General features: G+C 46.3%; 54 protein-coding genes and 12 tRNA genes (1 of these 66 running past the window's edge). 49 read left to right on the top strand and 17 right to left on the bottom strand.

What is annotated here, in order from left to right:
- Window positions 1–248: the 5' end (the start) of a small ribosomal subunit biogenesis GTPase RsgA gene (gene rsgA / locus IJ23_RS20105; protein ID WP_005386419.1), read on the bottom strand. The gene continues 817 nt to the left of window position 1, outside the view; 248 of the gene's 1,065 nt are visible here — the first part of the coding sequence; its start codon is at window positions 246–248; the stop codon falls past the left edge of the window.
- 129 nt (window positions 249–377) lie between these two features.
- Between rsgA and orn the strand changes: the two genes are divergently transcribed.
- The 13 genes from orn to IJ23_RS20040 all read left to right on the top strand — a co-directional run bounded on the left by orn (window position 378) and on the right by IJ23_RS20040 (window position 2,330).
- Entirely contained in the window at window positions 378–923 is a 546-nt protein-coding gene (gene orn / locus IJ23_RS20100; RefSeq protein WP_017635574.1) for an oligoribonuclease, read from the top strand.
- Between the two features lie 156 nt (window positions 924–1,079).
- Window positions 1,080–1,155: transfer RNA gene (locus IJ23_RS20095), tRNA-Gly, on the top strand.
- Window positions 1,156–1,197: 42 nt separating this feature from the next.
- Window positions 1,198–1,274 (top strand) — tRNA-Met (locus IJ23_RS20090).
- 2 nt (window positions 1,275–1,276) lie between these two features.
- Window positions 1,277–1,352, top strand: a tRNA-Gly gene (locus IJ23_RS20085).
- A gap of 42 nt (window positions 1,353–1,394) precedes the next feature.
- Window positions 1,395–1,471 (top strand) — tRNA-Met (locus IJ23_RS20080).
- Between the two features lie 2 nt (window positions 1,472–1,473).
- Window positions 1,474–1,549 (top strand) — tRNA-Gly (locus IJ23_RS20075).
- A gap of 42 nt (window positions 1,550–1,591) precedes the next feature.
- Window positions 1,592–1,668: transfer RNA gene (locus IJ23_RS20070), tRNA-Met, on the top strand.
- 2 nt (window positions 1,669–1,670) lie between these two features.
- A tRNA-Gly gene (locus IJ23_RS20065) sits at window positions 1,671–1,746 on the top strand.
- A gap of 42 nt (window positions 1,747–1,788) precedes the next feature.
- Window positions 1,789–1,865, top strand: a tRNA-Met gene (locus IJ23_RS20060).
- Window positions 1,866–1,895: 30 nt separating this feature from the next.
- A tRNA-Gly gene (locus IJ23_RS20055) sits at window positions 1,896–1,971 on the top strand.
- 36 nt (window positions 1,972–2,007) lie between these two features.
- Window positions 2,008–2,083, top strand: a tRNA-Gly gene (locus IJ23_RS20050).
- A 36-nt stretch (window positions 2,084–2,119) separates the two neighbouring features.
- Window positions 2,120–2,195, top strand: a tRNA-Gly gene (locus IJ23_RS20045).
- 58 nt (window positions 2,196–2,253) lie between these two features.
- A tRNA-Met gene (locus IJ23_RS20040) sits at window positions 2,254–2,330 on the top strand.
- A 620-nt stretch (window positions 2,331–2,950) separates the two neighbouring features.
- Here the strand turns inward: IJ23_RS20040 and queG are convergent.
- Window positions 2,951–4,078 carry a tRNA epoxyqueuosine(34) reductase QueG gene (gene queG, locus IJ23_RS20035; RefSeq protein WP_033907176.1) on the bottom strand — a complete coding sequence of 376 codons (1,128 nt, stop codon included), beginning with the start codon at window positions 4,076–4,078 and terminating at the stop codon, window positions 2,951–2,953.
- Between the two features lie 276 nt (window positions 4,079–4,354).
- Between queG and tsaE the strand changes: the two genes are divergently transcribed.
- The 8 genes from tsaE (at window position 4,355) to hflC (ending at window position 13,502) form a co-directional block, all read left to right on the top strand.
- Window positions 4,355–4,819 carry a tRNA (adenosine(37)-N6)-threonylcarbamoyltransferase complex ATPase subunit type 1 TsaE gene (gene tsaE / locus IJ23_RS20030; RefSeq protein WP_005381372.1) on the top strand — a complete coding sequence of 155 codons (465 nt, stop codon included), beginning with the start codon at window positions 4,355–4,357 and terminating at the stop codon, window positions 4,817–4,819.
- Window positions 4,813–6,522 carry an N-acetylmuramoyl-L-alanine amidase gene (locus IJ23_RS20025; RefSeq protein WP_005381374.1) on the top strand — a complete coding sequence of 570 codons (1,710 nt, stop codon included), beginning with the start codon at window positions 4,813–4,815 and terminating at the stop codon, window positions 6,520–6,522. The genes tsaE and IJ23_RS20025 overlap by 7 nt, the downstream gene beginning before the upstream one ends.
- A gap of 18 nt (window positions 6,523–6,540) precedes the next feature.
- Window positions 6,541–8,553 carry a DNA mismatch repair endonuclease MutL gene (gene mutL / locus IJ23_RS20020; protein ID WP_005381376.1) on the top strand — a complete coding sequence of 671 codons (2,013 nt, stop codon included), beginning with the start codon at window positions 6,541–6,543 and terminating at the stop codon, window positions 8,551–8,553.
- Window positions 8,550–9,482 (top strand): tRNA (adenosine(37)-N6)-dimethylallyltransferase MiaA, encoded by a 933-nt coding sequence (gene miaA / locus IJ23_RS20015; RefSeq protein WP_005381378.1) that lies wholly within the window; start codon window positions 8,550–8,552, stop codon window positions 9,480–9,482. Before mutL ends, miaA begins: the two co-directional genes overlap by 4 nt.
- 194 nt (window positions 9,483–9,676) lie before the next feature.
- A complete protein-coding gene (gene hfq / locus IJ23_RS20010; protein ID WP_005381379.1) occupies window positions 9,677–9,940 on the top strand; it encodes an RNA chaperone Hfq in 264 nt (87 codons plus the stop codon).
- 38 nt (window positions 9,941–9,978) lie between these two features.
- Window positions 9,979–11,268, top strand: a complete 1,290-nt coding sequence (hflX, locus tag IJ23_RS20005) for a ribosome rescue GTPase HflX (RefSeq protein WP_005381380.1) — start codon at window positions 9,979–9,981, stop codon at window positions 11,266–11,268.
- A gap of 45 nt (window positions 11,269–11,313) precedes the next feature.
- Complete coding sequence (gene hflK / locus IJ23_RS20000; RefSeq protein ID WP_005381381.1) at window positions 11,314–12,519, top strand: FtsH protease activity modulator HflK; 1,206 nt, start codon at window positions 11,314–11,316, stop codon at window positions 12,517–12,519.
- Between the two features lie 2 nt (window positions 12,520–12,521).
- A complete protein-coding gene (hflC, locus tag IJ23_RS19995) occupies window positions 12,522–13,502 on the top strand; it encodes a protease modulator HflC (protein WP_005381382.1) in 981 nt (326 codons plus the stop codon).
- A gap of 63 nt (window positions 13,503–13,565) precedes the next feature.
- Here hflC and IJ23_RS19990 read toward each other — a convergent pair whose 3' ends face one another.
- Window positions 13,566–13,751, bottom strand: coding sequence for a DUF2065 domain-containing protein (locus tag IJ23_RS19990; RefSeq protein WP_005381383.1), 186 nt, complete (start codon window positions 13,749–13,751; stop codon window positions 13,566–13,568).
- 172 nt (window positions 13,752–13,923) lie between these two features.
- On the opposite strand from IJ23_RS19990, the gene IJ23_RS19985 reads away from it, so the two are divergent.
- Together IJ23_RS19985 and motX are read left to right on the top strand one after the other, a co-directional pair.
- Window positions 13,924–15,240 (top strand): adenylosuccinate synthase, encoded by a 1,317-nt coding sequence (locus IJ23_RS19985; protein ID WP_005381385.1) that lies wholly within the window; start codon window positions 13,924–13,926, stop codon window positions 15,238–15,240.
- Between the two features lie 216 nt (window positions 15,241–15,456).
- Entirely contained in the window at window positions 15,457–16,092 is a 636-nt protein-coding gene (motX, locus tag IJ23_RS19980) for a flagellar protein MotX (RefSeq protein ID WP_005381388.1), read from the top strand.
- An 80-nt stretch (window positions 16,093–16,172) separates the two neighbouring features.
- On the opposite strand, the gene hmpA is transcribed toward motX, so the two are convergent.
- Window positions 16,173–17,357, bottom strand: coding sequence for an NO-inducible flavohemoprotein (gene hmpA / locus IJ23_RS19975; RefSeq protein WP_033907175.1), 1,185 nt, complete (start codon window positions 17,355–17,357; stop codon window positions 16,173–16,175).
- Window positions 17,358–17,514: 157 nt separating this feature from the next.
- On the opposite strand from hmpA, the gene nsrR reads away from it, so the two are divergent.
- From nsrR to trpS, 5 genes are all read left to right on the top strand, one after another.
- Complete coding sequence (gene nsrR, locus IJ23_RS19970; protein ID WP_033907174.1) at window positions 17,515–17,940, top strand: nitric oxide-sensing transcriptional repressor NsrR; 426 nt, start codon at window positions 17,515–17,517, stop codon at window positions 17,938–17,940.
- A gap of 115 nt (window positions 17,941–18,055) precedes the next feature.
- Complete coding sequence (gene rnr, locus IJ23_RS19965) at window positions 18,056–20,563, top strand: ribonuclease R (RefSeq protein ID WP_017821742.1); 2,508 nt, start codon at window positions 18,056–18,058, stop codon at window positions 20,561–20,563.
- A gap of 67 nt (window positions 20,564–20,630) precedes the next feature.
- Window positions 20,631–21,374, top strand: a complete 744-nt coding sequence (gene rlmB, locus IJ23_RS19960) for a 23S rRNA (guanosine(2251)-2'-O)-methyltransferase RlmB (RefSeq protein WP_005381395.1) — start codon at window positions 20,631–20,633, stop codon at window positions 21,372–21,374.
- A 110-nt stretch (window positions 21,375–21,484) separates the two neighbouring features.
- Window positions 21,485–22,171, top strand: a complete 687-nt coding sequence (locus tag IJ23_RS19955) for a phosphoglycolate phosphatase (RefSeq protein ID WP_033907173.1) — start codon at window positions 21,485–21,487, stop codon at window positions 22,169–22,171.
- 117 nt (window positions 22,172–22,288) lie between these two features.
- Window positions 22,289–23,305 carry a tryptophan--tRNA ligase gene (trpS, locus tag IJ23_RS19950; protein WP_005381398.1) on the top strand — a complete coding sequence of 339 codons (1,017 nt, stop codon included), beginning with the start codon at window positions 22,289–22,291 and terminating at the stop codon, window positions 23,303–23,305.
- 57 nt (window positions 23,306–23,362) lie between these two features.
- On the opposite strand, the gene IJ23_RS19945 is transcribed toward trpS, so the two are convergent.
- Complete coding sequence (locus IJ23_RS19945; protein ID WP_005381401.1) at window positions 23,363–23,737, bottom strand: hypothetical protein; 375 nt, start codon at window positions 23,735–23,737, stop codon at window positions 23,363–23,365.
- Window positions 23,738–24,280: 543 nt separating this feature from the next.
- Between IJ23_RS19945 and IJ23_RS19940 the strand changes: the two genes are divergently transcribed.
- On the top strand, window positions 24,281–27,232 hold the full coding sequence (locus IJ23_RS19940; protein WP_033907172.1) for an ExeM/NucH family extracellular endonuclease: 2,952 nt from the start codon (window positions 24,281–24,283) through the stop codon (window positions 27,230–27,232).
- A 167-nt stretch (window positions 27,233–27,399) separates the two neighbouring features.
- Window positions 27,400–28,314 (top strand): LysR family transcriptional regulator, encoded by a 915-nt coding sequence (locus IJ23_RS19935; protein ID WP_033907171.1) that lies wholly within the window; start codon window positions 27,400–27,402, stop codon window positions 28,312–28,314.
- Between the two features lie 6 nt (window positions 28,315–28,320).
- Here IJ23_RS19935 and IJ23_RS19930 read toward each other — a convergent pair whose 3' ends face one another.
- The 4 genes from IJ23_RS19930 to IJ23_RS19915 form a co-directional block, all read right to left on the bottom strand.
- Window positions 28,321–29,832, bottom strand: a complete 1,512-nt coding sequence (locus tag IJ23_RS19930) for an AbgT family transporter (protein ID WP_033907170.1) — start codon at window positions 29,830–29,832, stop codon at window positions 28,321–28,323.
- A 52-nt stretch (window positions 29,833–29,884) separates the two neighbouring features.
- On the bottom strand, window positions 29,885–31,057 hold the full coding sequence (locus IJ23_RS19925; RefSeq protein WP_033907168.1) for a M20 aminoacylase family protein: 1,173 nt from the start codon (window positions 31,055–31,057) through the stop codon (window positions 29,885–29,887).
- 147 nt (window positions 31,058–31,204) lie between these two features.
- Window positions 31,205–31,798, bottom strand: coding sequence for an NADPH-dependent FMN reductase (locus tag IJ23_RS19920; RefSeq protein ID WP_033907167.1), 594 nt, complete (start codon window positions 31,796–31,798; stop codon window positions 31,205–31,207).
- A gap of 39 nt (window positions 31,799–31,837) precedes the next feature.
- Window positions 31,838–32,710, bottom strand: a complete 873-nt coding sequence (locus tag IJ23_RS19915) for an EamA family transporter (RefSeq protein ID WP_033907166.1) — start codon at window positions 32,708–32,710, stop codon at window positions 31,838–31,840.
- A 122-nt stretch (window positions 32,711–32,832) separates the two neighbouring features.
- Here IJ23_RS19915 and IJ23_RS19910 point away from each other — a divergent pair, with 122 nt between their 5' ends.
- The 6 genes from IJ23_RS19910 to IJ23_RS19885 all read left to right on the top strand — a co-directional run bounded on the left by IJ23_RS19910 (window position 32,833) and on the right by IJ23_RS19885 (window position 39,197).
- The gene (locus tag IJ23_RS19910) at window positions 32,833–33,312 is read left to right on the top strand and encodes a MarR family winged helix-turn-helix transcriptional regulator (RefSeq protein ID WP_033907165.1); all 480 of its coding nucleotides are present in this window, start codon (window positions 32,833–32,835) and stop codon (window positions 33,310–33,312) included.
- 69 nt (window positions 33,313–33,381) lie between these two features.
- Window positions 33,382–33,969 (top strand): aminodeoxychorismate/anthranilate synthase component II, encoded by a 588-nt coding sequence (locus IJ23_RS19905; protein WP_033907164.1) that lies wholly within the window; start codon window positions 33,382–33,384, stop codon window positions 33,967–33,969.
- Window positions 33,970–34,330: 361 nt separating this feature from the next.
- Window positions 34,331–35,542 (top strand): aspartate aminotransferase family protein, encoded by a 1,212-nt coding sequence (locus IJ23_RS19900; RefSeq protein WP_005381420.1) that lies wholly within the window; start codon window positions 34,331–34,333, stop codon window positions 35,540–35,542.
- 109 nt (window positions 35,543–35,651) lie between these two features.
- Window positions 35,652–36,671 (top strand): arginine N-succinyltransferase, encoded by a 1,020-nt coding sequence (gene astA / locus IJ23_RS19895; RefSeq protein WP_033907163.1) that lies wholly within the window; start codon window positions 35,652–35,654, stop codon window positions 36,669–36,671.
- Between the two features lie 28 nt (window positions 36,672–36,699).
- On the top strand, window positions 36,700–38,157 hold the full coding sequence (astD, locus tag IJ23_RS19890) for a succinylglutamate-semialdehyde dehydrogenase (RefSeq protein WP_033907162.1): 1,458 nt from the start codon (window positions 36,700–36,702) through the stop codon (window positions 38,155–38,157).
- Between the two features lie 248 nt (window positions 38,158–38,405).
- Entirely contained in the window at window positions 38,406–39,197 is a 792-nt protein-coding gene (locus IJ23_RS19885) for a DUF1338 domain-containing protein (RefSeq protein WP_033907161.1), read from the top strand.
- 136 nt (window positions 39,198–39,333) lie between these two features.
- Here the strand turns inward: IJ23_RS19885 and crp are convergent, their stop codons facing one another.
- The 6 genes from crp to IJ23_RS19855 form a co-directional block, all read right to left on the bottom strand.
- The gene (gene crp, locus IJ23_RS19880) at window positions 39,334–39,966 is read right to left on the bottom strand and encodes a cAMP-activated global transcriptional regulator CRP (RefSeq protein ID WP_005381432.1); all 633 of its coding nucleotides are present in this window, start codon (window positions 39,964–39,966) and stop codon (window positions 39,334–39,336) included.
- Window positions 39,967–40,206: 240 nt separating this feature from the next.
- Entirely contained in the window at window positions 40,207–41,076 is an 870-nt protein-coding gene (locus IJ23_RS19875) for a phosphoribulokinase (protein ID WP_033907160.1), read from the bottom strand.
- Between the two features lie 125 nt (window positions 41,077–41,201).
- Entirely contained in the window at window positions 41,202–41,414 is a 213-nt protein-coding gene (locus tag IJ23_RS19870; RefSeq protein ID WP_005382815.1) for a YheU family protein, read from the bottom strand.
- Window positions 41,415–41,447: 33 nt separating this feature from the next.
- Entirely contained in the window at window positions 41,448–42,455 is a 1,008-nt protein-coding gene (locus IJ23_RS19865; RefSeq protein WP_033907159.1) for a hydrolase, read from the bottom strand.
- 87 nt (window positions 42,456–42,542) lie between these two features.
- On the bottom strand, window positions 42,543–43,031 hold the full coding sequence (locus IJ23_RS19860; protein ID WP_033907158.1) for a TIGR02444 family protein: 489 nt from the start codon (window positions 43,029–43,031) through the stop codon (window positions 42,543–42,545).
- Window positions 43,028–44,947, bottom strand: coding sequence for an ABC transporter ATP-binding protein (locus IJ23_RS19855; protein ID WP_033907157.1), 1,920 nt, complete (start codon window positions 44,945–44,947; stop codon window positions 43,028–43,030). Before IJ23_RS19855 ends, IJ23_RS19860 begins: the two co-directional genes overlap by 4 nt.
- A 209-nt stretch (window positions 44,948–45,156) precedes the next feature.
- Here IJ23_RS19855 and kefG point away from each other — a divergent pair, with 209 nt between their 5' ends.
- The 5 genes from kefG (at window position 45,157) to IJ23_RS19830 (ending at window position 49,481) form a co-directional block, all read left to right on the top strand.
- Complete coding sequence (gene kefG / locus IJ23_RS19850) at window positions 45,157–45,750, top strand: glutathione-regulated potassium-efflux system ancillary protein KefG (RefSeq protein WP_017821749.1); 594 nt, start codon at window positions 45,157–45,159, stop codon at window positions 45,748–45,750.
- A complete protein-coding gene (gene kefB / locus IJ23_RS19845; protein WP_017633740.1) occupies window positions 45,734–47,530 on the top strand; it encodes a glutathione-regulated potassium-efflux system protein KefB in 1,797 nt (598 codons plus the stop codon). The genes kefG and kefB overlap by 17 nt, the downstream gene beginning before the upstream one ends.
- Before the next feature lie 33 nt (window positions 47,531–47,563).
- Entirely contained in the window at window positions 47,564–47,764 is a 201-nt protein-coding gene (locus IJ23_RS19840) for a YheV family putative zinc ribbon protein (RefSeq protein WP_005381449.1), read from the top strand.
- 92 nt (window positions 47,765–47,856) lie between these two features.
- Window positions 47,857–48,408 carry a peptidylprolyl isomerase gene (gene slyD / locus IJ23_RS19835; protein ID WP_005381451.1) on the top strand — a complete coding sequence of 184 codons (552 nt, stop codon included), beginning with the start codon at window positions 47,857–47,859 and terminating at the stop codon, window positions 48,406–48,408.
- Between the two features lie 131 nt (window positions 48,409–48,539).
- Window positions 48,540–49,481: an isoaspartyl peptidase/L-asparaginase family protein gene (locus tag IJ23_RS19830; RefSeq protein ID WP_031812779.1), complete on the top strand. Its 942-nt coding sequence runs from the start codon at window positions 48,540–48,542 to the stop codon at window positions 49,479–49,481.
- A 72-nt stretch (window positions 49,482–49,553) separates the two neighbouring features.
- On the opposite strand, the gene IJ23_RS19825 is transcribed toward IJ23_RS19830, so the two are convergent.
- Window positions 49,554–49,781 carry a SlyX family protein gene (locus tag IJ23_RS19825; protein WP_005381455.1) on the bottom strand — a complete coding sequence of 76 codons (228 nt, stop codon included), beginning with the start codon at window positions 49,779–49,781 and terminating at the stop codon, window positions 49,554–49,556.
- Window positions 49,778–50,764, bottom strand: a complete 987-nt coding sequence (locus IJ23_RS19820; protein WP_017633742.1) for a WD40 repeat domain-containing protein — start codon at window positions 50,762–50,764, stop codon at window positions 49,778–49,780. Before IJ23_RS19820 ends, IJ23_RS19825 begins: the two co-directional genes overlap by 4 nt.
- Window positions 50,765–50,892: 128 nt before the next feature.
- On the opposite strand from IJ23_RS19820, the gene fkpA reads away from it, so the two are divergent.
- The 8 genes from fkpA (at window position 50,893) to fusA (ending at window position 56,868) form a co-directional block, all read left to right on the top strand.
- Window positions 50,893–51,675, top strand: a complete 783-nt coding sequence (gene fkpA / locus IJ23_RS19815) for an FKBP-type peptidyl-prolyl cis-trans isomerase (protein WP_033907156.1) — start codon at window positions 50,893–50,895, stop codon at window positions 51,673–51,675.
- A gap of 143 nt (window positions 51,676–51,818) precedes the next feature.
- On the top strand, window positions 51,819–52,541 hold the full coding sequence (locus IJ23_RS19810) for a helix-turn-helix transcriptional regulator (RefSeq protein WP_005382804.1): 723 nt from the start codon (window positions 51,819–51,821) through the stop codon (window positions 52,539–52,541).
- Window positions 52,538–52,933: a sulfurtransferase complex subunit TusD gene (gene tusD / locus IJ23_RS19805; protein WP_033907155.1), complete on the top strand. Its 396-nt coding sequence runs from the start codon at window positions 52,538–52,540 to the stop codon at window positions 52,931–52,933. Before IJ23_RS19810 ends, tusD begins: the two co-directional genes overlap by 4 nt.
- Window positions 52,930–53,286: a sulfurtransferase complex subunit TusC gene (tusC, locus tag IJ23_RS19800; RefSeq protein ID WP_005382801.1), complete on the top strand. Its 357-nt coding sequence runs from the start codon at window positions 52,930–52,932 to the stop codon at window positions 53,284–53,286. Before tusD ends, tusC begins: the two co-directional genes overlap by 4 nt.
- A 7-nt stretch (window positions 53,287–53,293) precedes the next feature.
- A complete protein-coding gene (gene tusB, locus IJ23_RS19795; protein WP_033907154.1) occupies window positions 53,294–53,569 on the top strand; it encodes a sulfurtransferase complex subunit TusB in 276 nt (91 codons plus the stop codon).
- 177 nt (window positions 53,570–53,746) lie between these two features.
- Window positions 53,747–54,121 (top strand): 30S ribosomal protein S12, encoded by a 375-nt coding sequence (gene rpsL / locus IJ23_RS19790; protein ID WP_004399892.1) that lies wholly within the window; start codon window positions 53,747–53,749, stop codon window positions 54,119–54,121.
- 101 nt (window positions 54,122–54,222) lie between these two features.
- Entirely contained in the window at window positions 54,223–54,693 is a 471-nt protein-coding gene (rpsG, locus tag IJ23_RS19785; RefSeq protein WP_005382796.1) for a 30S ribosomal protein S7, read from the top strand.
- 75 nt (window positions 54,694–54,768) lie between these two features.
- Window positions 54,769–56,868, top strand: a complete 2,100-nt coding sequence (gene fusA, locus IJ23_RS19780; protein ID WP_005382794.1) for an elongation factor G — start codon at window positions 54,769–54,771, stop codon at window positions 56,866–56,868.
- Window positions 56,869–57,044 lie beyond the last annotated feature (176 nt).

Below are 57,044 nucleotides of genomic sequence, written 5' to 3'. Positions count from 1 at the left end.
CATAAAACACGATCGCCAGATACTAGAGACTCAATACCACGGCGGAGGTTACAGCGTTGAATTTCGCCTGTTTCAAGGTCTTCAATGTCCGCGTGCTGACCAAAACGAGTGATCACGAGACCTTGCTTGCTGGCGCCTAGCATGTTTTCATCCCACTGGATGGAATCTTCTTGCTTCTTCAAACGCTTTTGTTGGTTGCTACGTACGCGTCGCACCTGACCTTTGGTTAACTTTTTCTTCTTTGCCACAATTCTGTACTTTATGTGAATTTACTCAAATGGTTGAGCCGTACTCTTGGCTCCGTGTATGAGTATCGTGTTTCTCGTATTTTGAGGTATAGTACCTCTTTTATCGATAAACAAATAGGCGGCGTAACCATGTCCTTTAGCGATCAAAACCTAATTTGGGTTGATTTAGAGATGACAGGGCTTGATCCTGAAACGCACAAAATCATCGAAATTGCTTCTATTGTCACGGATAGCGAACTAAATATTTTGGCTGAAGGTCCAGTGTTAGCGATTCATCAGCCGGAAGAAGAACTGGCGAAAATGGACGACTGGTGTACTAATACGCATACGGCAAGCGGTTTGGTGGAGCGCGTTCGAAACAGTCAAATCTCAGAACAAGACGCAGTCGCACAAACCATTGAATTTTTAGAAAAATGGGTGCCAAAAGGGGCGTCGCCAATATGTGGTAACAGCATTGGGCAGGATCGTCGCTTTTTATACAAGCATATGCCTGAGTTGGAAGAGTTCTTCCATTACCGATATGTTGACGTTAGTACTCTTAAAGAACTAGCACGTCGCTGGCAACCTGAGGTGCTAAATGGGTTCACAAAACAGGGAACACATTTGGCCTTGGACGACATTCGTGAGTCCATCGCAGAACTTAAGTACTATCGAGGTACTATTTTCAAGATTTAACTGTTAAGGTTGCGATCCAAATTGTTGTAATTTATATCGCTTTTGATTGCTTTTTCGTCGTTCAGTAAAAAAATAAAGTTTTTTTGAAGGAAGGACTTGCATCACAAAAAAATGCTCTTATAATTCGCAGCCCTAAACAGCGGAAACGTTGTTGATGCGACACTAGCTCAGTTGGTAGAGCGCAACCTTGCCAAGGTTGAGGTCACGAGTTCGAACCTCGTGTGTCGCTCCAGTTTCATAGTTCTCACGGTACTTAACGGTGACACAATACGGACGCGGGGTGGAGCAGCTTGGTAGCTCGTCGGGCTCATAACCCGAAGGTCGTCGGTTCAAATCCGGCCCCCGCAACCAATGCGACACTAGCTCAGTTGGTAGAGCGCAACCTTGCCAAGGTTGAGGTCACGAGTTCGAACCTCGTGTGTCGCTCCAGTTTTATAGTTCTCACGGTACTTAACGGTGACACAATACGGACGCGGGGTGGAGCAGCTTGGTAGCTCGTCGGGCTCATAACCCGAAGGTCGTCGGTTCAAATCCGGCCCCCGCAACCAATGCGACACTAGCTCAGTTGGTAGAGCGCAACCTTGCCAAGGTTGAGGTCACGAGTTCGAACCTCGTGTGTCGCTCCAGTTTTATAGTTCTCACGGTACTCAACGGTGACACAATACGGACGCGGGGTGGAGCAGCTTGGTAGCTCGTCGGGCTCATAACCCGAAGGTCGTCGGTTCAAATCCGGCCCCCGCAACCAATGCGACACTAGCTCAGTTGGTAGAGCGCAACCTTGCCAAGGTTGAGGTCACGAGTTCGAACCTCGTGTGTCGCTCCAGTTTTACAGTTCTCACGGTACTTAACGGTGACACAATACGGACGCGGGGTGGAGCAGCTTGGTAGCTCGTCGGGCTCATAACCCGAAGGTCGTCGGTTCAAATCCGGCCCCCGCAACCAAATTCCATTAATAGCGACTGCTGTTAATATGCGACACTAGCTCAGTTGGTAGAGCGCAACCTTGCCAAGGTTGAGGTCACGAGTTCGAACCTCGTGTGTCGCTCCAATATATAGCCCTCATCGTGCTCAACGGTGACAAAATGCGACACTAGCTCAGTTGGTAGAGCGCAACCTTGCCAAGGTTGAGGTCACGAGTTCGAACCTCGTGTGTCGCTCCAATATATAGCCTTTATCGTGCTTAACGGTGACAAAAGGCGACACTAGCTCAGTTGGTAGAGCGCAACCTTGCCAAGGTTGAGGTCACGAGTTCGAACCTCGTGTGTCGCTCCAGTTTCTTTTTATAAATGAAAGCAAAGCCTTCATCATCAACGAAGATGAAGCACTCGGACGCGGGGTGGAGCAGCTTGGTAGCTCGTCGGGCTCATAACCCGAAGGTCGTCGGTTCAAATCCGGCCCCCGCAACCAAATACAAGACGATAGATTGAGTACTTATTTAGTATACAATTGTTAATTCGTCTACGGATGCGCCGCTTGATTCAACGCCTGCTTCTCGCAACCAATCACATCGCTCTTTTCATAATGCTGCGAAGCATGAATCCCCAAAAGCTAAACTTTTATCCGCATCATATGATGTCGGACGATTTCGTTTGTGTTTAAAACACGATATGAATCGGCTGACGTACAAGTATGATGAGGCTTCGCGTGTTTTATCTACTTTAATTAACAGAGTTATCCACATACGTCGTTCTGTGGATAAGTTGGTTGATAAAGTGTTTTTAGCTCGACTTTTTATGATGGGGAAGAAAGATCTTTTCTCTAAAGTGAAGTTGAAATAACAAAGAAATATCAATTAAATCTTTGTTATATAAAGAAAAAATAAGTTTTTTGTCGGATCGAGTACGTTAAAATACGATCATTAACTGGTATTTTTTTGATCCTAGTCATTTCTCCGAGCTGTGTTTAACTTTTTTCTGCTAGCTTGTTTTTCTTGAATCTCAAATTTTTTTCCACATTACAAAATTGAGAACAAGGTCATGAATTGAACATGCAAAAGTACTTTCAATCTCTTGCATATAGACTACGCTCTATGCGTCTCTCGGCAGTCCCTTCTCGACTATCCTTATTAAGCGTTGCTTTTTCGTCTCTATAGATGAATTACTCTCAGTGGGGAGTTGATTCAGTTGCTCTGTCAAAGCCCATTTAATGTGCTCATCAAGTAATTTATTTTCACCTTGCCGACTTTCCAGCGCATCTATGATTCGCTGACTATATTCTGCATTACCAAGTGCGACAGCGATGTTACGTAGCCACTGTATATGACCAATACGACGGATAGCGGAGCCTTCCATATTTTTTAGAAAAGTCGCTTCATCCCAGTTAAACATGTCGACGAGGTCAGGGTTTTTGAAACTGTCACGACGGTGGAAATCATCTTGCTCCGTTATGTCGGCGTAGCGGTTCCATGGGCAAACCAATTGACAGTCGTCACAACCATAAATGCGGTTACCCATTGGCTTTCGAAACTCTTCAGGAATCACGCCATCGAACTCGATGGTGAGATAAGAGATACAACGCCTGGCATCGACAACTTTGTCTTCAACGATGGCTTGTGTTGGGCATGATGTAATGCATGCTTTGCATTTACCGCACTGATCAACGCTTGGCTCATCTACGGGTAGTGGTAAGTCGATAAGTAGTTCACCTAAAAAGAACCACGATCCACAGTCTTGATCTAAAATCAGGGAATGTTTCCCGGTCCAACCTAAGCCCGCTTTTTGGGCGAGAGGTCGCTCTAATATTGGTGCGGAATCAACGAAAGGTCGGTGACCATATTGACCAACCTCTTGTTCAATAAGTTTGCCGAGCTTATTTAGCTGCTTTCTGACGAGCTTGTGATAATCGCGCCCTAGTGCGTAGCGGCTAATATAGGCATGACTTTTATTCGCGAGGTTCGAAGCAAATTGAGCCTCTGGTGGCAGATAGTCCATCCGGACGCTGATAACACGAACGGTTCCCGGGAGTAGCTCATGGGGTCTAGCACGCATCATACCGTGACGAGCCATCCAATCCATTGAGCCGTGATAGCCTGCATCAAGCCATTTTTGTAGTGCTGCTTCATGTTCACTCAGATCAACGTCGCAGATCCCAACTTTTTGGAAGCCGAGTTCTTTTCCCCAAACTTTGATTTGTTGTGCGAGTTGTTCGTAGTTCATGTTAACCACCGGAATAAAGGGGGGCGGATCTTAACGGATCTCTGGCTTTGGTGCTACCCAGTTAGGTACGTTTTTGATGTTGTGAATACTGCTTATTGAAGTCATTTGCATATATTCTAAATCTAGGTCGATACTAAGATGATTAAGATACCGTTTATTGGATACTTTTTTCGCACATATGACATTTGAAAGCTTGTCTCTCAAAACCAACACGGTTTACTATTCCTGTTCTTTTGATTTTTATATAGTCAACGATCATTAGTTAGAGAAGCATCAATGAGCACGAAACAATTCAATTTAAAAGATGAGCATGAAACGGTTGCACTAGGCACCGCTTTGGCTCAGCTTTGTTCCCAGCAAACCACAATTTATCTGCATGGTGATTTGGGTGCAGGTAAAACAACCTTTAGTCGTGGTTTTGTCCGTGCTCTTGGTCATCAAGGTAACGTGAAAAGTCCAACTTATACTCTAGTCGAACCGTACCAGTTGGATCAGTGGCAAGTATATCACTTCGACCTTTATCGTCTTGCGGATCCTGAAGAGCTTGAGTTTATGGGGATTCGAGACTATTTCACAGACGATGCGATTTGCTTGGTTGAATGGCCTGAAAAAGGGCATGGCTTACTGCCACAACCGGATCTTGATGTAAACATTCGCTACCAAGGTGAGCAACGTGTAGCCGAACTAACAGCTAATAATGATTATGGTGTGCAGTTACTCAGTCGATTGGAGCTATGTTGAGTTTTTCTAATTTTAGAGTAGTGGCGACGTTTGTCGCCACTTTTCTCCTTCTCATCCCCAATTTAGCATTTGCTAACGTCGTTAAGAGTTTTCGAGTTTGGCCTTCACCTGATGAAACACGTGTTGTCATCGATTTAGGCTCGGAAGCTGACTATTCCTATTTCTCTTTATCAGGGCCGGATCGCCTTGTCGTGGATTTAAAAAGCACGACGATGCAGGCCAAACTGCCTGTTACTGTTACGGATAGCCCTGTTTTAAAACTGGTACGAAAAAGCTCGCCTCCAGAGAAGGGCACTTATCGTTTGGTGTTTGAACTAAAAAAGAGCGTTCAAGCGGAATTATTTAAATTAAGCCCAACACCAGGTGGGCAGTATGGTCACCGCTTGGTGATTGATTTACCGCACGGTAAGAAGGCATCGACCTCTAAACCGAGTAAGCCAGCGGCGGCCAGCAAAGACATGAGTTCAGTTCAACGAGCTCAAGAAGTGTTAATTGTTATCGACCCTGGTCACGGTGGGGAAGACCCTGGCTCTATTGGCCCTTCACGTCGTAAGTACGAGAAAGATGCGGTATTGAGTATCTCAAGAAAAATTGCTGCTCAGCTCGATGCGACTCCTGGTATTAAAACGCGCATGACTCGTACGGGAGATTATTTTGTAAACTTAAACCGTCGTGTCGCGATTGCTCGTGAAAATGATGCGCACTTGCTGATCTCCATTCACGCAGATGCGTTTACTTCACCGAAGCCCCGCGGTGGATCGGTCTTCGTACTAAATACTCGTCGTGCAAATACCGAAATTGCTCGTTGGGTCGAGAACCATGAGAAACAGTCTGAGTTATTGGGCGGCTCGGGTAATGCGTTCTTCACGAAGACAAAAGATCGTAACGTGAACCAAACTTTGCTGGACTTGCAGTTTAGTCACTCACAAAAAGAAGGCTATAAACTGGCAACAGAAATCCTAGGTGAGATGGGACGTGTTGCGCACCTGCATAACACCAAACCGATCAACACCAGCCTTGCGGTTTTACGCTCTCCACAGATTCCGTCTGTGCTAGTGGAAACGGGCTTTATTTCTAACCCAACAGAAGAGCGTTTACTGTTTCAACGAGCGCACCAAGATAAGTTAGCTCAGGCTATCACTAAGGCGGTCGTCAAGTACTTAAAAGATAACCCACCAGAGGGTACGGTGTTCTCGCCTTCAGCGAAGCCAATGGTACATATTGTAAAGCGTGGCGAGTCATTATCGGTGATCGCGAACAAATATGGGCTTAGCTCTAAAGCGCTGATGTCGGCAAACAACTTGAAGTCGACAGGCTTGGCAATTGGTCAGAAGCTCAACATTCCTTCTGCTGGTACGATTAAAGTGCCAAGTAAACCGATTACTGTTGAGACAGAAACCATTACGCACAAGGTTAAGTCTGGTGAGTTCTTAGGTAAGATTGCGAATCACTATAAAGTGAAGGTTTCAGATATCCGCCGAGAGAATAACTTGAAGTCAGATACGTTGTGGGTAGGGCAAAAGTTGAAGATAACGGTCGCGGTAAAAGATAAACCGATTCGTAAGCACAAGGTTTCTCGGGGTGAGTTCCTTGGCAAAATAGCGTCCAAATACGGCGTTAGCGTATCGAGCATTCGTAAAGCGAATAACTTACGCTCTGATCAGCTAGCGGTTGGGCAAGTCCTGATCATTCCAAACAAGTAGGTGAGCTTCTAACTCATTATGACGATTAAAATTTTGCCAGCCAGACTTGCAAACCAAATCGCCGCAGGGGAAGTGGTCGAAAGACCTGCTTCTGTGATTAAAGAGCTGGTTGAAAATAGTCTTGATTCTGGCGCAACTCGAATCGATATCGATATCGAGAAAGGAGGCGCAAAGCTGATTCGTGTTCGTGATAACGGAAAAGGTATCGCGAAAGATGAACTCGGCTTAGCGCTCAGTCGTCATGCGACATCTAAGATACATACCTTAGATGATCTCGAAGCCATTATGAGTCTAGGTTTTCGCGGTGAAGCGTTAGCCAGTATTAGCTCAGTCTCGCGTTTGACGCTCACATCGCGTCCTGCGGCACAAGAAGAAGCCTGGAGTGCCTACTCCGAAGGGCGTGATATGCAGGTGAAGCTTAAGCCAGCAGCGCACCCGATTGGCACTACCGTTGAGGTGTTGGACTTATTTTTTAATACTCCAGCGCGTCGCAAGTTTCTTCGTACGGAGAAAACCGAATTTGCTCATATTGATGAGTTATTGAAACGCATTGCGTTAAGCCGCTTTGATGTCACCATCAATGTGCGTCATAACGGCAAGATCATCCGTCAATATCGCGCGGCGAAAAATCAGCTTCAAACCGAAAAGCGTATTGCTGCTGTCTGCGGTAATGCGTTTGTGCGGCATATGCTCAGAATCGAGCTTGAGCATCAAGGGTTAAAGCTACATGGGTGGATTACCACACCAGAGGGAGCAAGGCAGCAAAGCGATTTACAATATTGCTATGTGAATGGCCGAATGATGCGTGACAAATTAATCAATCACGCGATTCGTCAAAGCTATGAAATGAGCTTAAAGCCAGATCAGTTTGCTGCGTATGTGCTCTTTATTGAGCTAGATCCGCACCAAGTAGATGTGAATGTTCACCCTGCTAAGCATGAAGTGCGTTTCCACCAAGCTCGTTTGGTGCATGATTTCATCTATCAAGCTTTGACGGATGCACTTTCACAAAGCGCCGTGATTGATAAACCACAGGTGAATGAATCGGCATTTCATCGCGTGGAACCGACTGAATCCGAAGAGATTGAGCATTCGCCAGAGCCTGAAAAAGTACAAGAGCCAGCATCTTCACCAGTACCAGAGCGGGTTTATCAAGCGATAGAGAGTACACCGGCTTATCCTGGACGCAGTGATTATGAAGTGAAGCCTCGTAATAGCGGTCCTAGTGAAACCTCCGTGCGAGAGGCGCGCGTAGTGGAGTCATTCAAACGTAATGATTGGGTGGAATCCAAACCTGCACCAAAGCCAAGTCACAGTAAAGAGCGCCACGTAGAACCAGCGCCAACTAAACAAGAAGTACGCGCTTATCACGAGCTGTTGAAAACGCTAGAGTTTGAGGCTCAGGCAGTCACTCCAATAGCGCCCCAAACGATAACTTCGCACACATCAATGCCATCGATTACTGCATTAGGCAAAGCGCTGATGGTGGTCGATGAACAATTTGTTTTGATGAGCAGTGACAGTGGGGCGGCGTTAGTCTCGTTACCTAGAGCAGAATTTTATCGTGTAAAAGGCCAGCTTTCTCCAAGCGATGGTGCACTCAAGGCACAACCTCTGCTTGTTCCTCTATCTATTAAGTTAGAGGCCGAATTAGTGAGACTGGCCCAAGATTATCAACAAGATTTGGCATTGCTTGGTATTCAATTGAAAGCGAGAAACGAGCACGCCTTAATGGTGATGGGCGTCCCAGCTCCGCTGCGTCAACAAAACTTACAAAATTTAGTACCAGATCTGTTATCTTACGCGCAATCTTGTGTGAACGAAGGTATAGCAGCGGCTCAGATGCTGTCTGAGTTGATAGATTGGCTCGCATTACAGGTCACGACAGTGAAGAGTCACTATACTTTTTCTGAAGCCATTCAAATTATTGCGGAACTTGAACAGCTAAGACATGGTCAATTGCCATTAGAAGATACAAAATTCGTATCCGCTGTTGATTTCTCTGCCACGATAGCCAAATTAAAACCATGACAGATAAACTACCTTTGGCGCTATTTTTAATGGGGCCAACTGCATCAGGCAAAACTGAGCTGGCGATTCGTCTTCGTCAAAAATTTCCGATTGAGATCATCAGTGTTGATTCTGCTTTGATCTACAAAGGGATGGATATCGGTACGGCGAAACCGGATGAAAAAGAGTTAAGTTTGGCGCCTCATCGCTTGATAGATATTTTGGATCCAAGTGAATCTTACTCTGTCGCCGACTTTCGTCGAGATGCATTGAAAGCGATGGATGATATTGTTGCAGAAGGAAAAATTCCACTTCTTGTGGGTGGAACAATGCTGTATTACAAGGCGTTACTTGAAGGTTTATCACCACTTCCTGCTGCAAATCCTGAAATTCGTCAGCAAATTGAACAAGAGGCATTGACTAAAGGTTGGTCAGTGTTGCACGATGAACTCAAAGAGGTTGATCCTGTGTCAGCCGCGAGAATCCATCCCAATGATCCCCAACGTTTATCTCGGGCATTGGAAGTTTTTCGCATTTCAGGTAAAACTTTGACTGAATTGACTCAAACGAAAGGTGAAAGCCTACCATACCGAGTCAAGCAGTTTGCAATAGCTCCCAAGGATAGGGCAGAACTTCACCGTCGGATTGAACTCCGTTTCGAGAAGATGATGGAAGCGGGCTTTGAAGAAGAAATGAAAGCGTTACATTCGCGAAAAGATCTTCACCCCGATCTTCCTTCCATACGATGCGTCGGTTACCGACAGATGTGGGAGTATTTAGATGGGGAGTGTACACGTGACGAAGCGGTATTTCGTGGCGTATGCGCGACTCGTCAATTGGCCAAGCGTCAAATCACCTGGTTACGCAGCTGGGATGATTTAACTTGGTTGGATAGCGAGAACATTGAACAGGCATTAGAAACGATGTCGGAAGCAATAGCATCTGATTGACATAGCTGTGTATAATGTGATCGTTTTTGCGTGAACGCACTCTCAAAGGATCTGTTGTTGGCGGTTTTTATACTATGCTGCTAATTACTTAGAGTGCATTTTTGATTCGTTTAGCTCAGATGCAAAAGCCGTATCTTTTGCATTGCACCACTAGCTAAATAATTACAACTACAAATTAAATAAGGAAAATAAAAATGGCTAAGGGGCAATCTCTACAAGACCCATTTCTAAACGCGCTACGTCGTGAGCGTATCCCGGTATCTATCTACCTTGTGAATGGTATTAAACTACAAGGTCAGATCGAATCATTCGATCAATTTGTGATCCTGCTGAAGAATACTGTTAACCAAATGGTGTACAAGCACGCGATCTCAACAGTTGTGCCGGCTCGTCCAGTGAGCCATCACAGCGGTGAACGTCCACAAGGTGAGCGTCCACAAGAGAAATCTGAAGATTAATTCTTCATCGAGTATTTTTAAAATAAGGAGTTGATTGCTTGTTTGACCGTTATGAATCCGGTGAGCGAGCCGTACTTGTTCATATCAACTTCACGCAAGAAGGTGAATGGGAAGATCTGGCTGAGTTCGAAATGCTGGTTTCTTCTGCTGGGGTAGAGGCGCTACAAGTGGTAACTGGTAGTCGTCAATCCCCACACCCGAAATACTATGTCGGAGAGGGTAAGGCCCAAGAGATTGCTACAGCGGTACAATCAACTGGTGCCGAAATTGTGATTTTTAATCACGCCCTCTCTCCTGCCCAAGAACGTAACCTCGAAGCACTGTGCCAATGTCGAGTTCTCGACCGCACTGGTCTTATTCTCGATATCTTTGCTCAACGAGCTCGAACACACGAAGGTAAGCTACAGGTAGAGCTGGCTCAACTTCGTCATATCTCTACTCGTTTGATTCGTGGTTGGACACACCTTGAAAGGCAGAAAGGTGGTATCGGTTTACGTGGCCCGGGTGAAACCCAGCTGGAAACCGACCGTCGCTTATTGCGTGACAGAATCAAAGCCATCCTGCGACGCTTAGACAAAGTAGCGAAGCAGCGTGAACAAGGGCGCCGCGCCCGAAATCGAGCTGAAATCCCAACGGTTTCACTTGTGGGTTACACCAACGCGGGTAAGTCGACACTCTTCAACCGTATTACAGAAGCTGGCGTGTACGCGGCTGATCAATTATTTGCTACTTTGGACCCGACTTTACGTAAGATAGAGTTAGCAGATGTTGGTCCTGCCATCTTGGCAGACACGGTTGGTTTTATTCGACATTTGCCACACGACTTGGTTGCGGCCTTCAAGGCAACCTTGCAGGAAACGCAAGAAGCTGACATTTTGTTACATGTTGTTGATGCCAGTGATGAGCGTTTTCGTGAGAATATTCAAGCTGTTCATGAAGTACTAGAAGAGATCGACGCGCATGAAGTGCCGACTCTGGTTGTCATGAACAAAATCGACAATCTAGATTCGCAGAAACCACGTATAGAACGAGACGAGGAAGGCGTACCTCGCGCAGTTTGGGTTTCAGCAATGGATGGGTTGGGCATTGATGTCCTGTTTGAGGCGCTGACGGAACGTCTGGCGTCACAAATGGTCGAGCATCAGTTGCGAATTCCTCCACAGTATCAAGGACGATTCCGTAGTACCTTCTTCCAAATGAAGTGTATTCAACGTGAGGAATATGACCAGGATGGTAACTTGTTGATCGATATTCGAATGCAGCAAGTAGATTGGTCTAGACTTGAAAAAAGAGAAGGGGCAGTTTTGACTGGCTTTATAGTCACTTAAAGGACTGCTACAGTATAACGTCATATCAAATGATGGAGCTTTCTAATGGCGTGGAATGAGCCTGGAAATAACAACGGCAACAATGGCCGCGATAATGACCCTTGGGGTAATAATAATCGTGGTGGCCAGCGTCCTGGTGGCCGAGATCAAGGTCCGCCAGATTTAGATGAAGTGTTCAACAAACTGAGTCAAAAGCTGGGCGGCAAGTTTGGTAAAAAAGGCGGCGGTGGTTCTCCAATCGGCGGCGGTGGTGGTAGTGCAATTGGCTTTGGCGTGATTGCTCTGATTGCTGTTGCAGTTTGGTTCTTCGCTGGTTTTTACACCATCGGTGAAGCAGAGCGTGGTGTTGTACTGCGTTTAGGTAAATACGATCGTATCGTAGACCCAGGTCTTAACTGGCGTCCTCGCTTTATTGATGAGTACGAAGCGGTAAACGTACAAGCGATTCGTTCACTACGTGCATCTGGTCTAATGCTGACCAAAGATGAAAACGTTGTAACAGTTGCGATGGATGTGCAGTACCGAGTGACTGACCCATACAAATACTTGTACCGTGTAACCAATGCAGACGACAGCTTGCGTCAAGCAACGGATTCTGCACTACGTGCAGTAATTGGTGACTCATTGATGGATAGCATTCTAACCAGTGGTCGTCAGCAAATTCGTCAAACTACGCAAGAAACACTGAACCAAATCATTGATAGCTATGATATGGGTCTGGTACTTGTTGATGTGAACTTCCAGTCTGCTCGTCCACCAGAGCAAGTGAAAGATGCGTTTGATGATGCAATCGCAGCACGTGAGGATGAAGAGCGTTTCATTCGTGAAGCTGAAGCATACAAGAACGAAATCTTGCCTAAGGCAACGGGTCGTGCGGAGCGTTTGAAGAAAGAAGCACAAGGTTACAATGAGCGTGTCACTAACGAGGCTCTTGGTCAGGTAGCACAGTTCGAAAAACTATTACCAGAATACCAAGCAGCGCCTGGTGTAACGCGTGATCGTCTGTACATTGACGCAATGGAAGAGGTGTACTCAAGTACTTCGAAAGTGTTGATTGACTCGGAATCAAGCGGCAATCTTCTTTACCTTCCAATTGATAAGTTGGCGGGACAAGAGGGCAAAGCAGATACCAAACGTAAATCGAAGTCATCTTCAACCTATGATCAAATTCAACTTGAGTCTGATCGTACACAAGAAGACACTTCGAACTCGCAGTCTCGTTCAACAGGTTCACGTCAAGGGAGATACTAAGAATGCGTAAGTTAATGATCCCTGTACTGGTAATCGCACTGGCATTAATGTTGATGTCTTTGTTTGTGATTCCTGAAGGTGAGCGCGGTATCGTGGTTCGATTTGGTCGTGTCTTGAAAGACAACAACGACATCACTCGAATTTACGAGCCTGGTCTGCATTTCAAGATGCCTTTGTTTGACCGTGTGAAACAACTTGATGCACGTATCCAAACAATGGATGGCCGTGCAGACCGTTTCGTAACGTCTGAGAAAAAAGACGTTATCATTGATACCTACGTGAAGTGGCGTATTGAAGATTTTGGTCGCTACTACCTCGCGACAGGCGGTGGTAACTCGCTAACGGCAGAGGCACTACTTGAGCGTAAAGTGACGGACGTGCTTCGTTCTGAAATCGGTGCTCGTGAAATCAAACAGATCGTATCTGGTCCACGTAACGATGATGTGCTACCAGAAGACGCAAGTGCCGATGTTGTCGCAACTGAAGCGGCTCGTGAGGCGCTTGAGATTGATGGTGAACGCGACCTAATCATGTCTGAAGTATTGAAAGACACGCGTGAAAGCGCAATGAAAGACTTGGGTGTTCGTGTCGTTGATTTCCGAATGAAGAAAATCAACCTGCCTGATGAAATCAGTGAGTCTATCTACCGTCGTATGCGTGCGGAGCGTGAGTCTGTTGCTCGTAAGCACCGTTCTCAAGGTCGTGAAAAGGCGGAAGTTATTCGTGCTCAAGCAGAACTAGAAGTAGCAACTATTCTAGCTGAAGCTGATAAAACTGCGCGTGTGACACGAGGTGAAGCGGATGCTGAAGCTGCGAAGATTTATGCTGAAGCGTACAACAAAGACCCTGAGTTCTTTAGCTTCCTACGCTCGCTACGTGCGTATGAGAAGTCCTTCAGCTCTAAGAGCGATATTCTGGTGCTTGATCCGAAGAGTGAGTTCTTCCAATACATGAACCAGTCGAAGGGCAGCATGGAGAAATAATCTCCGCGTCTCATTGAAATAAAAGGCTCCTTAGGGAGCCTTTTTTGTATCTGATGCTAAGTGCTAGCTCATCATGATGGCGATGACGGCTCCAGCAACTACTAGGCAGCCACCGATGCGTCGTAGCTGATTGTTGGGTTGTTCACTTAATTGAGCCACCATATTCCGCCAACCGTTAGGAGCAATCAGTGGCCCAATGCCTTCCACGATCAAGACGAGCCCAATCGCCAACCATATGGATTCAGACATAGCGCTTTCCAGTCGAATAGAGAAAGCTAAATACTATCAGTGATATGCTGATTTCAAAATGAACAAAGCGGCAAGATGACATTCTGGTAGCAACTCTGTGAACAAAAAATGACTGCAAGAAGCGTGATTCGGTGCTAGAATCCATTTTTAACTAGCAATCAGACTTGGAAAGATGGGAAATAACGTAGTCGTTCTAGGCACCCAATGGGGTGACGAAGGTAAAGGTAAAATCGTAGACCTTTTAACTGAAGATGCAAAATACGTGGTACGCTACCAAGGCGGTCACAACGCAGGTCACACTCTCGTAATTGACGGTGAAAAAACCGTTCTTCACTTAATTCCATCAGGTATCCTTCGCGATAACGTAAAATGTGTTATCGGTAACGGTGTTGTACTATCACCTGAAGCTCTACTTAAAGAAATGAAGCCTCTTGAAGAGCGCGGTATTCCAGTACGCGAGCGTCTTTTCATTTCTGAAGCATGTCCGCTAATTCTTCCTTACCACGTTGCAATGGACCAAGCTCGCGAAATCGCTCGCGGTAAAAAAGCTATCGGTACTACTGGTCGTGGTATCGGTCCAGCATACGAAGATAAAGTTGCTCGTCGCGGTCTACGCGTTGGCGACCTATTCGATATGGCGACTTTCGCAGAGAAGCTAAAAGAAGTCATGGAGTTCCATAACTTCCAACTAGTTAACTTCTACAAAGCGGAGCCAGTAAGCTACGAAGAAGTACTTGAGCAAGCGAAAGGCTACGCTGAGCTACTAACTTCAATGGTTATCGACGTAACTGACGAACTAGACGCAGCACGTAAGCGCGGCGACAAGATCATGTTCGAAGGTGCACAAGGTACACTACTTGATATCGACCACGGTACTTACCCGTACGTAACGTCTTCTAACACGACTGCTGGTGGTGTTGCTGCAGGTTCTGGTTTTGGTCCTCGTCACATCGGTTACATCTTGGGTATCGCGAAAGCGTACTGTACTCGCGTTGGTGCTGGTCCATTCCCGACTGAACTATACGACGGTTTAGATAAGCAAGATCCAATTGGTAAGCACTTAGGTGAAGTTGGTCACGAGTTCGGTGCGACAACTGGTCGTCTACGTCGTACAGGTTGGTTCGATGCTGTTGCTATGCGTCGTGCAATCCAAATCAACTCTGTATCTGGTTTCTGTCTAACTAAACTAGACGTACTAGATGGTCTAGAAGAGTTAAAAATCTGTACTGGTTACAAGATGGAAGATGGCTCTGTGCTAGAAGTTTCTCCGATGGCTGCTGAAGCATTCGAAAAAGCAACGCCAATCTACGAAACAATGCCTGGTTGGTCTGAGAACACATTTGGTGCTAAGTCACTAGATGCTCTACCACAAGCCGCTCTTGACTACATCAAGCGTATTGAAGAGCTAACTGGCGTTCCAGTAGACATCATCTCTACAGGTCCTGACCGTAACGAAACTATCATCAAAGTTCATCCATTCGAAGCTTAATTGATAGCCGTTAAAGATTGCAAAAGCCGACCTTCTGGTCGGCTTTTTTGTATCTGAACAAAAACAGCGTGATTCTCATATGGCAAATTTTTGCCGCTGAGTCTAAGTCAGAGGCAAAAATTGTCTAAAGCTTAGCTGGTTTTTGCCGATAAGGTTATCAAGCAGAGGAGATCCTTCACCGATCTTTGGTTTCTTAGATACCTTAAGGGTACGTTTATGAAGTTACGAACAGTGGCTGCTTCACTGTTGTTGACCTTGGTTGCTACCACAGTGAAAGCTAATGTTGCTGATGTGGGGGCACCAGTTCCGATCTATACCGAAGCAGAGCTGATAAAGCTTATTGAGCAAAATAAGCACTTACAACGTGTGCGCGCTGATAACTGCCAGCTGGTGGAGGATATCGTAGCTCGTGCGACTCGAATTAACTTACCCGCTTATGAGTTTCTATACGGAGATATGTTAGCTTGGGGGGTGTGTGTCGAGCAAGATGTCGAACTGGGTCTTTACTACATCGAAAATGCAGCGCATCAGGGGTTACCAGCTGCACTAGAGCAGATTGGCCGATACTATTCGCGTGGCACTTTAGTACAGCAAGATAAAGAACGTGCAATTCCATATTTGCGAGAAGCTGCGTCAATGGGAAACCTAAACGCGCGTATTCATCTGGCCGAGTTGCTTTTACGTGATTATGGCAGTCCACTCGATTACGAAGATGCGTATCGTTGGTTATATAACTCTGTCACAGCAGATAAGCGGCAGCATAAGCGCATAACTGTATTGAGAAACGGCCTTGAACAGCGCATGCCACAAAACGTTATTGCTCGAGCTAAACGGCGAGACACCTTTTGGTAACGCTTCAATATTGCAAACAACTTCATACAACAAAGCCCATGTCACGTGGGCTTTGTTGTTTTCCCGATAGTTGGTAGCGCTTAAACCACTTTGTGTGGACCGAAGCATTCGTAATGGAATTGCTCTTCTGGTACGCCAAGTTCTAATAGCTGTTTCGCTACGTGCTGCATAAATCCTACAGGACCACAGAAGTATACCTGCACGTTATCTTGCTTTAATGCAGCTTCAATTTCATACAGATTGACAAAGCCCGTGAAGTGGAAGTCTTCACCTAGCTTGTCTTCTGCCGTTGGTTGGTTATACCAAACGAGCGCGTTCATATTTTCTTTTTCTGCAACGAGTTGGTTTACGTGTTGCTTGAAAGCATGCTGTTGGCCATTTTCGGTTGCATGAACCCAAGTTACAGGTGCTTGATGTGCTGAGAGACTTTCTAGCATTGACAGCGTTGGAGTAAGTCCCACACCAGCAGAAATTAGAACAACGGGTGTTTGTGGTTCGGCATCCATAAAGAAATCACCGGCAGGGGCTGCAAGCTGCACTTTTTCGCCAATGTTCAGGCTATCGTGCAGGTAGTTCGACACTTTTCCGCCTTCTTCGCGTTTTACTGAGATACGGTAGGTGTTCTCTTGGACCGCAGAAGACAGGCTATATTGGCGAATTTCTTGGTTTTCTAACTGGTCACTGTTGATGTAGATGCCAAGGTATTGTCCCGGTTTATACGGCGCCACTTTTTGGCCATCGGTTGGCTTGAACACAAAGCTGCAAATGTGTTTGCTCTCAATCTTTTTATCGACTAATTCAAATTCGCGTAGACCGCGCCAGCCGCCTTCCAAAGCTTCATTTTGTTGGTAAATTTGTTCTTCGCGCTGAATAAATACATTCGCAAGTACGCCGTAAGCCTTAGCCCAAGCATCCAACACCTCTTGACCTGGATTAAAAAGCTCATCGATTGTCGCAAGTAAATGCTTACCAACGATTTGGTACTGATCTTCTGTGATCAAAAAGCTCGTGTGCTTATGCGCAATTTTCTCTACTGCGCCAAGCAGAGCTGGCAAATTTTCAATATTGGCAGCATAGGCACAGATAGCGTTGAATAATGCTTCACGCTGATCGCCGTTACGCTGGTTACTCATGTTAAAAATATCTTTCAACTCAGGGTTATGAGTAAACATACGCTCGTAAAAGTGCGCGGTCAGTTTTGGTCCTGTTTCGGCGATGAGTGGTGCGGTCGCTTTGACGATCTCGATAGTTTGATTGCTGAGCATAAGGGCTTCCTACTTTAAGTTGTATTTATAATGCATGTTTAAAGTTGTATCTCAAATGTATCTTTCGATCAAGAAAAGATTTACACTTTTATCGATAGCTCAAGTTTGGGGTTTTAGCATCACCAGCGGGTTATTGAGTCGCACTTTGGGAGAGAATATGCAGTTAACTAGTTTCACTGATTATGCGTTGAGAACCTTAATTTTCTTGGCTTCGTTGCCGGAAGATGAGTTAACCAGCATTACCGAAGTGACGGATTTATTTGGTGTGTCGCGCAACCATATGGTTAAAGTTATCAATCGGTTAGGGCAATTGGGTTATGTCCATACCGTGCGCGGAAAAAACGGTGGTATCCGGCTGATGAAGCCAGCGTCTGAAATCACAGTCGGTGGTGTTGTGCGCGATTTAGAGCCGTTAGATTTAGTCAACTGTGGTGTGGATTTTTGCCATATTACCCCTGCTTGCCGCCTCAAAGATAAATTGGCGAAAGCAAAAAGTGCCTTCCTGGCGGAGTTGGATGGCTGCACGATTGAATCCTTGCTCAGTGACAATTCTGAACTTTTGATCTTGCTGGCTCGTCCTTAACTCATTTGCATGCCTAGAGTCGATCTCGATCATTCTTTTTTCAAAGCAATTCTGTAGCTTATCGAGAGACTCAGATATACTAGCCATATACCTTCCTTGCTAGATAGGCGTGCCTATGTCAGACAATATTCCAAACGATCCTTTTGCAGATCGTGAATCCAAAAATTACGAAAATCCAATTCCAAGCCGAGAGTTTATCATCGAGTTTCTAGAGCAAGCGGGCGTTCCAATGAATCGTAACGACTTGTTTGAGGCACTAAAGCTTGAGGGCGAAGAGCAATACGAAGGGTTGCGTCGTCGGCTACGTGCGATGGAGCGAGATGGCCAACTGGTGTTTACCCGCCGTCAGTGCTATGCATTGCCTGAAAAACTTGAAATGGTGAAAGGTTACGTGATTGGTCATCGTGATGGCCATGGTTGGGTACGTCCAGAAGGCAGCGTCGGCAAGGATGATGATATTCTGTTACCGCACCATCAGATGAAGAACATCATCCACGGTGATTTTGTCTTAGTGCAACCTACAGATAACAGCAAGCGCGGCCGCCGTGAAGGACGTTTGGTGCGTGTGCTAGAGGAGCGTAATGATCAAATCGTCGGTCGTTTCTTCCTTGAATATGGATACTCCTACGTTGTCCCAGATGACTCGCGTATCAGCCAAGATATCCTGATCCCAAATGAGCACAAAGCGGGTGCACGAATGGGTAACGTAGTCGTAATTGAAATTACTGATCGTGGCTCACGCTCACGCGGCATGATGGGTAAAGTGGTTGAAGTCCTTGGTGAAAACATGGCACCAGGTATGGAAACACAAATTGCGATTCGTACACACCAAATCCCTCACGAATGGCCAGAAGCCGTCGATAAACAAATCGAAAACTTAGGCGAAGAAGTACCAGAAGAAGCGAAAGTTGGTCGTGTGGATCTACGTGATTTGCCACTAGTGACCATTGACGGCGAAGACGCACGAGACTTTGATGATGCCGTTTACTGTGAAAAGAACAAAGAAGGTGGTTGGCGTTTATGGGTAGCGATTGCTGACGTCAGTTACTACGTTCGTCCTGACTCTGCGTTGGACAAAGAAGCGATCAATCGTGGTAACTCAGTATATTTCCCGTCGCAAGTTGTGCCGATGTTGCCAGAAGTACTATCGAACGGCCTATGTTCGCTCAACCCGCAAGTAGATCGCTTGTGTATGGTGTGCGAAATGACCATTTCTGATACCGGTAAGCTGTCTGGTTACAAGCATTACGAGGCGGTGATGAACTCGCACGCTCGTCTCACATATAGCAAAGTGAGCGCGATTCTAGAAGGGGATGAAGAACTACGTGAGCGCTACCAGCCGCTTGTTTCTCATCTAGAAGAGTTGCACAAGATGTACAAAGTGCTGAAAGAAGCACGCGATCAACGCGGTGCAATCGAATTTGAAACCGTTGAAACCAAATTTATTTTCAATGCGGAACGTAAAATCGAAAGCATTGAGCCAGTAATTCGTAATGACGCGCATAAGATCATCGAAGAATGTATGATTTTAGCCAACATTGCTTCGGCATCGCTGGTAGAAAAAGCGAAAGAGCCCGCGCTTTATCGTATCCACGAATCTCCAGGTGAATTACGCCTGCAAGGTTTCCGTGACTTCTTAAGTGAACTTGGTCTTGAGCTAAAAGGTGGTTTAGAGCCTTCACCAACGGACTATGCTGATCTCGCACGTCAAATCTCCGGGCGTCAAGATCAAGAGTTGATTCAGACCATGCTGCTACGCTCAATGAAGCAAGCGGTATACAACGCAGATAACGCGGGGCACTTTGGGTTGGCATTGAAACGCTATGCACACTTTACGTCGCCAATTCGTCGTTACCCTGACTTGTTACTTCACCGTGCAATCAAGTATCTGATTGCTAAAGAAGAAGGTCGTAATCAAGATCGCTGGACACCAACAGGTGGCTATCATTACTCGTTTGACGACATGGATTTTTACGGCGAACAATGTTCGATGACAGAGCGCCGTGCTGATGATGCAACACGTGATGTTGCGGATTGGCTGAAGTGTGAATATATGCAAGACCACGTCGGTGACGAACTAGACGGTGTTATTGCTAATGTCACTAGCTTTGGCTTCTTTGTACGTTTAACGGATTTGCACATCGATGGTTTGGTACATATTTCTACCCTTGCGAACGACTACTATCAATTTGACCCGATTGGTCAACGACTTATTGGTGAAAGTTTCGGTAACATCTACCGCTTAGGTGATGCAGTAAAAGTAAAAGTACTGGCTGTTAACCTCGATGATAAGCAAATTGACTTTGAATTGGTCGAAACAAGTCGTAAGCTACGCGGCGAAGGTAAGACTGCGAAGAAACGCGCAGCGGAAGCAAAACGCAAAGCGAAAGATAAAAAACGCGCTGCGACTCGCTCTTCATCGAAAGAAGGTGGCGCGGCTCGTGCAGTTCCTGCGATAGAGCCAACTAAACGCCCAGAAGAAACGGGCGCAACGAGTAAGCGTAATGGCCCAAAACGTGGTGACGCCGAAGGCAACGAGAAGCCTAAAGTGAAAAAAGCACGTAAAAAGAAGCCGCACAGTAAGCCGAAGAAAACCAAGCGCACTAAAAAAGAAGCGCAGTAGGTTGAAGCGCCAACTTAGTTCAAACTTGGTTGGCGCAGGCAATACGACCAGAACAACAGGTTAAACAATGAGTAACGAATTTATCTACGGCATTCACGCAGTGAAGGCGGTATTGGAGCGCGAACCAGAGCGTTTTATCGAGGCGTACGTTTTAAAAGGTCGTCAAGATGATCGCCTAATGCCAATCCTAAATGATCTTCAGGTTTGTGGTGTTTCTATTCAGCAGATGACACGTAAAACCTTGGATGACAAAGCGCGCGGTGCAAATCACCAAGGCATCATCGCTCGTGTGAAACCAGCGAAGCAGCTGAATGAGAACGATATAGATGACATCCTGGCGCAGCACGAATCCCCACTGCTATTAGTGTTAGACGGAGTGACCGATCCACACAATCTTGGTGCGTGTTTACGTAACGCAGATGCGGCAGGTGCTGCGGCGATCATCGTACCGAAAGATCGTTCTGCGCCAATGAATGCGACGGTAAGTAAAGTCGCTTGTGGTGCAGCTGAAGTCGTGCCATTGATCCGAGTGACTAACTTGGCTCGTACTATGCGTACATTGCAAGAGAAAGGCATCTGGTTTGTTGGTACTGCGGGTGAAGCAACGCACGACATCTACCAAGCCAAACTGACTGGACCCCTTGCTATCGTAATGGGGGCAGAAGGTGACGGTATGCGTCGTCTGACTCGTGAAACCTGCGACGATTTGATTAAGATCCCAATGGCTGGTAGCGTTTCAAGCTTGAACGTATCTGTAGCATCCGGCATCTGTTTGTTTGAGGCAGTTCGTCAGCGTATTGCTGCAAAGTAACGACGAAACAAACAGTTACTGTAGAATCAGACATAATGATAAAAACAAAGGATGGGGTGCCATCCTTTGTCGTTTTCACCGATTTATAAATAAAAATCCTCAGGGAAGTTATGACTCAACAAGACATTAAATTCATCGCTTTCGATCTAGATGGTACTTTGCTTGATAGCGTGCCAGATCTAGCTGTCGCGGCAGACCAAGCAGTACAGGCGCTTGGCTTTCCATCGGTTTCAGAAGAACAAGTTCGTGATTACGTGGGTAACGGTGCAGACGTGCTTATTGGTCGCTCACTAAGCCAAAGCCTGACCATCCACCCGGAGCTGAGTGAAGAGCTTCGTGCTAAAGCGCGTGTATTGTTTGATGATTACTACGAGCAAAGCGGTCACAAGCTAAGTCATCTTTACCCAACGGTAAAAGAGACACTAGCAGAGCTGCACAAAGCGGGCTTTGTTATGGCGTTGGTGACTAACAAACCTTCAAAGTTTGTGCCTGACGTTTTGGAAAAGCACGACATCGCAAAATACTTCGTTGATGTCCTTGGCGGTGATGCATTCTCAGAGAAAAAACCAAACCCAGTCGCACTGAATTGGCTGATGGAAAAACACCAAATCCAACCTAGTGAAATGCTGATGGTTGGCGACTCGAAAAACGACATTCTTGCAGCGAAGAACGCAGGTTGCGCCTCATTTGGTCTGACATATGGTTACAACCACGGTGAACCTATTTCTGCATCAAATCCAGATTTCGTCGCTGACAGTTTGGCAGAATTATTGGACGTTGTAGCGGTTTCTGCATAACGGCTACAAAAGAGCTTCCAAAATACTCGTTAATGAGTACACTGAGTAAACCGTGCACCTATTACTGCACGGTTTTTTTTCATTTAATTAGATTAAGAAGTCAAAGGAATCATTCTAATGAGCAAACCCATTGTATTGAGTGGTGTTCAACCTTCAGGTGAACTAAGTATCGGTAACTACTTGGGTGCTCTACGTCAATGGCAGCAGATGCAAGACGATTATGATTGCCAATATTGTGTGGTAGACCTTCACGCGATTACGGTTCGTCAGGACCCTAAAGCGCTGCATGAAGCAACTCTAGACGCACTGGCAATTTGTCTGGCAGTTGGTGTTGACCCGAAGAAGAGCACGCTATTTGTTCAGTCACATGTACCAGAGCATGCTCAATTAGGTTGGCTTCTTAACTGCTACACTCAAATGGGTGAGCTGAGCCGTATGACTCAGTTTAAAGACAAATCGGCACGTTACGCGAATGACGTAAACGTCGGTCTATTTGACTACCCGGTGTTGATGGCGGCTGACATTTTGCTTTACGGTGCACACCAAGTACCTGTAGGCAGTGACCAGAAGCAACATCTAGAATTAGCGCGCGATATCGCAACGCGTTTCAACAATATTTACTCGCCAGAGCAGCCAATCTTCCAAGTTCCAGAGCCTTACATTCCGACAGTAAATGCGCGTGTAATGAGCCTTCAAGACGCAACGAAGAAGATGTCTAAATCTGATGACAACCGTAAGAACGTTATCACGCTGCTGGAAGAGCCTAAGTCGATCCTTAAGAAGATCAACAAAGCGCAAACCGATACCGAAACGCCACCAAGTATCCGTCATGATATCGAGAACAAGGCGGGCATTGCTAACCTAATGGGTCTGTACTCCGCGGCGACAGGCATGAGCTTCGAAGAGATTGAAGCGAAGTACCAAGGCGTAGAAATGTATGGCCCATTTAAGAAAGATGTTGGTGAGGCAGTTGTAGCAATGCTTGAGCCAATTCAAGCAGAATATCACCGTATTCGCGCTGATCGTGCTTACATGGACGAGGTAATGCAGCAAGGCGCTGAGAAAGCCTCGGCACGAGCGGCTGAAACGCTTAAGAAAGCATACGAAGCAGTAGGTTTTGTAGCTCGCCCATAGTTGCTAAGAACGAATACGAAAAAGCTCCACTTTGGTGGAGCTTTTTTTATGCCTGTATTACTGAAATGGTGTGTCTTTCATACAGCGTTCCATGTCGTAATATTCAACACGTCCTCGAGCCCCTAGAAAGGCAGACTTCACAACCATGCCTCTATCAATGAAGTAACTAAGCTGTACGCATGATATATCGTAGCTGAGTTCTTTAATTCTCGCTGGAATCCAGTAGGTTCCTGGCGTTCTTAGACGCTGAGTAAAGGTAATAACACCCTCGTCACTGACTTCTAGCTCTTCAATACCATCCAGTTCATTTTTGGCTGATTCGATGATGTCTTGATTCGCCGTAGGTTGAAGTGGCTCACTGGCGGTCAACTGACACCCCGCTATCAAGCCAAGTAGGGAGAGAGCTAGCACACTGCGTTGAATTTTTTTCATTTGTCGTTCCTGGGTTTACAGCTAATGAGATCTTATTGTCTCGCGCAGGTGTTATATCTTTTGTGTATGTTTTTGGCTAGTGAGTAATGAAAAGTTATTGAATAAATCATGAAAACTTTGAAGTATGAGGGGCCTGTATAAGAGAGAACGAAGCGAGTAATAGATTCTTGGGCTTGAACAGTGATACAAGTGAAAATTAAAGCATTCTAAATTAGTGACTAATTATATTTTTTATTTGTAACGGAACGGTTGGGTTAATAAGCCACTCAACAAGTGATGTATTTTCTACTCCTTAACATGAAGTGAAAAAGTAAACTGAGTAATCAATCTAAATTCTGACTTGTTTATCAATAGCGCTCTGTATTTATTACAAAAAATGTTTGAATGGGATGCTCTGGCATATTTTATTATATTCACATGTGATTCATTTCACGGCTTTAATTACTCATTCTTATTTATTTCATAAATAAACCTGATAGTAGACGCAAATGGCAGGCTCTAACCAGAGCTAAGTTTGCATTTACATAAATATCAGGTATGACAATGGACACGTTAATCAAACCCTCAATACTCGCATTAACCATCGCCAGTGCACTTAGTGCAAACGCGAACGCAGAGATTATTATTTCCCAATACGTAGAAGGCGGCGCTTATAATAAAGCGGTAGAGATCGCTAATACGGGTGATACTGCGGTGACACTCACTGGCTACGAGTTGGCGAAATCATCAAACGGTGGTGGTACTTGGGGTAGCACATTCGACCTTAGCCAAGTGACGCTACAAGCTAACCAAGTGTATGTACTGGCGCATGGTGACGCGAGCGATACCATCAAAGCTGTCTCGGATATCACAGATAAAAGCGTTGCGAACTTTAACGGTGACGACCCGATCGCACTGCTTAAAGATGGTGAAGTGCACGACATCATCGGTGTGATGGGTGACGTAGATTTTGGTAAAGACACCACATTAGTTCGTAACAGTGATGCACTAACCCCTTCTGCTACTTATGATGCATCTCAGTGGACGGCATTTGAGAAAGACAACATTGACGGCCTTGGTGAGCTAAATGCGACTGAGCCACCAGCACCATTCGCTTGTGAAGTCGACGGTCAGCAACCTAACTTCACTACCATCCAAGATATTCAAGGTGAAGGCGATACGTCTCCATTCATTGATGGTTACCCATACATTACTGACGAAGATCATTTCGTAACGGGTGTCGTGACTGCTGTTACCACTGGCCTAACCAAAGGTTTCTACCTACAAGCATTAGAAAGCGACAACAACGACAAGACCTCAGAAGGCTTGTTCATTCATACTGACGCGGCAGACACGGCGCTGAAAGCTGGTGATGTTGTTTGTGTGAAAGGTAAAGTTCAAGAGTATTACAGCAATACTCAGCTTGCTTCTGATGCTAACAGCTATGTGAAAACAGGCATCTCTGAAACCCCTCGAGTTACCGATCTTGTTATCAAAGAAGGTGAGACACTACGTGATGCGCTTGAGCGTCATGAAGGGATGCAAGTTGAGTTAACCTCGGCAAGTGACTTGTTTGTAACTCGAAACTTCTCTTACGACTACGATTCACGTCGTAACAATATGATGCTCTCTCATGAAGCGCCATTGTTAAAGCCGACTCAATTACACGCGGCAGAGAGCGATGCAGCCGTTGAGCTAGCAAAAGACAACGCAGCGAACCGCGTATACTTAGAATCAGATGGCAAAGCACCAAACGGACAAATCCCATACTACCCAGATTTTGCTAAAGATGCAGACCAAGATGGCTCTTCAGAGCAGCACATTCGCCTTGGTTCTCGAGTAGAAGGTCTTCAGGGTGTCGTGGCTTACAGCTACAACGAATACCGCCTGATTGCGACCAATGAAGTCGATAACACCAACTTTGTGACTTCAGGTGAAGGCTTCGATGTGGCTCGTAAAGATGCCCCAGCGATTGCGGACTCAGATTTGCGTATTGCAAGCTTCAACGTACTGAACTACTTCAACTCCGTGGCTGACAGTGGTCATGAAAACCCAACCGGACAAAACCGCGGTGCGACTAATCTAGACGAATTCCTGATCCAGCAAGCGAAAATCGTTGCGGCGATGAACAAGATGGACGCAGACGTTATTGGTTTGATGGAAGTGGAAAACAACGGCTTTGGTGATGGCAGTGCTATCCAAAACTTAGTTGATGCCCTAAATGCTGAGATTGATGACGCTGAAGATCATTACACGTATGTCGAAATCGAAGAGCAAGACAAATACCAAGACGAATACTTTGGCAGTGATGCGATCATGGTGGCGATTTTATATCGTGCTAACGCAGTAACGCCAAAAGACGCTGCAAAAGTGATCATCACGCCAGAGCAGCACATCGAAGAAAACACCATTACGCGTAATGACGGTGCGGAAGGCAACCCAGCTTACGACAAATACCAACGTCATAGCTTGCTACAAACCTTCACGGTGAAAGAGACAGGTAAAGATCTGTCTGTTGTTGTTAACCACTTCAAATCGAAAGGTTCTGAATGTATTGAAGAGTGGATTGCGGGCGTAGAAGATTCTGAGCCAGCGGATCTGCAAGGCAACTGTAACAACTTCCGTGTTTCTGCTGCTAACGTTGTGGGTGATGCTCTGAAAGGCATTGAAGGTGACGTGCTAGTAATGGGCGACCTGAACGCCTACGGCATGGAAGATCCTCTGCTTACACTGACTGATTACTCGAAAGAGAAATACGGCCGTGACATTTATACTGCTGCTTACACAACCATTGGTGATGGTGAACTTCAAGTAGAGAAGACCAAAATTGAAAAAGGTTACGGTCTGCACAACTTAAACACGTTGCTGCACGGCACTGATACGTTTTCTTACACCTATTCGGGCGAGCTGGGTAATTTGGACCACGCATTGGCAAGCAGCAGCCTAGCGCAAAAAGTGGTAGCAATTGAAGATTGGCACATCAACTCACTAGAGAGTAACTTGTTCGAATACAGCAGCAAGTACACAGGTGATATGCCGAAGTACAAAGATGCGTTCTCTGCCTCTGACCACGATCCAGTGATCATCGCGATTGATTTACCAGATACAGATATCGATCTACCAAGCTCAGGTGAAAACCTAGCAGTGGAAGTTCGTCTACCACCAAACGCAGTTGTCGGTGATATCGTGACGGTAAGCCTAACGGAAGCAACTCAAGCGGCGTCGTCAACGTCTGATACTGATGGTTACGAAGCGAGTGCAACTCTGACACAAACAGACATTGATGCTCGTAGCGTGAGTGTGGAATTCGACAAAGCACCAACGGAAGGTCAGTACGTTCTAGAAGAGAAAGTGACAGATTCTACCGGTAACACGGTTAAGTTCAGTGATTCTCGCGATGTTACGCTAGAGCCGTCGAGCACTAACCCATCAGACGATGATGATGATGGTGGTTCATTTGGCTTTGGCGCGCTATTTGCGCTGCTAGGTCTCGGCTTATTCCGCCGTCGCCGCTAAGCGAATTTACTTCCTGACAAACAGTTCCTAAATAGCTGTAAAGACCAAAGGCCAGCCTATGCTGGCCTTTATGTTCAGAAAAAATATAGAAATGGATAATCATATTGACGTATTAGTTACCAAGTTTGGGTATACTTTTTCAGCAGAGCAAAGGGTGAGACTACTAAATGGACATTAGCTATCGTCAGCTCAAAGCTTTTATCGCCTTGGCTGAGGAACAAAATTTTACTTATGCCGCTGAAAAGGTGCACATCACCCAGTCTGCGTTGAGCCAGATGATGAAAAAGCTGACCCAGCAACTTGCCAGCGAACTCTATCAGCGCCAAGGCAGGAAAATCATACTCACCGAAGCGGGCGAGCAGTTGTATCAGGAAGCGCGATTTATCGTTAATCGCTTGGATAAACTAGTTCAGCAAAACAAAGACCGCCAGCACGGCTACAACAAGTCGCTGGTGGTTTCGTCGCTATATACGTTGTGTGCATCCTTAGCGCCGAAAACCCTCAATGACCTGAAAAAGCGCTATCCAGATTTTACTTTTCGCTTAATTGAAGAACGGGTTGATGACATTACCCATTCAGTACTACAAGGGCAGGCAGACATCGGCATCAACACCAATCCGAATCACCCAGAATTGAACTTTGATTTACTGTTTCGCGATTACCTGTGCTTTGTTTGCCGGCAAGACCATCCGCTCGCCGAGCATAAGCAAGTCAGTTGGGAACAAGCGCATCAATACGCGTCGATTGGTGTCAGCCCCGGGAACAGTTTACGCACACTTGCCGACGAAGCGTTTCAACGCATTGGTTTAACCTATGATCCGGAGTTGAGCGCTTCGCATACCTCAACGCTATTAGGGATGATTTCCAGCGGACTAGGTTCGACGATTCTGTCTTCCACTATCGGTGAGTTGAGCAACAACGTGGAAGTTCGCTTTATTCCGATTGTTCAACCGGTTCAGTACCGCTCAGTAGGGCTCATTACACGTAAAGAAACTCATCGAGAGTTAGTCGATGAGTTCAGTTTGATTTTGAAAAAGCATGTCAGCGACTGGGGCTTTGCTGAGTTTATCCCCAGTCGTTAAGCGACGTTACATTGGCCCGACGGGTAAACCTGTCAGCATGTAAATCAGGAATAGCCCGCCCCAAACACTAAATAGCACCAGAGCGTATGGCACCATCATCGCGAGGAAAGTACCAAATTTCACTTGCGGATTATATTTGGCGATCAGCGCCAGTACCATCGGAATATATGGATTGGTCGGTGAAATGATGTTGGTAGTGGAGTCGGCAATACGATAGCCCATTTGCGTAATTTGCGGGTCTACGCCAAGTAACATAAAGAGTGGGATAAATACCGGGGCCATGATCGCCCATTGCGCCGAACCACTAAACACAATCATGTTCATCACGCCAGCAAGCATCATAAACAGCGCCATCATCGCCAGCTTTGGCATCTCGACAGACGAAATCCATTCCGCACCATTCACCGCAATAAAGATAGCTAAATTAGACCACTTAAACCAAGCAATGAACTGGGCAATCACAAATACCAAGACAATGTAGCCGCCAACGCCCTTGAGCGCTTTGGACATCAAGTCAGGAATATCACTGGCTTGTTTGATCGTACCCGCTTTGACGCCGTAAACCACCGCATTCATAAAGAAGAATGCCATGATGATCGGGATAATCCCTTTTAGGAAAGGTGAAGGTACCAAACCGCCGTCTGCATTACGTAGAGGTGAATCGGCTGGCAGCAGGGCGGCCAAAAGCAAAGCGATAAACACCAAAGACGCTGCTCCAGCCCATTTCAACGCACTCTTTTGCTTAGTGGTAATTTCAAAAGACGGTTCACTATCGGCGTGGTTGGTTGTCACTTTATGCGCGAATTTAGGCTCGATGTATTTGTCGGTGATGAGCGTCCCTGTGACGACTAAAATCGGAACGGAAAGCAACATAAAGTACCAGTTTGCTGCCGGGCTAACTTCGACGTGTTCAACGATGGCAGACGCTTCGGTTGAAATACCGGAAAGTAATACATCGGTGCCAGCAATGAATAGGTTGGCGGTAAACCCAGCCGCGACCGCGACAAAACCTGCGGCGATGCCGACAATTGGGTTGCGGTTGGTTGCCGCAAAAATCAGACCTGCGAGAGGGGGAACCAAAATGAACGCAGCGTCTGAGGCGAGGTTACCGATGATACCAGTGACGAAAATCGACGCGGTGACAAACTGACGCGGCGCGTTGAGCAATGATTGCTTGATTGCACTGTCGGCCAAGCCTACTTCTTGCAATAGCCCCACCGCTAGCATCATACATAAGACCAATCCGAGTGGTTTAAACGAGACGAAGTTGTTCACCGTCGATTGCAGGATATAAACCAGACCTTCGCCGCTGATCAGGCTCTTAACGTGCACCACTTCACCCGTAGACGGATGGGTCACGCCGCCGCCGATAAACGAGAATAGCCAAGAGAGCAACATGACGCTGAAGCAGAGGAAGATAAATAGATAGAAGGGATGAGGGACTTTATCGCCCAGTCGCTCAATGCGGTCGATCATCGACGCGCCTGAACTCGATTTTTGCGTAATTGCAGTCGACATTGTTAGAACACTCCTTTGTGTAAAGAGGGGAGTCACTTCCCCTCATTTGTTGTTATTGCTGTTCAATCAAATTGATAAAGTAAGCCGCGCCAATCGGCAGCAGCCGATCGTTAAAGTCGTAGGCTTTGTTGTGCAGGCCAACGCTGCATCCTTGCTCCTCAGTGCCGTTGCCGATAAAGCCGTAGCAACCTGGTACTTTGTTGAGGAAAAAGGCGAAGTCTTCACTGGTCAGCATCGCTTCGCAGCTTGGGTTAACGTGCTCAGCACCAACGGTTTGAGTCGCTGCGGTGATCGCCCGTTGAGTTTCGTTTTCGGTGTTAACCGTCGGTGGGTGAGAAATTGGTCCGAGTTTAAATTCTGCTTGCATCCCGTGCGCCTTGGCGCTGTGAGCTACTAGTTGCTCGAGTCGTTCAACCAAGCTATCTCGTGTTTGTTGAGACAAAGTACGGAACGTACCGCTCATATGAGCTTGGTCGGCGATGGCGTTGGTTGTTTCTCCACAATGCAGTTGTGTGACCGAAACCACTAGTGGATCAAACGGGTCGTAGTTGCGGCTGACCATGCCTTGAATACCTTGGTAAATATGGGTCGCGACAAGTAATGGATCTTGGGTTGTGTGTGGTAAGCCAGCATGACCACTTTTTCCGTCGACAGTGACAAACAGACGGTCAGAGCTCGCCATTATTGGCCCCGTCTTAAATGCGAAATGCCCTTCAGGAATGCCCGGCATATTGTGCAGAGCGTAGCATTCGTCGATCGGGAAGCGCTCTAACACGCCGTCGGTGATCATGGTCTCGGCGCCACCGCGACCTTCTTCTGCCGGTTGGAATATCAGCACCGCTTTGCCTGCAAAGTTACGCGACTGGGCCAAGTAGCGCGCAGCGAGTAGCAACATAGTGGTGTGACCGTCATGGCCACAAGCGTGCATTTTACCGTCGTGGCACGAACGGTGGGCAAATGTGTTGGCTTCATGGATGGGTAGAGCGTCCATGTCGGCGCGAAGACCGATGCTCTTTCCGTCCCCGAGCGAGCCGTGAATCACACCCACCACGCCCGTTTTGGCGAAATCAGTACAGATTTCATCGACGCCGTACTTTTCGAGCTCGGCAACCACTAACGCTTGAGTGTTATTTTCTTCAAAACCTAATTCTGGTTGTTTATGAATGGCATGACGGATACTAATCGCGTCGGCTAACCAAGGTTCTAAGACTTCAATAATGTTCATACATCTCCCCTTTAATTGAGAATGATTTAACACTATTGAAACAATTCAAACAAACCGGATTACTACTGAAACTATTAGCGTTGCTAATAGTTGCTTGGAGAGAGGTTAAACTAAAAGCCGCCCAATACTGAGCGGCTTGAATGACGATTACATCCCATAGGTAAATGGTTTACCGATCGGCAGCATGTCCTGATGCACTGGTGCTAATGCGCTCGCGTAGCAGCTGAGTAGTTTCAAGGTGTATTGAGTGCGAGCAACAAAATCACTGTCATCGCTATTCGCATCTTGATCGATGAGTTTATCGCTGTTGCGCACAATGAGGTGGTCAGGCAAAAAGCACACGTGGTTATTTTTGCTGCCGGTCATGCGCAATTCGCTGATCGGGTAAACACCGTTGATACTCACGCTGACACTCACCAATAGTGCTGGTTTATGTGCCAGTTCGTTTGCGGTCGTCAGTAATAGGAAGTTTTTCAGCGCTGGGGTTGCCATCCCGTGCCATTCCGGTGTGATAAAGACAAACGCGTCAGACTCTTTCAGTTTTTGCGCGATTGGTGTCCAAACATCCCACTCTTGGCTACCTTGCCAAACGCCTTCATTCCAAAATGGCAGGTTCAGCTCATGCAGATCGAGGATCTCCACTTGGTCGAATTCTTGCAAACCGTGCTGTTTGAGAAAACGAGCCACTTTGAGACTTTGTGAATTTACCCTTTGGCTGCCAGATACAATCGTTAGTTTCATAATCATTTCCTTTTTAATTTAATATCTTGTTTATTGGTGTTATGCATTTGCAGTTTTAGGACTATGGGAGGCCAAAAAGATCGAAATCAGTATTGCTCCTGCACCTAACAATTGCAGTGGTGTGAGTATTTCATCTAAAAATATGTAGCCCAACACGCTCGCCGAGACGCTACTCAGAAATCCTAGAAACGCGACGTTTGTTGCAGGAAGACGCTCGATTCCTTTAAACCACAGTGCGTAAGCGAGTACGGCGCCCACTATGGTTAGGTAGCTGTATCCGGCCAAGTTTTTCAGTGAAATGGTGTCTGGTAGACCTTCAAACCATAGCGCTGCAGGTAATAAAAGGATGCCTCCGACAAGGAGTTGCCAGCCAGTGAACGCCAATGTCGACATATTCTCCGGACGTCCCCAGTATTTGGTGAGCACCACGCCACTTGCCATGCTTAATGTACCTAGTACCGCCAGAACAATTCCTTGCGCGCTGATCTGCACCGTTTCGTTGATGACGATAAGCGCTACACCAAGCACCCCGAAGATTGCTGCGATGCAGTGGCTCAAAGCGATCTTACTTTTTAATACCAGCCCACTGAGCAGCATCACTATGATCGGCTGGCTCGACATGACCAGTGCCGCGGTTCCTCCAGGTAGGTAACTTGCAGCAAAAAACAGGCAGTAAAAGAACAGTCCGATGTTGAGCACTCCAAGGCATGCGAGTTTTCCCCACCATTGCTGGTTCGGAAAGCACCGCGTATAAGCGATGAGTAATAATCCCGCCGGAAGTGCGCGTATCGCAGACGCGAGTAGGGGACTATCTGCGGGTAGCAACTCAGTAGTGACGATGTAGGTGCTGCCCCAAACGATGGGAGCAATCGCGGTGAGCAGTATTGCTTGAATCCTTTCTGCGTTGGTCATGATACCTCCTGAAAAAGTATCTTTTGTGAAAGATTGTTTTTTAAAAGTAATGGCGTTTTTTCTTTTGGTCAAGTATCTTTTTGAAAAGATTTTTAGTTAGTGATGATAATGGGGATGATGTAATGGACGGTGTAGATAAGATTCTTCAGCAGTGGCAGCAAGCACGACCTGACTTAGATTGTTCTTCGATGGGCGTGGTTGGGCGCATTCGTCGCGCGGCAAACTTCTGGGAACAGGTCCATGGCCAAGTGTGCGGTGATGCTGGGATCAGCGCAATTGAGTTCGATATTCTGGCCACGCTAAGACGTAGCATAGACCCCGTCACGCCGACAACGTTGTACAAAACGTTGATGATTTCGTCTGGTGCAGTGAGTACACGCTTAGAAGGCTTGGTACAAAAAGGTTGGGTGCACCGCGTAGCGAGCGAAAGCGACCGCAGAAGTAATCGAGTGACATTGACGGAAGACGGTGTTGCCTTTTTAGATCAGGTGCTTGAAGCGCATGTCGCGAGCATGGAACAGCACTTAACTTGTCTCGACTCTGAAGAAAGAAATGCGTTGGAAAGCCTGCTGAGTAAGTTCCTGCAAGCCGAGGTGGAATAACTGATCGTACTTGCGTTTAGATAAAAAGGCGGCACAATACTCGCTTTCAGGTTTCCACGATGTAGTCCCATGCTGTTAATTATCGATAATTATGATTCGTTTACCTACAACCTTTACCAATACTTCTGCGAGCTTGGTGCAGACGTAAAGGTGGTGCGTAACGATGAAATCGATATCCAAGGCATTGAGGCGATCAACCCAACTCATTTGGTGATCTCGCCAGGGCCATGTACGCCGAACGAAGCAGGCATTTCACTGAAAGCGATAGAACACTTCGCTGGTAAGTTGCCGATCCTAGGAGTTTGTCTTGGTCATCAGGCGATTGCACAAGTGTTTGGAGGGGAAGTGGTACGTGCTCGACAAGTGATGCACGGCAAGACCTCACCAATTCGTCACAACGGTCGCAGTGTGTTTAAAAATCTGAATAACCCACTCACGGTAACCCGTTATCACTCTCTTGTGGTGAAAAACGGTACTTTACCCGACGTGTTTGAACTGACTGCATGGACAGAACTGCCTGACGGAAGCATGGATGAAATAATGGGTTACCAACATAAAACCTTGCCAATTGATGCGGTGCAATTCCACCCAGAATCAATCAAAACTGAGCAAGGTCACGAGTTGCTTGCGAACTTTTTAGCACGCAAAGCGATCTGATCGCGATCACTTTTCTTAACAAATCATTCATCTTTTTGCTGAGGTGAGCGGATTGCAAAACTATGCGATTCTCTCGAGTCTCTTTGTCTATTCATGTCTTTTTAAACCTTCTATCCCCTGTATTACATAACATTTATAAAAAATCACTTCTCTATTTTACTTTCTTGATGCATAAATAGTCATAAGCAGTGATTAATGGAAGTTACTTTCGAGAACGAAAAGAATAAATCACTATTGAAATGGTTAATTAAATGTAAATACAATGCCGCAATAGCTTAAATGCAAAACATTATTTGCTGGCAAAGAGAGCCGGTTAAATTCGCTTATCTGCTACGCATGCGGTATCAAGAAGGAATGTGCAATGACAACGGAAATTAAAGTAGAGCGCGGTTTATTCGATGAGGTAATGGTACCTTGCTATAACCCGATGGAAATGATCCCTGTTAAAGGTGAAGGTTCACGTGTTTGGGATCAGGAAGGTAATGAATACATCGACTTTGCTGGTGGTATTGCAGTGAGCTGTCTTGGCCATTGTCATCCAGTAATGGTAAACGCACTAACAGAGCAAGCTAACAAGCTTTGGCACTTAAGTAACGTTATGACGAACGAACCAGCCCTTCGTCTGGCGAAAAAGCTAACAGAAGTGAGTTTTGCTGAGCGAGTGTTCTTTGCTAACTCTGGCGCAGAAGCAAACGAAGCCGCTTTGAAGCTGGCACGTCGTTATGCAGCAGACGTTCATGGCACTGAGAAATCTGAAATCATTGCATTCAAACAAGGTTTCCACGGTCGTACATTCTTTACCGTAACGGTTGGTGGCCAAGCGGCATACTCTGACGGTTTCGGTCCTAAGCCAGGCGACGTGACACACCTTCCTTACAACGATATCGAAGCTTTACAAGCGCACATGTCTGATCGTACTTGTGCGGTCATGATGGAGCCACTACAAGGTGAAGGCGGCATCGTGCCACCAACGCCTGAGTTCGCTCAAGCGGTTCGCGAGCTGTGTGACAAACACAACGCCTTACTGATCTTCGATGAAGTGCAAACTGGTAATGGCCGTACAGGTAACTTCTACGCTTACCAAGGTTTAGGTATCACGCCAGATATTCTAAGTACTGCGAAATCACTTGGTGGCGGTTTCCCAATCGGTGCAATGCTAACGACAGCAAAATTGGCAGAGCACATGAAAGTGGGCACTCACGGTTCTACATATGGCGGTAACCCACTAGCGTGTGCGGTTGCAGAAGCGGTTGTAAATGAAGTTACTAAGCCAGAGGTGTTGGCTGGTGTGCTAGAACGCGAAGCAATGTTCCGTGAAGGCCTAGAGAAGATCAACGCGAAGTACAACATCTTCTCAGAAGTGCGCGGTCAAGGCCTATTACTTGGCGCTGCACTAAATGAAGAATGGCAAGGCCGTGCGCGTGACGTGCTGGTTGCTGCAGGTAAACAAGGTCTCATGGTATTGGTTGCGGGTGCCAATGTCGTACGTTTCACACCATCACTCGTTATCACACAACAAGAAATTGAAGAAGGCTTGGCGAAACTGGATAAAGCGATCGCGACTTTAGTTTAAGCGCGATATCAGTTTAAACGTCAACGCAGACACCCCCGTCAAGGATCTCTGATGGGGGAATTGTTCCTACAATATAGTTAGGATCTTCTTGCATCTGGAGGGAGTATTGATGCTAGTAGTTCGCCCTATCGCGATGTCGGATTACGACGCACTGCACACTTGTGCGGTGGAGTCTGGTCACGGATTTACATCTCTACCGGTTAACGAAGAACTGTTAACCAATCGAATCAAACATTCAGAGTACAGCTTTGGTAAGTCAGATGTGGCAGAACCAGGCGATGAAGGCTACCTGATGGTTGGCTTTGACTCTGAAACGGGTGAGGTTGCGGGTACCACCGGAATCGAAGCATCTATCGGCTGGGATGTCCCATTTTACTCATATCACATTAGTAAAGTTGTGCACTCGTCGCCAAAGCTTGGCGTTAACAACGTTGTTAAACTGCTTACTTTTGGTAATAACTACACGGGTAACAGCGAAATTTGTACCTTGTTCTTGCGTGAGAAATTCCGCCAAGGTCTGAATGGTCGTCTAATGTCGAAGTGTCGTTTCCTAATGATGGCTGAGCACCCAGAGCGCTTCTCTGAAACGATCTTTGCGGAGATGCGTGGCGTTTCAGACGACGAGGGTAATTCACCATTCTGGCAATGGCTTCAAGAGCATTTCTTCTCTATCGATTTCACGCTTGCAGATTACCTGACAGGTATCGGCAAGAAAGGCTTTATCGCCGACTTGATGCCGAAACTGCCTATTTACATCAATCTGCTCAGCCCAGAAGCGCAAGCCGTGATTGGTCAAGTACATGACAACACGCGTCCAGCGCTGAAGCTGCTTGAGCGTGAAGGTTTTACCAACCGAGGCTACGTCGACATCTTCGATGGTGGCCCAACGGTTGAGTGTGATCTGCGTAATATTGAGTCGGTACGTCATTCATTCCGCGCGCAAGTCAAAATCTCTGAACATTCCAGCACACAAGACTTCTTGATGTGTAATTCATCTTTCGAGAACTTCCGTGCGACAGTCACTAAGGCGGCGTATGACGCAGAGACACAGAGCGTAATGATCGCACCAGACGTTGCGGATGCACTTTCGGTTGAAGAAGGGGATTTCGTTCGCCTTCTTCCGCAGTAACAGACGACAGAATTTAAGGATAGAAACAATGACACATTGGATTGCAGGTGAATGGGTACAAGGTCAGGGTGAAGCATTTACGTCTCTGTCGCCGTACAACCAAGAAGTGATCTGGCAAGGCAAAGGTGCAACGGCAGAGCAGGTGAACCAGGCGGTATCTGCAGCGCGTAAAGCGTTTATTGACTGGAAAAAGCGCCCATTTTCAGAGCGTGAGGCAATCGTGTTGGCTTTTGCGGAGAAAGTAAAAGAGAACAGCGAAAAAATCGCCGAAGTCATTGCCAAAGAAACCGGTAAGCCAATTTGGGAAACGCGCACTGAAGCAGCGGCAATGGCAGGTAAAATTGCCATTTCGATTCGCGCTTATCATGACCGCACTGGTGAGGCGAGCCGTGAAGCAGCAGGCAACCAAATCGTATTGCGCCACCGCCCAATGGGCGTGATGGCGGTGTTTGGTCCTTACAACTTCCCAGGCCACCTACCAAATGGTCACATTGTACCTGCGCTACTGGCTGGTAACACGGTAGTCTTCAAACCGTCTGAGCAAACGCCATGGACGGGTGAATTGGCAATGAAGCTATGGGAAGAAGCCGGTCTGCCGAAAGGCGTGATTAACCTTGTTCAAGGCGCGAAAGAAACTGGTATCGCCCTCGCTGACGCAAAAGGCATTGATGGCGTACTGTTTACGGGTAGCGCAAATACGGGGCATGTATTACACCGTCAATTTGCGGGTCAACCGGGCAAGATGCTCGCACTAGAAATGGGTGGTAATAACCCGATGGTGATCTCTGATAAATATGGTGATTTGGATGCCACGGTTTATACCATCATCCAGTCAGCGTTTATCAGTGCTGGGCAGCGTTGTACGTGTGCTCGTCGTTTGTATGTGCCATTGGGTGAAAAAGGCGATGCGCTTATCACCAAGCTCGTTGAAGCGACACGCAATATTCGCGTAGACCAACCATTTGCAGAACCTGCGCCATTTATGGGACCGCAAATTTCGGTCGCGGCAGCCAAGTTTATTCTTGATGCACAAGCTAATCTACAGTCTCTTGGCGGTGAAAGCTTGATTGAAGCGAAAGCAGGAGAGGCGGCGTTTGTTTCTCCTGGCATCATTGATGTAACGAACATTGCTGAGTTACCAGATGAAGAATACTTCGGCCCACTTCTGCAAGTGGTGCGTTACGAAGGGTTAGACAAAGCCGTGGCGCTAGCAAACGATACGCGCTTTGGCTTATCTGCTGGTTTGGTCTCAACCGACGACCAAGAATGGGAATACTTCGTTGACCACATTCGTGCTGGCATCGTGAACCGTAACCGCCAGCTCACTGGTGCAAGCGGTGATGCGCCATTTGGTGGCCCGGGGGCGTCGGGTAACTTGCGCCCAAGCGCTTACTACGCAGCAGATTACTGTGCGTACCCAATGGCATCAATGGAAGGTCAAGAAACTGTCTTGCCTGCAACATTGAGTCCAGGTGTAGCGCTATAAGTTTTAATAATAGAGTCGCAACTATGCATTGCGGCTCACCTTGCCGGCGCATCATTTAGGTATGGGTTGTAGTGATCGTTGGCAGAACACGAAAAGTGAGCAAAGACTCGGAAAAGCGTGTTGACTGACTGGCATTTACCGTCACAGGTTGATGGTTGCTCGTTCATTATTCTGGACAACTTTTGTTGTGAACGAGCAGCCAACTTCCGCTTACCTTTAAACTCTACATCTCGTAACAAGGAGTCGTTATGACGCCCGATGTGTTATTTGAATCGCTATGGCAAGATTACATTCAACGTCTTTGCCCTTCGGCTGCTAAAGTGCATCAGCTGCTTCAAGAAGATGAGCCTCTGATTAATGATCATATAGCTTTACGTACCTTCAATATCGCGCCTCTTGGTATTGAAACTCTAGCTAAGCCATTTGTAGCTATTGGTTACAAGGCGTGTGGTGATTACGTTTTCGAAAGCAAAAAGCTAGTTGCTAAGCACTATGAGCACCCAGATCCGAAGCAACCTAAAGTATTTATTAGTGAGCTAAAAGTTGAAGAGTGCTCGCCTGAGCTACAAGAGATTGTGAAAAATTTGGTGGCACAAGTCGATGCTGACAAGCTGAACGATAGCGCATTCTTACATGGTGGACGCTTGTGGGATTTAAGCTTTGTTGATTACCAAACGTTGGCTAAAGAAAGTGAGTACGCATCTTGGCTTGCGGCGCATGGTTACGGAGCAAACCACTTCACGGTGAGCGTTAACCAGCTCAATGAATATGAAGAAGTGAAGCAGGTAAACGATCATCTGCGTACCGCTGGGTTTACCATTAATGAAAATGGTGGTGAAGTGAAGGGCACTCCTGAGGTGTTGCTAGAGCAGTCATCGACCATGGCAGATAAAGTAGCGGTTCGTTTTAGCGAAGGCACTGAAATTATCCCTGGCGGGTTTTATGAATTTGCTAAGCGCTATCCGATGGAAAATGGTGATTTGTACCCAGGTTTCGTGGCCGCTTCAGCTGACAAAATCTTTGAAAGTACGAATGGCTAAGTTTTAGGGTTAACCTGTTAAGCTTACTCATTAGTGTTCGCTGCACCCTATCTCATTTGGTCATGAGCAAATAAAAAGCCACCAATGTTGCCATTGGTGGCTTTTATAATTTTGTTCGTGTCACTCTAGTTCGAGATTAACGAGTACCGTAAACCACGATGGTTTTACCGTGAGCAGAGATTAGGTTCTGCTCTTCTAGCATCTTCAAGATACGACCTACTGTCTCACGAGAACAGCCAACAATTTGACCGATTTCTTGACGAGTGATCTTGATTTGCATGCCGTCTGGGTGAGTCATTGCGTCTGGTTGTTTTGCAAGGTTCAGAAGCGTCTGAGCGATACGACCAGTTACGTCTAGGAACGCCAGGTCACCCACTTTTTGGCTAGTTACTTGAAGACGACGAGCCATCTGCGCAGAAAGACGCATTAGGATGTCTGGGTTTACTTGGATAAGCTGACGGAACTTCTTGAAAGAAATTTCAGCAACTTCACAAGGAGATTTAGCACGAACCCAAGCTGTGCGCTCTTGGTCTTCCTCGAATAGACCAAGTTCACCAATAAAGTCTCCTTGGTTTAGGTAAGAAAGGATCATCTCCTTACCTTCTTCGTCTTTGATAAGAACCGCAACAGAACCTTTAACGATGTAGTACAAAGTTTCTGCCTTTTCGCCCGCGTGAATTAGCGTGCTCTTTGAAGGGTACTTATGAATATGACAGTGTGAAAGAAACCACTCTAATGTTGGGTCGGTTTGAGGTTTACCTAGAACCATAATATCTCACTTCCTCTGCAGGGTACGCTTGCGCTATCCATATTTTAGCTAAGCCTGAATTAGGCCTACTAGAATAAGAGCACTTTTTATATGCTGCAAGCTCTCTTGTGTTTCGGTAAGAAATAGTATCCTTTTTCGAAAACGATTTCTTGATTTTAATCGTGCCATGATTGAGATTTTGTAAGCAAAACTGTGCACATGATCACGGTATGAAAAGTAAACATCTTCGCTGGCAGGTTTTTAGCCAATTTTCCCTGTTTCGATGAGCTGTTGTAGGATAGGCCGAACTATGAGCTCCATTGCAAAGCTCATCTTACCGCCGGGTACGACAATCGTGTTGTGGCGTGACATGAATGAGCCATCAATCATGGCCAGCAGATATGGGAAGTCGACATTCTTGATACCGCGTAGGCGAATCACCACAAAACTCTCATCCAAACTAGGGATGCCTTTTGCATTAAGTGGGTTGGAAGTATCAACGGTCGGTACGCGCTGGAAGTTGATGTGAGTACGAGAAAACTGCGGAGTGATATAGTTGAGATAATCGTCCATGGATCGCACGATTGAGTCCATTACCGCTTCACGCGAATGGCCGCGATCGCGAGTGTCACGTACGAATTTTTGGATCCACTCTAAGTTCACAATCGGCACCATGCCAATTAATAAATCCACATGTTGAGCAACATTAACATCGCCATCGACCACGCCACCATGTAACCCTTCATAAAACAGCACGTCGCTGTTTTCGGGTAAGTCTTGCCACGGTGTAAACGTGCCTGGCATTTGATTGTAGGGAACCGCTTCGTCAAACGTGTGCAGATAACGGCGCACGCTGCCAGTACCATCATGCCCGAACTTACGGAAAAACTCTTCTAATCCCGGGAAGTCATTAGCTTGTGGGCCAAAGTAGCTAATGTGTCGACCTTGCTCGCGGGCTTTGCGAATTTCGATGTCCATTTCTGGGCGAGTAAAGCGATGGAAGCTATCGCCTTCAACCCATGCGGGTTTAACGTTCATCATATTGAACATTTTACGGAAGGCTTCAGATGTAGTGGTCGTGCCGGCACCGGACGAACCAGTAACCGCAATAATTGGGTGTTTAGCTGACATGACAAACCTTGTCGAAAATTACTTACCTGTAATGTGCAGTAGAGTTACTACTGCACGGTCGATATCCCACTATAGCACGTAACAATACCTTGTCATCGAGTGGGATACGGTAAAATGTGAAGGGTCTAAAATTTTGTTTTATGCTGAATATCGACGGTTTCGTGTAGCTCAGAGAACACGATAACCGCTTCACCTTTTTCCAATTGAGCTTTAACTTGATCAATTTTGTCTTGCAAAGAAACCTCGACGGTTCCGTAATCCGTTCCTTCGCGTAAGACGAATTCACGAATTAAGTTTTCCAATGTTTCCGGCGCAATGTCTTGCCATGGAATGATCATAAATACCTCTAACTTTTATGATGAGCGGCTAGTTTACTGCGTTCGTTGCTTGGATACAGCAGAAAGGTAATCTGCGGCGATACTTTCGTAATACGCGGGCAGCGCTTCCTCCAACCAAAACTTAGGTTTTAACGCCGTTCCTGTTAGGAAGCCAACATGGCCACCGTGTTCAAAGAGACGGTAATCAATGTTATCTGGCAGAACAAATTTCGGTATCACATCATCGGTCATGAACGGATCGTCTTTGGCATGGATGATCAGTGTGGGTAGCGTGATCTGTTGTAATTTACTTAAGCCTGAACATTGATCGTAATAATCTTGTGCGTCTTTAAAACCATGCAATGGTGCGGTGATCAAATCATCGAATTCATACAGCCGTGTGACACGTTTTATTGAGTTGTAGGACAGCGCAAGCTCACCATGCAGTAGATGATGCTTTTGTAACGCGTTACGTTTCAGTGAAGAAAGCAGGTAACGGCGATACACTTTTGAAAAGCCTTGTTCTATACGGTTCGCACACGCCGCTAGGTCTAAAGGCGCTGAGATAATAGTCGCTGCATTCAAAATAGGGTGGTCTTTATATTGGGCTAAATAATTCGCCAACATGTTACCGCCAAGAGAAATACCAACTGCAACTTTGGGATTATCAGGAAAACGTTGTTCAAGGTGCTCTAGGAAGTAACGAGCATCCGTCACTTCTCCCGAGTGATAAGCTCGTGCTTTTTTGTTTGGTTTACCGCTGCAGCCACGAAAATGCATCATCACCGACAGCCATCCAGATTGAGCAAATGCATTCATTAGCCCATTGGCATAAGGGCTATAGAAGCACCCCTCTAACCCATGAAATAAAACAAAAATCGGCTTTTTTTGTGCAGGCTCTTGGGTTGGGTCCTCGCTCCACGCGAGATCGAGAAAGTCGCCATCGGATGTATCGAGGGTTTGCCAAATCGGCGTAAATAACGCTTTTTTGCGAATAAAACGCGGCAAAAGCGTTTGGAGATGCGGGTTTTTGATCCCGGCGGCTGCGAAAAATTGTGTCATACCTAACTGCTCTTATGCGGTCCTTCGGTGTCCGTTGAAGAACTTATTAATATAATCCTTTATAAAGATTATAGGTATTCTACAGATTTATGGGCGTTTTGGTGGTTGAATGTTTGGCACCGGAATAGCAAAGGCTTGCTGCAAATGCTCCCCACCGAGTTGACGACAGTATCTCAACGTCAGTGGGTCACCATCATTTTTGAGTAGTGCAAGTGAGTTAATGCAGTCCACCAAATCCGCTTGTTGCTGCTTTTCTAGTTGCAGCTCAAACTGCAAGGTCTCACGATACAAAGCGTCATTGACTTGAGACTTAAGGTGGCGACGAAGGTCGCGAAAGGAGTGAAGTAAAGTTTCGCTCCTACCTAGACAGTCTTGCACCAAGGGCCAGTCTTTTTCTTGGAAAATGAGTTGCTGCTCATCGAGCCACCTGAGCAGCAGGAGTAGGTTCACGTTACCGTGGTAGTTGTTCTGTAATGATAAACACGCCTCTTTCACTTCTCGCACACCATAAAATTGCAGACTAAACTGCCAAAGGTGTTCTAGGGTGAGTGTGTATTCAGCGTGTTGATTACTCATTGATTAAACTCTAGCTCCATCTGCTCCAACGTTTCTTGAGCAGACATCCATTCCATTTCAATTTCTTCGAGCTCAGCTTTACTGGAAGCTTGAAGTGCCAGCACTTGGTTAAGTTTAGCTTTATTTTCGGCCGTATACAGTGAGTTGTCCGCCAATTGTTCTTCAGCTTCTGCCAGTGCAGCACCTAACTTATCCATTTTATTTTCTAGTTGTGTCAGCGTTTTGCGAATTGGCGCTGTCTGTTTTCGAAACTCTGCATCGCGACGTTTTTGCTCTTTCTTCGCAGCTGCGCTGTTGGCCGTATCTTTGCTTGGCTGCGCAGCCTGCGCTTCTTTGCGTTCCGCTCTTTGTTGTTCGGTTAACCATTTATAATAGTCATTTAAATCACCGTCGAACGGAGCAACTTGTCGATCATGCACTAAATACAAGTCATCGGTCGTAGCGCGCAGTAAATAGCGGTCGTGCGAAACAATCACCATCGCACCTTCGAATGTTTGCAGTGCCATCGTCAATGCCTGACGCATGTCCAAGTCTAAGTGGTTGGTCGGTTCATCAAGTAGCAACAGGTTTGGCTTTTGCCACACAATTAAAGCCAATACCAAACGGGCTTTTTCGCCACCAGAAAACGGCGCAACTTTTTCTAGTGCTTTGTCACCTTGGAAGCCAAAGCTACCTAGGTAATCACGTAGCTGCTGTTCGGTTTGATCGGGTGCGATTTGCATCATGTGTTGCAGCGGCGTTTCTTCAGGATGAAGCGTTTCTAACTGGTGCTGAGCGAAGTAACCAATTTTCACGCCTTGTGAGTAAGTTAGGTCACCACCTTGCGCGTTAAGTTCACCAGAGAGCAGCTTGATTAAGGTCGATTTACCCGCACCGTTACGACCAAGTAGACCAATGCGGCTGCCCGGTACTAGGTTAAGGCGGATCTTCTCTAGGATCAGGTTGTCACCGTAGCCTGCTGACACTTCATCCATCATCATGATTGGGTTTGGTAGGGCTGCAGGATCGCGGAACTGGAAACTAAATGGGTTATCGAACTGCGCTGGCAGTACCTTTTCCATACGCTCCAGCGCTTTAATACGGCTTTGTGCTTGGCGCGCTTTCGATGCTTTGTAACGGAAGCGGTCAATGTAGCTTTGCATGTGCGACATCTGTTTCTGTTGCTTCTCGAACATCGCTTGTTGCAGAACCATTTTTTGTGCGCGTTGGTTTTCGAATGACGAGTAGTTACCCGTGTATTCGTTCAACTGCTGGTTCTCGATGTGAATGATGCGACCAACGATCGGGTCCAAGAAGTCACGGTCGTGCGAGATCAGAATCAGCGTGCCTGGGTAGTTTTGTAGCCAACGTTCAAGCCACATCACTGCGTCTAAGTCCAAGTGGTTGGTTGGCTCATCGAGTAGCAATAAGTCAGAACGGCACAATAGCGCTTGAGCCAAGTTAAGACGCATACGCCAACCACCCGAGAATTGGGTCAAACTCCAACTCATTTGCTCTTGGCTGAACCCTAAACCATCGAGCAGTTCTGCCGCGCGAGCGCGAATGCTGTAACCACCAATGGTTTCAATTTTACCGTGTATCTCGGCAACTAGGGTTCCGTTGTCTTGTGTTTCTGCTTCAGCTAACTGCTTTTCGAGAGCGCGGTATTCGCGATCACCATCAATGACGTATTCCAGTGCAGTGCGCTCTAGCGCAGGCGTTTCCTGTGCGACCCAGGCCAACTCCCAGTGTTGAGGTTGGCTAAATGAGCCAGCATCAATTGACAGTTCATCTTTCAGTAGGGCAAACAGCGTTGATTTACCGCAGCCGTTTTTGCCCACAAGACCGACTTTATCGCCAGGGTGGATAGTCGCAGATGCTTGGTCTAAAAGAGGTTTACCGCCACGCAGTAACTGAATATCAGAGAAGGTAATCATAAAGTTTTCATTCACTTTGCGCAGTGCGCGTTGCTTGGTTACATAGCGAAGTGGTTTCAATCGTTTTTAAAGCCACTTGGGTATATATCTAGCGGTGAATAGTAGGGGTATTGGCCGGAAAAGTCGATTGATTCGCTTTAATTGCATTATGCTGTACAAAAAAGTATAACAATTTGATAACGGATAAAAATAACCACAAGGACGACCATTTGGCTGTTGCACCGTCTATTCTCCCAAAAGTTCTGGTCATTTATGCTCATCCAGAGCCACATAACTCGATTGCCAATCAAGTGATGATAAAAAAAGCTCAGTCGCTTGATCACGTCACTGTGCACGATCTTTACGGTGTTTACCCCGATTTCTTTATTGATGTGAATTACGAACATGAGTTGTTGCTCGCTCACGATGTGATTGTATTTCACCACCCACTTTATATGTATTCATGTCCAGCCCTATTAAAAGAGTGGCTAGACCGAGTGTTAGGTAAAGGCTTTGCGTTTGGCGGAGGTGCGGCGCTAGAAGGAAAATACTGGCGCAGTGTCATTACAACAGGTGGTAAAGAAGAAGCCTTCAGCGCGAAGGGGTACAACAAATACCCACTTGAGCAAATCTTGCAACCGTTTGAACTGACGGCAGCCCTATGTCAAATGCACTGGATTGAACCACTGGTGTTGTATTGGTCAAGAAATGTTTCAGATATTGAACGCTACGAACATGCCGAGTTATACCGTGGATGGCTGAGTAACCCACTTGAAAACTGGCAAGCGGCAGAGCGAGGAGGTCAGTATGGCGATCACCAGTGAGTTTCTTCAAAGCAGTGTGGTCTTTCTTTCGGCTGCGGTTATTGCGGTGCCGATTGCTCAGCGCCTTGGGCTTGGCTCGGTTTTAGGTTATTTACTCGCTGGTGTGTTGATTGGCCCATGGGGGCTTGGCTTAATTAGCGACGTTGATGCCATTTTGCATTTTGCCGAGCTTGGGGTTGTGTTGTTACTGTTTTTGATAGGGCTGGAATTAAACCCTAAAAAATTGTGGCAGATGCGAGGGCCGATTTTAGGTTTAGGCGGTGCGCAGGTTGTGGTCACGACCGCCGTGATTGGTAGTGTCGTCAGTATGTTTGGCGTAAGCATGCAAGTGAGTTTGGTGATCGGGATGGGGTTGGCGCTGTCCTCGACGGCGATTGCGCTTAAAGTCATTGAAGAGCAAGGGCTTAATGGTACCGAAACGGGGCAATCTGGTTTTGCGGTGCTGCTCTTTCAAGATATTGCAGTGATCCCGATGCTGGCGATGTTGCCCTTGCTAGCAGGCGGGCATAGCGGTGGAAGTTGGTTGGATGTCTTCACTATTTTAGGCAGTGTGGTAGCACTGTTGATTGGAGGTCACTTTTTACTACGTCCGCTATTTCGTTTTGTCGTGATGAGCGGCGTTCGTGAACTCTTTACCGTTGCTGCACTTTTAGTCGTGCTTGGCATTTCGGTCGTGATGCAAAAGCTCGGCCTTTCGATGGCATTGGGGACTTTTTTAGCAGGCGTTTTGCTGGCAGAGAGTGAGTATCGCCATGAGTTGGAAATCGCTATCGAGCCATTTAAAGGTCTGTTGTTGGGGTTATTCTTTATTGCGGTGGGCATGGCGGTAAACTTGGGGTTATTGGCATTACATCCTTTAGAGATTCTCGGTGCGGTGGTGGCTTTGGTCGTGGTTAAGGGTTTGGTTTTGTATGCATTGGCGAGAGCTGCCCGTGTCGGAGCCAAAGCGAGAAGCCGTATGGCTGCAATTTTGAGCCAAGGCGGTGAGTTTGCCTTTGTCATATTTACCGCGGCGAGCCAAGAGGGCATTTTGTCCAAAGAGCAAGTGGCGTTTCTGTTGGTGGTGGTCAGTCTATCCATGGTGACGACTCCTCTTTTGCTGATGGGACAAAAGAAGTGGTTTGCTCATACCCTGAATCAAGAAGAAGAGGGCATGACCACGAAAGTCGTGGATCGCCGACCACGCGTTATCATTGCAGGCTTTGGACGTTTCGGTCAGATCGTCGGACGTTTAATGTATGCCAATAAAATCAAAGTGACAGTATTAGAAAGTGATGCCAGCCAAATCCACCTATTACGTAAGTATGGTTACAAAGTGTTTTATGGCGATGCTACACAAATTGACCTATTGAGGGCTGCTGGCGCTGATAAAGCGGAAGCATTGATTATTTGTACTGATTCACCTGATGAGGTGATGGCCATCGTGGACATTTGTCGCGTGCACTTCCCGAAACTTAAGTTGTTAGCCCGAGCAAGAAGCCGTGTCGAGGCTTACCAGTTAATGAGTCATGGTGTAGAGAATTACTCTCGTGAAACATTTTTAGGGGCGCTAGATCTCGGTCGCCAAGCGCTCGTAGAACTGGGTATGCATCCTTATCAAGCAAAGCGGGCAGAAGCACATTTTCGCAAGTTAGATAATGCTATGCTTAAGGACTTATTGCCTCAACACAATGAAGATAAGAAATTAGCTCAAAGAGCGAAAGAGGCCCGCAAAGAGCTAGAAGAAATATTTGGTCGTGAAATGGAGAGCGACCATCAGTCACCTAATCATTGGAAGTAGTACTTGAGCCAAGACTCAAGCTAAGGAAATAGCGTGAAAATCAAGAAACGTTTTATTGCCGGCGCTAGCTGCCCAAATTGCAGCCAGCAAGATACCCTGCGCTGGTGGATTGAAAATAACATCGAATTAGTTGAGTGTGTCGAGTGTGAGTTTACAGAGCAGCGTAAACCACAATCTGTAGAGAAAAATAAACACTCAGATCAGGAAATGATCGGAATTTTTAAGCCGGAGTAATTGAACTTCGATAATTGATCCCCATAATACACCCAGATATCTCAGTACTTAACCCCATTCAGGTTAAGTCAATTAATCTCCCTGGAGTTAGTATGAAAATTGAAAAGAACGTTGTTGCAAGCCTTGCATACAAAGTAATGATGGAAGACGGTGTCGTTGTTGATCAATCAACAGCAGAAGCACCTCTAGATTACCTTCATGGTCACAACAACCTAATCACAGGTCTTGAAAAAGAACTTGAAGGTAAAGTGGCTGGCGACAAGTTCTCAGTAACGGTAGCTCCTGAAGAAGCTTACGGTGAGCACAACGATGCGCTAGTACAGCGCGTTCCTGCGGACGTGTTCCAAGGCGTTGAGCAAATCGAAGTGGGCATGCGCTTCCTAGCTGACACTGACCAAGGTCCAATCCCTGTTGAAGTAACAGAAGTTGACGGCAACGAAGTGGTTGTTGACGGTAACCATATGTTAGCTGGTCAAACACTAACTTTCGAAGTAGAAGTTATGTCTACACGTGAAGCAACAGCAGAAGAGATCGAACACGGTCACATCCATCAAGGTGGTGGCTGTTGTGGTGGTCACGATCATGACCACGATCACGAAGAAGAAGGCGGCTGCTGTGGCGGCGGTAGCTGTGGTTCTCACTAATCATAAGCTCCTTCACTAGATAATCTAATCTAGCAAAGCTTTGAAAAGCGCAAGTTGAGTTTTCAACTTGCGCTTTTTGTTTATCTAAGGTGTAGTGCCAACCATACAAGGAATAACAGTTGGACAAAGCGATGACGAAACCTTTCTCGATTGCCATTCATGGTGGTGCGGGCACCATCTTGCGTGAACAGATGAGCGATGAGCTGCAACAATCCATCTTGGCGGATTTAGAAGCTGCGGTAAAAGCGGGACATCAAATTCTAGACACGGGCGGTGAAGCCTTAGATGCCGTCGTAGCGGCAGTGAAAGTATTGGAAGACTCTCCTAACTTTAATGCGGGTAAAGGCTCAGTGCTGACCAACAACGAAATGGTTGAAATGGACGCTTCTGTGATGGATGGGCGAAACCTTGCAGCAGGCGCGGTCGCTGGGGTTCGTCATATCAGAAACCCAATTGAACTCGCTCGTGACGTGATGCGAAACAGCAATCATGTGCTGTTGGTGGGTGAGGGCGCAGAGAAGTTTGCTTTTGAGCAAGGCCATGAGTATACCGAGCAAGATTACTTCTTTACTGATCGCCGTTATGAGCAGTTGCTGTCTATGCGTGAGAAAGGACTGTTTGCTTTGTCGGAATCTCGTTACCCAGATGACCGTAAGCACGGTACGGTTGGTGCGGTAGCGTTAGATCAACAAGGCAACTTAGCCGCTGCCACCAGTACGGGTGGCGTGACGAATAAGAAATACAACCGAGTCGGAGATTCGGCTCTTATTGGTTGTGGTACGGTGGCCGAAAATGGCGTCGTGGCAGTTTCCACTACGGGTGTCGGCGAGTTCTTTATTCGTAAACGTGTTGCGGAAGACGTTGCAGCACGTATGCGTTACTTACAAGAAGATATTCATACGGCTTGTGAACACATTATCCAGGGTGATCTCAAACAGATGGGCGGAGAGGGCGGTTTGATTGCCATTGATGCTAAAGGTGAGATGCACTTTGCGATGAACAGTTCTGGCATGTACCGAGCAGGCATTAATACGCAAGGCGAGCTGAGCGTTAAAATCTACGCCGACGAATAGCTTCCTCTTGAGTACATTAATACAACAAAGCCCAGAACATGTTCTGGGCTTTATGCTGTTTGAGCCTGCATTTTAATAATGCGGTGGTGGGGTTTCTTCTGACGGATCGGCTAAATTCGACGAGTCCATATTTTTTACTTTACCTACCACATATTTCATCTGATCGAGCATCTTGGTAATTTGCAGTTGTTGCTGCGATAAAGCGCCGTTCAGATCTTCAATAGTCTGTTCTTGGAACGCAAGCTGACATTCTAAGTCATTAATGCGTGCTTCCAATTGCTGAATGATTTTTTCTGTCATGATCCGTTCTCTAACTGCCAAGCTTGGGCAATACCTGCTGAAGTAGCAGTAATTACGCGTTGTTTTGAATCAAAGGCTGCATCATACACGACCGCACGGGGAGGGCGAGTGTCTTTTTTGGGCTCCACTTCAAATCCACTCATTCGTTTTCCGGTTTGAGTATCCCATATCGACACACGGCCAGAAGGGCTTCCTGTGACTAGTTGAGTCCCGTCGTCAGAAAATCGTGCGGTAGAGAAAATTAATTGGCGCGACCAACTGCTCAACTGTGTGACTTCTTGTCCAGTTTTTAAATTCCAAACAATCGCTTGGTTTCCGCCATCAGATGTCATTGCTAATTTTCCATCTCTTTGCAGGGCCACGCGAACAATTCGTTGTTCATGTTCGAAGGTTCGTAGTACTTGTCCGGTTTCGGTATCCCACAGATACGCTTTATAGTCATTACCTCCGGTTAGGGCGAAGCGCCCATTAGGAGAAATGGCCACGGAATTGACTTTTTCACGATGCGCAAGGAACTCCATGCGACGCCCGGTGACTAAGTTGACATAAATTGCTTTACCGTTGGATAACCCAAGCAGAACTTGTTCACCATTACTGGTGATATCAACGTCGCGAATGAGCGCATCAGAGATAGACCAAAGGCCTTCGGATTGCGTCCAGCCTAGGTCCCAAACTGCGAAGTTCATTTGGCTTGCTGTAATTGCGTAGCGACCATTGTCAGATATGCGGATATGGGAAACCACATTGGCATCGGCATCGAGTTCACCCAGATTGGCTAGTTGTTCATTTTGCTCTAGGTCCCACAACATCAAATGACGTTGTTGAGAATAGAGCAGAGCAAACCGTCCATCTCTGCTAAGTGCGAAGCTCGTCGCACCTTGAGGTTCTATCGGCCAACGCTGCACTTCACGCTCGGCGAAAAAGCAACCATTTAACGTGGTGATGACAATTAAATATAGGAATAAATGAAAAATTCTTTGCATCACATCTAATAATCCGGTTTGTGTCTTAAGACATATAGCTAGTATATTGGTATAACGATTGTCTTCACTAGTCTCATAGAAGATTTGTGCACAACAACCAATGGCAGAGCCATTATTGGGAGAATTTAATGAAATCAGTTTTAAAAGTGTCGCTACTTGCTGCAACAGTTATGCTAGCGGTAGGTTGTCAGAAAGAAGAAACTAAAACAGAAACCGCACCTCAAGCAGAACAAGTTCAAGCAGAAACCGGCAAAGCGGTTCACTTTAAAACCGACGACGACAAAGCGGCATACGCAATCGGTGTTTCATTTGCTAACTACCTAAGCACAAGCATCGACAAGCCAAGCGAAATAGGCATTAATCTTAACAAAGATTTGGTACTAAAAGGTATCGAAGACGTCTTCAAAGGCAATGCTGAATTGAATGAAGAAGAAACACGTGCAGCACTAGAATCTCTAGACAAGCGTGTTGCAGAAAAGATGCAAGCACAAGCGGCTGAGAAAGCAGCTGAAGCGAAAAAAGCTGGCGATGATTTCCGTACTGAGTTTGAGAAGCAAGAAGGCGTAGTGAAGACAGATACAGGTCTTCTATACCAAGTAATGACACCAGCTGAAGGTGAGAAGCCAAAAGACACTGATACGGTTCAAGTACACTACAAAGGTACTCTGATCGACGGTACTCAGTTCGACAGCTCATACGATCGTGGTGAACCTGCAACGTTCCCACTTAACCGTGTAATCCCAGGTTGGACAGAGGGTGTTCAGCTAATGCCTGTGGGTTCTAAATTCAAATTCGTTATCCCGCCAGAGCTAGCATACGGTGACCAAGACACACCAAGCATTCCTGCTAACTCAACGCTAGTATTTGAAGTTGAGCTGCTAAAAGTTGAGAACGACAACGCAGAGCAATAACAATAAGCTGCGATAAGTTATTGAAAAAGGTCCGTTTAACGGGCCTTTTTTGTTCTAGGTCACTAGTTGGTGAGTTTGCTAGGTTGCTTTTCAAATTTTCTGATAAACTTACACCAATTTGTTGATTTTTCGCTCGAAGGCTTATGACAACTACAGAAACAATAAACGCGGAGATGTTGCTCGAAATGGAATCCGTTAACGTGATGCCGTTTACCGAGCACGACAAAATCATTTTAAGATCTTATGAGGCGGTGGTTGATGGTATCGCCAGCCTGATAGGTCCATTTTGTGAAATCGTTCTTCACTCTCTAGAAGACTTAAACACCTCTGCAATTAAAATCGCTAACGGTGAAAATACGGGGCGCCAAGTCGGCTCACCAATCACTGATTTAGCGCTTAAGATGCTAAAAGACATCGAAGGCTCGGAGCGCAACTTCTCACGTTCGTACTTTACCCGTGCAAAAGGTGGCGTGTTGATGAAGTCGATTACTGTCGCCATTCGTAATGGCGAAAATCGCGTGATTGGTTTGTTGTGTATCAACGTCAACTTGGATGCGCCTTTCTCGCAAGTTCTTCAGTCTTTCATGCCGACGCAAGAAGCGAAAGAAGCGGCTTCCTCGGTCAACTTTGCTAGTGACGTAGAAGAGCTGGTGGACCAAACTGTTGAACGCACCATCGAAGAGATCAATGCGGATAAATCCGTGTCTAACAACACCAAAAATCGCCAGATCGTGATGGAGTTGTACGACAAAGGTATCTTCGATATTAAAGATGCCATCAACCGTGTTGCGGATCGCCTTAATATTTCAAAACACACCGTTTACTTGTACATTCGTCAACGTAAAACCGAGGATGATGAAAGGTGAGTAAACTGACTTACACGTTAGTGGTGAATGGTCCCGTTTATGGCAGACAGTCAGCGCGCAGTGCTTATCAGTTCGCCAAAGCGGTGATAGAGCAAGGCCATCAGCTAGTGAGCGTCTTCTTTTATCAAGATGGTGTGACTAATGGTACTGCTTTGAGTGTGCCAGCTAACGATGAATTTGATCTCAATAAGGCGTGGCAGTCTTTGGCTAAAGAGCATGGTGTTCGCCTAGAAACTTGTGTCGCGGCCGCTTTGCGTCGCGGGATTGTAAGTGAAGAAGAAGCGAATCAACATGGTTTGGTTCAGAACAATCTAGCCGATGGTTTTGAACAAGCAGGCTTAGGTAGCCTAGCTGAAGCGATGTTAACCCAAGACAGAGTGGTACAGTTTTGAGTCAGTTAACTTATCTATTTCGTAGTGCGCCACATGGCAGTGCAGCTGGTCGTGAAGGTGTGGATGCACTGTTAGCCGCGTCGGCTTACTGTGAAGATATCAGCGTCATTTTCATGGGGGACGGGGTATACCAGCTTCTACTCGGACAAGACCCCAACAATATTTTGAGTAAAGATTACGCGCCGATGTTAAAGCTTTTCGATTTATACGACATCGAACAAGTCTTTGTGTGTTCAGAGTCGTTAACCCAGCGAGGTTTGGCGCAAGCGGATTTAGTCATTGAAGCCCAAGCGTTAAGCTCAGAACAGCTCAAAGATAAGTTACAACACGCTGGCAAGCTACTGTCTTTTTGAGGAAGTTATGTTACACATCATAAAAACAGTCTCTGCTCTAGAAGACGCTATGCCTTTATGCAGTGAACAGGATGACATCTTACTTATAGAAGATGCAGTGTACGCTGCTAACTCGCAACATAAAGCATTTTCCCACCTAAACAACCGCAGCGTATTTGTGTTAGAGAGCGATACTCAAGCTCGCGGTATTGCAAATCGTATCAGTCCGTTGCTGACGATTGTGAATTACTCAGGCTTCGTTGAGCTAACAGCAAAACAGGATAAATCCCTAACTTGGGATTGAACAAGATTTGCTGTCGACAAAGCTTTACGGATGAATTGTTCTAATTGAACAAAAAAGATCCGTATATTTCTTGACACACCTCTCACTGCTGCATAGAATTTTGCGTCCCTAACTGCATTGGCAGTTGGGGATAGATTTTTCACAAAGCTTACTTTCAAGTAAATCAGGAGCTAGTTAATGGCAACTATTAACCAGTTGGTACGTAAGCCACGTGCAAAGCAAGTTGTTAAAAGCAACGTGCCTGCACTAGAAGCGTGCCCACAAAAACGTGGTGTATGTACTCGTGTTTACACTACTACACCTAAAAAACCTAACTCAGCACTTCGTAAAGTTTGTCGTGTACGTCTGACAAACGGCTTCGAAGTTACATCGTACATCGGCGGTGAAGGTCACAACCTTCAAGAGCACTCAGTTGTTCTAATCCGTGGTGGTCGTGTTAAAGACCTTCCAGGTGTGCGTTACCACACTGTTCGCGGCGCACTAGACTGTGCTGGCGTAAATGACCGTAAACAAGGTCGTTCTAAGTACGGTGTGAAGCGTCCTAAGTCTTAATGGATTCCGTTAAGTAAGGCCAAACACTAAATTATTTTTAATTTTTTGAAAAAACTGAAAAGTTTTGGATAAAACCTGAAGAAGACAACGGAGATAAATCCATGCCACGTCGTCGCGTCATTGGTCAGCGTAAGATCCTTCCAGATCCAAAATTCAAATCTGAATTGCTGGCAAAATTCGTTAACATCCTAATGGTTGACGGTAAAAAATCTACTGCAGAGAAAATCGTTTACACTGCACTAGATGCTATGGCTGAAAAGTCTGGTAAAGACCACTTAGCTATTTTTGAAGAAGCTCTTGAAAACGTTCGCCCAGCGGTAGAGGTTAAATCTCGCCGTGTTGGTGGTTCAACTTACCAAGTACCTGTAGAAGTACGTCCGGTTCGCCGTAACGCACTTGCTATGCGTTGGTTGGTTGAAGCTGCGCGCAAGCGTGGTGAAAAATCTATGGCTCAACGCCTAGCTGCTGAAATGCTAGACGCGTCTGAGAACAAAGGTACTGCGGTTAAGAAACGTGAAGACGTTCACCGCATGGCTGACGCAAACAAAGCGTTCGCTCATTACCGTTGGTAATACCTTCTGTGCTGCGAGGTTCTCTCGCAGCACTTTTCTATACTCTAAGGTACACCTTAGTAAGAGGATACAATCGTGGCTCGTAAAACTCCTATTGAGCTATACCGTAATATCGGTATCTGTGCTCACGTAGATGCAGGAAAAACAACCACAACTGAGCGTATTCTGTTCTACACTGGCCTTTCTCACAAAATCGGCGAAGTTCACGATGGTGCAGCAACCATGGACTGGATGGAGCAGGAGCAGGAGCGTGGTATCACTATCACATCCGCTGCGACTACTACATTCTGGCGTGGTATGGAAGCACAGTTCCCTGAGCATCGCGTAAACATCATTGATACCCCTGGACACGTTGACTTTACTATCGAAGTAGAGCGTTCTCTTCGTGTACTTGATGGTGCTGTGGTTGTGTTCTGTGGCTCATCTGGTGTTGAACCTCAGTCTGAAACTGTATGGCGTCAAGCAGACAAATACCACGTTCCACGTTTGGTATTTGTAAACAAGATGGACCGTGCGGGCGCAGACTTCCTACGCGTTGTGAACCAAATTAAGAATCGTCTTGGTGCGACTCCTGTTCCAATCCAGCTGAACGTTGGTGCGGAAGATGAGTTCAGAGGTGTCATCGACCTTATCAAGATGAAAATGATCAACTGGAATGATGCCGATCAAGGCACTTCGTTTACTTACGAAGACATCCCAGCTGACATGATTGAACTTGCTGAAGAGTGGCGCAACCACATGGTTGAATCCGCTGCTGAAGCTAGCGAAGAGCTGATGGACAAGTACCTTGAAGAAGGTGAATTGACTGAAGCTGAGCTCAAACAAGCTTTACGTACTCGCACACTAAATAACGAAATCGTACTGGCTACTTGTGGTAGTGCGTTTAAGAACAAAGGTGTTCAAGCGGTACTGGATGCAGTAGTTGAGTTCTTGCCATCGCCAGTTGACGTACCTGCAATTAAAGGTGTCGACGAAAGAGAAAATGAAGTTGAGCGTCATGCTGACGACAACGAACCTTTCTCTGCGCTAGCGTTTAAGATTGCGACTGACCCATTCGTGGGCACGTTAACTTTCATGCGTGTTTACTCCGGTGTTGTAAACTCGGGTGACGCTGTTTACAACTCAGTAAAAGAGAAGAAAGAGCGTTTCGGTCGTATCGTTCAGATGCATGCGAATAAGCGTGAAGAAGTGAAAGAAGTTCGCGCTGGTGATATTGCAGCTGCTATCGGTCTGAAAGACGTAACAACAGGTGACACACTGTGTGATCAGAACCACAAAGTGATTCTAGAACGCATGGAGTTCCCTGAACCAGTTATTCAGATTGCTGTAGAGCCTCGTTCTAAGGCAGACCAAGAGAAAATGGCTATCGCGCTAGGTAAACTAGCAGCGGAAGATCCATCATTCCGCGTGGAAACGGACGACGAATCAGGTCAGACTCTGATCTCAGGTATGGGTGAACTTCACCTAGACATTATCGTTGATCGTATGAAGCGTGAATTCAGCGTTGATTGTAACGTTGGTAAACCTCAGGTTGCTTACCGTGAAACCATTCGTGGTAAAGCGGAAGTTGAAGGTAAGTTTGTTCGTCAATCAGGTGGTCGTGGTCAATACGGTCATGTTTGGGTCAAACTCGAGCCTTCTGAGCCTGGTGAAGGTTTCGTATTCGTAGACGAAATCGTGGGCGGTGTGATTCCTAAGGAATACATCAGTTCGGTATCGAAAGGTATCGAAGAGCAAATGAATAGTGGTGTTCTAGCGGGTTACCCTGTACTAGATATTAAAGCTACACTATTTGATGGTTCTTACCACGATGTAGACTCAAGCGAGATGGCGTTTAAGATCGCTGGCTCGATGGCATTCAAGAAAGGTGCACTAGAAGCACAACCTGTGATTCTAGAACCTATGATGAATGTCGAAGTAACCACTCCGGAAGACTGGATGGGTGACGTTGTTGGTGACCTAAACCGTCGTCGCGGTATCATTGAAGGCATGGACGAAGGTGTGGCTGGTCTTAAGATCATCCGTGCTCAAGTACCACTATCCGAAATGTTCGGTTACGCAACTGATCTACGTTCTGCAACTCAAGGCCGTGCGTCTTACTCTATGGAGTTTCACGAGTACGCTGAAGTGCCGAAAAACTTCGCAGATAAAATTATTGCAGAGCGTGGTTACTAATTGACGATTGAACTGCAAAAAGTTTACGACTTTTTGCGAGATCAGGGCGTCCAAATATTGCGCTAACGGGCGTTGGCGCATAAAATAACAATTTCTGGCGCGTCGTCGATCAATAATGATCACGACGAATCATAACTAGGAAGGAACACGATCGTGTCTAAAGAAAAATTTGAACG

It is taken from the genome of Vibrio sp. OY15 (genome assembly GCF_000742455.1).
GTDB classification, from domain to species: Bacteria; Pseudomonadota; Gammaproteobacteria; order Enterobacterales; family Vibrionaceae; genus Vibrio; species Vibrio alginolyticus.
The sequence above is the reverse complement of the archived record's forward strand: the minus strand, read 5'-3'. Positions and strand labels throughout refer to the sequence as shown.

Excerpts from the sequence above, each read along its gene's own strand:
- rpsL (WP_004399892.1), top strand. The coding sequence starts at position 53,747 with ATGGCAACTATTAACCAGTTGGTACGTAAGCCACGTGCAAAGCAAGTT.
- astA (WP_033907163.1), top strand. The coding sequence starts at position 35,652 with ATGCTAGTAGTTCGCCCTATCGCGATGTCGGATTACGACGCACTGCAC.
- IJ23_RS19925 (WP_033907168.1), bottom strand. The coding sequence starts at position 31,057 with ATGAACATTATTGAAGTCTTAGAACCTTGGTTAGCCGACGCGATTAGT.
- hflC (WP_005381382.1), top strand. The coding sequence starts at position 12,522 with ATGCGTAAGTTAATGATCCCTGTACTGGTAATCGCACTGGCATTAATG.
- IJ23_RS19905 (WP_033907164.1), top strand. The coding sequence starts at position 33,382 with ATGCTGTTAATTATCGATAATTATGATTCGTTTACCTACAACCTTTAC.
- miaA (WP_005381378.1), top strand. The coding sequence starts at position 8,550 with ATGACAGATAAACTACCTTTGGCGCTATTTTTAATGGGGCCAACTGCA.
- IJ23_RS19825 (WP_005381455.1), bottom strand. The coding sequence starts at position 49,781 with ATGACAGAAAAAATCATTCAGCAATTGGAAGCACGCATTAATGACTTA.
- IJ23_RS19920 (WP_033907167.1), bottom strand. The coding sequence starts at position 31,798 with ATGAAACTAACGATTGTATCTGGCAGCCAAAGGGTAAATTCACAAAGT.
- IJ23_RS19915 (WP_033907166.1), bottom strand. The coding sequence starts at position 32,710 with ATGACCAACGCAGAAAGGATTCAAGCAATACTGCTCACCGCGATTGCT.
- orn (WP_017635574.1), top strand. The coding sequence starts at position 378 with ATGTCCTTTAGCGATCAAAACCTAATTTGGGTTGATTTAGAGATGACA.
- IJ23_RS19935 (WP_033907171.1), top strand. The coding sequence starts at position 27,400 with ATGGACATTAGCTATCGTCAGCTCAAAGCTTTTATCGCCTTGGCTGAG.
- hmpA (WP_033907175.1), bottom strand. The coding sequence starts at position 17,357 with ATGCTCAGCAATCAAACTATCGAGATCGTCAAAGCGACCGCACCACTC.
- IJ23_RS19885 (WP_033907161.1), top strand. The coding sequence starts at position 38,406 with ATGACGCCCGATGTGTTATTTGAATCGCTATGGCAAGATTACATTCAA.
- rpsG (WP_005382796.1), top strand. The coding sequence starts at position 54,223 with ATGCCACGTCGTCGCGTCATTGGTCAGCGTAAGATCCTTCCAGATCCA.
- IJ23_RS19860 (WP_033907158.1), bottom strand. The coding sequence starts at position 43,031 with ATGAGTAATCAACACGCTGAATACACACTCACCCTAGAACACCTTTGG.
- IJ23_RS19945 (WP_005381401.1), bottom strand. The coding sequence starts at position 23,737 with ATGAAAAAAATTCAACGCAGTGTGCTAGCTCTCTCCCTACTTGGCTTG.
- IJ23_RS19830 (WP_031812779.1), top strand. The coding sequence starts at position 48,540 with ATGACGAAACCTTTCTCGATTGCCATTCATGGTGGTGCGGGCACCATC.
- nsrR (WP_033907174.1), top strand. The coding sequence starts at position 17,515 with ATGCAGTTAACTAGTTTCACTGATTATGCGTTGAGAACCTTAATTTTC.
- IJ23_RS19855 (WP_033907157.1), bottom strand. The coding sequence starts at position 44,947 with ATGATTACCTTCTCTGATATTCAGTTACTGCGTGGCGGTAAACCTCTT.
- mutL (WP_005381376.1), top strand. The coding sequence starts at position 6,541 with ATGACGATTAAAATTTTGCCAGCCAGACTTGCAAACCAAATCGCCGCA.
- rlmB (WP_005381395.1), top strand. The coding sequence starts at position 20,631 with ATGAGTAACGAATTTATCTACGGCATTCACGCAGTGAAGGCGGTATTG.
- motX (WP_005381388.1), top strand. The coding sequence starts at position 15,457 with ATGAAGTTACGAACAGTGGCTGCTTCACTGTTGTTGACCTTGGTTGCT.
- IJ23_RS19870 (WP_005382815.1), bottom strand. The coding sequence starts at position 41,414 with ATGATCATTCCATGGCAAGACATTGCGCCGGAAACATTGGAAAACTTA.
- IJ23_RS19955 (WP_033907173.1), top strand. The coding sequence starts at position 21,485 with ATGACTCAACAAGACATTAAATTCATCGCTTTCGATCTAGATGGTACT.
- IJ23_RS19940 (WP_033907172.1), top strand. The coding sequence starts at position 24,281 with ATGGACACGTTAATCAAACCCTCAATACTCGCATTAACCATCGCCAGT.
- crp (WP_005381432.1), bottom strand. The coding sequence starts at position 39,966 with ATGGTTCTAGGTAAACCTCAAACCGACCCAACATTAGAGTGGTTTCTT.
- IJ23_RS19985 (WP_005381385.1), top strand. The coding sequence starts at position 13,924 with ATGGGAAATAACGTAGTCGTTCTAGGCACCCAATGGGGTGACGAAGGT.
- IJ23_RS19875 (WP_033907160.1), bottom strand. The coding sequence starts at position 41,076 with ATGTCAGCTAAACACCCAATTATTGCGGTTACTGGTTCGTCCGGTGCC.
- IJ23_RS19865 (WP_033907159.1), bottom strand. The coding sequence starts at position 42,455 with ATGACACAATTTTTCGCAGCCGCCGGGATCAAAAACCCGCATCTCCAA.
- tsaE (WP_005381372.1), top strand. The coding sequence starts at position 4,355 with ATGAGCACGAAACAATTCAATTTAAAAGATGAGCATGAAACGGTTGCA.
- IJ23_RS19900 (WP_005381420.1), top strand. The coding sequence starts at position 34,331 with ATGACAACGGAAATTAAAGTAGAGCGCGGTTTATTCGATGAGGTAATG.
- rnr (WP_017821742.1), top strand. The coding sequence starts at position 18,056 with ATGTCAGACAATATTCCAAACGATCCTTTTGCAGATCGTGAATCCAAA.
- astD (WP_033907162.1), top strand. The coding sequence starts at position 36,700 with ATGACACATTGGATTGCAGGTGAATGGGTACAAGGTCAGGGTGAAGCA.
- IJ23_RS19990 (WP_005381383.1), bottom strand. The coding sequence starts at position 13,751 with ATGTCTGAATCCATATGGTTGGCGATTGGGCTCGTCTTGATCGTGGAA.
- IJ23_RS20025 (WP_005381374.1), top strand. The coding sequence starts at position 4,813 with ATGTTGAGTTTTTCTAATTTTAGAGTAGTGGCGACGTTTGTCGCCACT.
- trpS (WP_005381398.1), top strand. The coding sequence starts at position 22,289 with ATGAGCAAACCCATTGTATTGAGTGGTGTTCAACCTTCAGGTGAACTA.
- tusB (WP_033907154.1), top strand. The coding sequence starts at position 53,294 with ATGTTACACATCATAAAAACAGTCTCTGCTCTAGAAGACGCTATGCCT.
- hflK (WP_005381381.1), top strand. The coding sequence starts at position 11,314 with ATGGCGTGGAATGAGCCTGGAAATAACAACGGCAACAATGGCCGCGAT.
- kefB (WP_017633740.1), top strand. The coding sequence starts at position 45,734 with ATGGCGATCACCAGTGAGTTTCTTCAAAGCAGTGTGGTCTTTCTTTCG.
- IJ23_RS19910 (WP_033907165.1), top strand. The coding sequence starts at position 32,833 with ATGGACGGTGTAGATAAGATTCTTCAGCAGTGGCAGCAAGCACGACCT.
- IJ23_RS19810 (WP_005382804.1), top strand. The coding sequence starts at position 51,819 with ATGACAACTACAGAAACAATAAACGCGGAGATGTTGCTCGAAATGGAA.
- queG (WP_033907176.1), bottom strand. The coding sequence starts at position 4,078 with ATGAACTACGAACAACTCGCACAACAAATCAAAGTTTGGGGAAAAGAA.
- fkpA (WP_033907156.1), top strand. The coding sequence starts at position 50,893 with ATGAAATCAGTTTTAAAAGTGTCGCTACTTGCTGCAACAGTTATGCTA.
- IJ23_RS19930 (WP_033907170.1), bottom strand. The coding sequence starts at position 29,832 with ATGTCGACTGCAATTACGCAAAAATCGAGTTCAGGCGCGTCGATGATC.
- slyD (WP_005381451.1), top strand. The coding sequence starts at position 47,857 with ATGAAAATTGAAAAGAACGTTGTTGCAAGCCTTGCATACAAAGTAATG.
- hfq (WP_005381379.1), top strand. The coding sequence starts at position 9,677 with ATGGCTAAGGGGCAATCTCTACAAGACCCATTTCTAAACGCGCTACGT.
- IJ23_RS19820 (WP_017633742.1), bottom strand. The coding sequence starts at position 50,764 with ATGCAAAGAATTTTTCATTTATTCCTATATTTAATTGTCATCACCACG.